Raw genomic sequence first — 56728 nt, 5'->3', positions numbered from 1 at the left:
CGGGGTGCGCGACGTCATCACGCAGCGCGTCTCACGGCTGCCCGAGGACACCCAGACCCTCCTGCGGGTCGCCGCGGTGATCGGCCGGGACGTCGACGCCGACGTGCTGGAGGCGGCCGCGGGCATCGGCGGCGCCCGGATGATGATGCTGCTGGAACCCGCGGTGGCGATCGGCCTGCTCACCGAGGTGGACGGCGGCTGGGACTACCGGTTCTCGCACGCGCTCGTCCGCGAGACCCTCTACGGGGGGCTGAGCCGCCTTTCCCGGGCGCAGATCCACGGGCGGGTGGGGGAGGCGATCGAGAACCTCCACCCGGGGAACCTGGAGTCGCGGCTGCCCGTGCTGGCCCACCACTTCGGCATGGCGGCGCGGGTGGGGCAGGCGGCCAAGGCGACGTTGTACGCCTCCCGGGCGGCGATCCAGGCGGCGGCCCGCCTCGCCCACGACGAAGTGGTCATGTTCTGGGAGCAGGCGCTCGCCGCGCTCGACCCGCACGAGCCGGAGTCGGCCGCCTCCCGCACCACGCTCCTCATCGAGCTGGGCCGGGCGCGGCGGGTGACCGGGGACGTGATCGGGGCCCGCGTCGCACTCGACGAGGCCGTGACCCTCGCCTCCCAGCGGGGGGACGACGCGGCGGTGATCGAGGCCGCGACGGTCTTCGGCGGCGTGACACTGTGGAACTGGCGCTCCTACGGCGTGGTGGACGCGCGCATGGTCGCCGTGCTGGAGGACCAGCTGGACCGCCTGCCGCCCGGAAACGACTCCTGCCGGGCCGAGCTGCTCGGCACCCTCGGCGTGGAGCTCTACTACGGCGACCGCCGCGCCGAGGGACAGCGCCACGCCGCCGAGGCCGTCGCGCTCGCCCGGCGAATCGGTGATCACCGCCTGCTGGCGCGCACACTCAACAACTTCGTCATCGCGGCGTGGACCCCGGAGAACGAGGAGGAACGCTACCGGCTGGCCGAGGAGACCCTGACCCTCCCCGACCTGCCCCGCGCCGCCGAGATCATCGCGCGTCTGCACCGGATGCCGACCCTGCTGCGCTCGGGGATGCTGGCCGACTACGACGCCGAGCTGGCCCGCTGCCTGCGCCTGTCCGGCGAGGTGCGGATGCCGGAGATCGAGACGCAGGTGACCTACGCCGCGGTCGGGCGGGCGATGCTCGACGCCAGGTGGGAGGAGGCCGAGCGGCTGGCCACGGCCGCCACCGAGACCTACCGGCACACCAGCCTGTGGGGTCCCGACTGCATCTACCTGATCTGCACCTTCCTGTCGTCCTGGGCGCAGGGCCGCCACGGGGTGCACCTGGCCGAACTGGTCGACGCCGCCGCCGACGACGCCAACCGCCTGCTGCGCCCCACCGCTGTGCTGGCCGCGATCGAGGCGGGGGACGAGCCGTTCGCGCACCGCCTCATCGATCGGTGGGGCGCCACCGTCGAGCGCGACTGGACGTGGCAGTTCGTGGCCTGGCAGTGGGCCCTCGTTGCGGCCAGGATCGGTCGTCCCGATCCGCACAGGATGCTGGCCGAGCTGACCCCCGTCGCCGACGAGCTGGTGGTGCTGGGCACGGGCTGCGCCGCCTGGGGGTCGACCAACGAGGTGGTCGCCCGGCTGCTGCGCCGGGTCGGCCGGGCGGAGGAGGCCCTGGCACGCGCCGAGCGGGCGAGGGAGATCCACCGGCGCCTGGGGCTCTGGCACCTGGAACGCCGCAGCGCCGACCTCGCCGCGGAGATCCGCGACGGGGAACCGTCGCCGGGGCTGCGAAGCGCCTGAGCGGGGCGGCGGGCCGTTGCCCGCCCGGGAAGCGGGTGAACGGGAGCGGGCCTGCCCTGCCGTCCATGGCCCCGGACACCCACGGCCGCAGGTGTCCGGGCGGGCCGGCCTCGCCGTCCGGACCCCGGTGCCTGTCCGGGTCTCGCGGTTCCTACTCGGGTTTCCTGTCACGCCTGGCCGGGGTCCGCCGGTCGGCCTCGTCGGCCAGCTGGTCCTCCACGATGGCGCACCACCGGTGCCAGCGCGCGAGATCGAGGTGCTCCTCGACGTTCCCCACCCCCGCCTCGGCCAGGTGCTCGTGACCGCTGGCCGCGGCCTCGTGCGCGTTGACCAGGGCGTGGTGACCGTGGTTGGCCAGCGATTCGCTGACGGCCAGGTTCAGGGCTATCTCTCCCACCGTCCTGGGCCGGTTCGAAGGCTTCCCGCCGAAACCCTTCCTGCAGAAGTCTTGGCTCTCCGCGTCGTCGTTCATAGGGGCTGAGTGCCCCGCAGGGGGTAGATCTATCGGTGCGCCGGTAACCGATGGCGACGACATTCCGGGCCCCCGGAAGTGGTCGGCGGTGAAGCGGGAAGCCCGGCCCGTGAGGGGCGGGACCCCGCCTTCGGGCAGGGGAGGAGGGCACGAGCGGGTTTCGGTCGTCGGGAGGACCTCCTCCCACCGAGATCATTGGAATAGCCTCGGGACACCCGGCCTAAGGAACGTGCGGAGATGACGACGCGGCTTGCTGTCTCGGTCCGCAGGCACGAAGGTGCCTCCGTGATCGTCCTCGTGGGTGAGCTGGACAAACTGTCCAGCCCCGCACTCCACGACGCCCTCGCCGCCGAGCTGGCCGCGGGGACCTCCCGCCTGATCCTGGACGTCTCGGGCCTCCGGTTCTGCGACTCCACCGGGTTGTGGACCATGCTCGACTTCCGGCGGCGCGCGGACGCGGCGGGAGGCTGCCTGCGGCTGGCCGGGGTCGGCGGTGTCCTGGAGCGGCTCCTGACGATCACCGGTCTCACCGGCGCGCTCCTCGCCGACTCCGACGTCCCGGCGTCCCTGCGGGCGGCGGTCCCGCGCTCTCCCGCACCTGGTGCAGACTGATTCCCATGGACGAACCTTCTCGATCTCTGGAAAAGACCGTCTCCGGTGGGGTGCCCGGGGTGGACGTCCCGGACCGGCGGGGCCGTACCGGCCTCGACCGGGCAGGCCGTGACCTGACCGGCAACCCCGGGGTCCGGGTGCGGGAGGTGGAGCTTCTCTCGTCGAGCTGGTACGTGCTGCGCAAGACCACCTTCGACTACCGGCACCGGAACGGCACCTGGAGCACCGAGGAGCGGGAGACGTACGACCGCGGCAACGGCGCGACGGTGCTCCTCTACGACGCCGAGCGCGCGACCGTCCTGCTGACCAGGCAGTTCCGCTATCCGGTCTACGTGAACGGCCACCCCGACGGGCTGCTGCTGGAGACGGCCGCGGGCCTGCTCGACGACGACGACCCGGAGACCGCGATCCGGCGGGAGGCCACGGAGGAGACCGGTTACGACATCGGCGAGGTGGAGCACGTCTTCGACGTCTACATGAGCCCCGGATCCGTCACCGAGCGCGTCCACTTCTTCGCCGCCCCGTACAGCGCGGACCGGCGCACCTCCGAGGGCGGCGGGCTGGCCGACGACGGCGAGGACATCGAGGTGGTGGAGCTGCCCTTCGCGAAGGCGCTCGACATGATCGCCACGGGCGAGATCGCCGACGCGAAGACCATCATGCTCCTGCAGTGGGCGGCGCTGTCCGGTCCGTTCTCCGGCCGAGGTAGGTGAGCGGCCCGGGGCCGGCGACCGGGATCTCGTGGAAGCCGAGGCGGTCGTAGAAGGCCCTGGCCGCGGTGGCGGAGGCCGGGGGCACTTCCCGGCCCCGGCCTGCTGCCAATACCCTGCACGGCATGATTGACGTGGAGTTGCGCGGGTGGAGCCCTGACGACGTGCAGGTGGTGCTCGCCGCGTTCCGCTCCCCCGACATGGCCGACCAGGCGGCCAGGCCGATCGACACGCCCCGGGCGGCGCTGGAGTGGATGGGGCTGTGGGGGTTCCGGGACGACGCGCAGGCCTTCGCGGTGGTCTGCAATGGCGAGGTCGTGGGCAACGTCGCGGTCAGCGACATCGACGCGCACGACACCGGCTGGGTCTCCTACTGGACGCTGCCGCGCGCCCGGGGGCGGGGCGTGGCCGTGGCCGCGGCCAGGAAGGTGGCGGAGTGGGCGTTCCGCGAGCGCGGGCTGTTCCGCCTGGAACTGTGGCACCGCCTCGGCAACCGGGCCTCCTGCGCGGTGGCGACCAGGGCGGGGTTCCTGTCCGAGGGGATCGAACGGGCCAAGCTGAACTACGGTGGCGTCCGCTACGACGTGGAGCGGCACGCCCGCCTGGCCACCGACTGACCCGCCTCCACCGCGGCCGGGCGGAGCGCCCCGGGCCCGGCGGGGGTCAGAGCGCCTTGAGCCCGGCGAGCACGTCGCGCAGGATGCTCTCGTGGGGGACGCGGGCGGTCTGCGCGGGGAGGCGGACGGCGACCAGGCCGGCGTCGCGCAGGTCGGCCAGGAGCACCCGGAGCACCCCGACGGCCAGGCCCGTCGCGCTCGCCAGGTCCGCGACCGAGACGGGCGACCGGCAGGCGTCCAGGATCGCCAGGTGCTCGGAAGGCAGGTCCCGGTCCGGCCGCCTGACCGCCGTGACCACGGCCACCAGGTCGAACTGCGGCCCGGGGGCGCTGGTCCTGCCCCGGGTCATCGTGTAGGGGCGGACGATCGGACCGGCGTCCCGGTCGAGCCAGCGCTCCGTCATCGTGACCCGCTGTCCTGCTCGGCTCGGCGGCGGCCGTCGCGGAACGACGTCAGCACGCTGCCCGGCTCCCGGTCCCCGGCTTCCGCGGCCTGCCCCGCGCCGGGCGGCGCCCCGGCGGGTACGGTGCCCCGTACCCGCCGGGGCAGGCCGCTTGAGGGCACCCGTTCCACCTCCACCGAGTACGTGAACCTCGGCTGCGGGGTGTCGGCCATCAGCTCCCCGGGGATCAGCACGATCGCCGTGGTGCCGCCGAAGGGGGAGGGGCGCAGCGAGACGCGGATGTCGTGCCGGGCGGCGAGCCGGGCGACGACGAACAGGCCGAGCCGGTCGCTGTCGGTCAGGTCGAACTCCGGGGGGTCGGCCAGGCGCTCGTTGAGCCGGGCCGTCTCCTCCGGGCCGATGCCGAGCCCGCGGTCCTCGATCTCGATGGCGTATCCCCTGGCCACCGCCTCGCCGTGGACGCGGACCGAGGTGTGCGGGGGAGAGAAGACCGCGGCGTTCTCGACCAGCTCGGCGATCAGGTGGATCACGTCGGTGACGACGTTGCCGACCAGGGACGGGCCGTGCGGCACGCTGACCGTCACGCGCCGGTAGTCCTCGATCTCCTCGACGGCGGCGCGGACCACGTCGTAGATCGCGACCGGCGTCCGCCATCCCCGGCCGGGGACGGCGCCGGACAGGATGATCAGCCCTTCGGAGTGGCGGCGCATGCGGGTGGTCAGGTGGTCCAGGCCGAACAGGTCCTCCAGGGTCTCCGGGTCGGTGGCCCGCCGCTCCATCGTCTCCAGCAGGGCGAGCTGCCGGTGCAGGAGCGACTGGTTGCGCCTGGCCAGGTTCACGAAGACCTTGTTGACGCCCTTGCGCATCCGGGCCTGTCCGGCGGCGGCCTCGACGGCGGTCCGCTGGACCGAGGAGAACGCCTCGCCGACCCTGACGACTTCCGCGGTGCTGCCGTGGTCGAGCTCGGGCACCTCGGGGCGGACGTCCTCCCCCCGGCGCAGCCGGGCCACCACGTCCGGCAGCCGTCTGTTCGCCAGGTCGAGGGCGGCCCGCTGGAGGCCGACGAGCTCGCCGCTCAGCCGGCGGCCGAACCGCACCGAGACGAAGACGGACAGCCCCAGCGCGACCAGCCCGAGCCCGGCGGCGACGCCGATCCGGACCAGGATGTCGCGGGCGAGCGGCACGGACCGCTCGCTGATGCGCCTGCTGACGTCCCCGGCGAGTTTGTCGAAGGTGTCGGACAGCGTCGTGGCGACCGTCGCCCAGGCGGCCTCCGGCTCGGCCTCCGCGGCGATGGCGTTCTCGATCCGCTCGAAGGAGGCGTACGTCTCGGAGCCGTGCAGGGGGGTGTAGAGCGTGCGGAACTCCGTGTCGAGCTGGTCGAACCCCAGCGAGTAGAGGAGCCTGCGGCCGGTGGTGAGTTCGCGGAACGCGGCGCGCTCCTGGGCGCTCATGTGCCCTTCGACCACGGCGCCGGAGATCAGCGCGGCCTGCTGGCTGAGCATCTCGCGGCTGCGGCCGACCGTGACGATGGCCCGCGTCTGGTCGGTCAGGTCGATGTCGGTGGAGATGCGGATTCTCGCGTACACCTCGAAGGCCGCGGCGACGATGCCGTTGTAGGCGTCGAGGGCCTGCATCCGGGTGTCGGTGCGGGTGTCGACTCCGCTGCGGATCTCGGTGAGCCGGTCCATGGCGGTGGACAGCCGCGTCAGCCGGTCCCACGTGCCGGGGGTGAGGTCGTCGCGGCCCCGGGCGGCCAGCTGTTCCAGCTCCGCTCGCGCGGCGTCGGTCCGGGATCGTTGGGCGTCCAGCTCGGTGCGGGAGACGCCGACGTCGCCGAGGACGGACAGGGACAGCAGCCGTTCGTGCTGGAGGGCGGTCGTCACCTTTCTGGCGGGCAGGATCGCGTGCTCGTAGCCACTGCTGATCTTGAGAAGCTCCCGGCCGCTCTGAAGGGTCAAACTGGCAGCAAATCCCCAAATAACTACAAGAGAGACAATCGGCACCAGCAGTAGGGTAAAAATTTTGACCCGGATCGAGTATTTGCGGCCAGCCATATGACCTCGCACTACGGGGATGCGCGGTTAGCAGTGGCGAAACCCTAGCAATTTGGTGCATCTGCGACCAGATGTACGCGTGATTCGCTTTACACCGGATTTATCGCCTCGTGGTGGGCGGAACCGCGAGGTCCTGGGATACGTCTTCCTTCATAGGAGGGGGTTCCCATGCAAGAGATCGCGAACCTGGTCGCGGCGGAGGCACGGCGCGCCGGGCAGGCGGCGCTGGTGCGCGGCGGCGAGCTGGAGAGGTCGGGGGCGGTGCAGCCGGTCCGGTTCGGACCGTCGCTGGTGACCGCCGAGGTCGACGACGGCGCGACGTGCGTGGAGTTCCGGCTCGTCGACGGGGTGCTCCGCTGGTACTGCACCTGCCCCGACGGCCGGGGCGGAAGCTTCTGCGCGCACTGCGTCGCGACGGCTCAGTCGGTCGTGATCAGGACCGAGAGGAAGGACTCACCGGGCGTACCGTCGGAGACCGCCTCGGCGAGCACCGTCCGGATGGCGTCGTAGGCGGAGCGGTCCTCGTTCCACAGCGTCGACGGGTCCGACCAGATCAGCAGGTGCTCACCCGGCGGCAGCCACGACAGATCGGTCAGGACGTCGTAGAGGGCGTCGAGGTTGTGTCCGAAATGGTGGGGTAGCTCCAGGGCCTCGGCGATCGCGTCCATCGCCTCGGCCGAAGTGGTCATTTTCGTTCCGTCCAGCCGGTGCGGTGTGGCGGCGCCGATCCGGGCGGCCGCGTCCTCCGCCCTTCTCTCCTCCACGGTTCCCCGGGACACCGCGGGGTCACCTCCGTCCGCCGGCGGCCATGGCGTGTCTGCGGCCATGGGCTGCGCCCTTCGTCTGATGTCTCACCTGGCCGGAACTACCCACCTGCCGACCTGGGAAAACGGGGACGCGGCGTGTCCGGGGAGCGGACCGCGAAAAATTTTTGTCTAGTTGTCAGACAATCACTTACAATCAGGGGCATGAGACTCGCCGTGATCGGAGCCGCCGTGCTCTGGGGGACCGCGGGGACGGCGGGGTTGCTCGTCACCGGCGTCGACCCCGTCTCCCTGGCAGCCGCCCGCCTGGTGATCGGCGGCCTGGTGCTCGCGGCGGCCACCGCCCCGGCCGCCCGTCTCCTGCTCTCCTCCCTCCGCGGACCCGCGACCCCCGACTCCCGGGGCGGGTCCACCACCCCGGCCGCGCCCCCGGCCTCCGGGCGCCGGTTCGCCGCCCGCCTGGGAACGCTCGCGGCGGCGGCGGTGGCCGTGGCGGCGTACCAGCTGTGCTTCTTCGCCGCGGTCAGCAGGACGGGGGTGGCGATCGGAACCGTCGTCGCCATCGGCAGCGGTCCCGTCTTCACCGGGCTGCTGTCGTGGCTGCTCGACCGGGTGCCGCCCAGCCGACGCTGGGCGGGGGCGACCGCGGTGGCCATCGCCGGGTGCGCCGTGCTGACCGGCGGGGGCGGCGAGGCGCGGCTCGACGGGATCCTGCTCGCGCTGTTCGGCGGCCTGCTGTACGCGTTCTACGCGGTCACGGCGGCGCGCACGATCGCCGCGGGCGCCCCGTCCGACGGGGTGATGGGGCTGATGTTCGGCGGGGCCGCGCTGGTCATGGTCCCGGTCCTGCTGTGGACGGGCACCGGCTGGCTCGCCGAGCCGCGAGGCCTGATCACCGCCCTCTACCTGGGCTGCGCGACCACCGCGCTGGCCTACTTCCTGTACGGCAGGGGCCTGCGCACCACCCCCGTCGCGACCGCCGCCACCCTCGCCCTCGCCGAACCCGCGGTGGCCGCCCTGCTCGGCGTCGCCGTCCTCGATGAGCGGCTGACCCTCGCCTCGGCGGCGGGGCTGGCCCTCCTGGGCGCGAGCCTGGCCGCCGTCGCCCTCCCCGAGCGTGGCCCGGGAACCCCCTCCGGGCGTGGCCCGGGAACCCCCTCCGCCCGCGATCCGGAAGAGCGCGGCCCCGGAGGGCGCCGTCCCGGGCCGGCCGCCGGGGCCGGGCCCGAGCGTTCCGCCGAACGGGTGCCCGCGGGGGAATAGGGTCGCCTGGTGACCCTCCCGATCCATCCCGTCTCCGCCGTCGGAGCCCTCGCCGACGCCCTGCGCCGGCGGGTGCTGTCCGGCGAGATCGCCCCGGGCACCTCGCTCCCCGAGCAGGAGTTGGCGGCCCTGTACGGCGTGGCCCGGCCGACCGTCCGTGAAGCGCTCGCCGTGCTCGTGCACGAAGGGCTGCTCAGGCGCGAACGGCACCGCAGCGCCCAGGTGGTCGAGGTGACCGTGACCGATCTCGACGACCTGATGTTCGTCCGCCGCCCGCTGGAGGACCTGATGGCCACCGCGCTGGCCGGGCGCCGCGTCGCGGAGGCCGACGCGGCGCTGGCGCGGATGACCGCGCTGCCCGGCGACGCCCCGTGGTCGGACGTGGTGGCCGAGCACATGGCCCTGCACCAGGCGCTCATCGTGGCGGTGGGCAGTCCCCGGCTGGAGCGGCTCTACGGCATGCTGGCCGTGGAGACCCGCCTCGGCCTGGTGCGGCTGCGTGATGTCTACGCCGACCGGAACGTACTGGTCGCCGAGCATCGCGACCTGCTCGACGCGATCAGCCGGGGCCCGGCGCAGGCCGCCAGGAAGGCCGTCGCGGCGCATCTGGAGCACGGCTGGGGCGAACAATAGACGGTGACTTGCATGGTTCTATTGCACCGGGTGCCCTGAAGTCGTCACAATCGCGGCCATGCACGGCAACTCAGTGCCGGACACCTACGTATATGTCACCGAAGAGGGCGTGGCCCGCCACTACGCGGACGGCAGCGTCGACGCCCTCGCGTGGGAAGACGTCGTCGAGGTGCGGGTAGTGGGTGACGCGGACTCGGACATCCTGTTCATCCTTCTCGACCGGGACGGCCAGGGCTGCGTGGTGCCCAGATCGGCGACCGACGCGACCTTTCTCGCCCGGCTCCGGTACCTCCCGGATTTCGATCTTGACCGGCTGGGCGCGGCGGTGGAGACCGTGCGTGACGATTACGTCGTGGTCTGGCGCAGCCCCGAACCGCCGTCGGCTCTGCCGGATTTTGAATACGACTAATTGCCAATTAATACACAAATGCGGGCGAACAAACTTGCATGCCGGGTTCGTCTCGTCAAGATGTTCCCTCTGCCCCACTTAGGCCAATAGTGGACAGTGGGGTGCTATTCCGCTCCTCAATGGTGATCACTAGTATTTCCAGGGGTATCCGCGCCTCTGGGATATTAGAGAATGCTGTCAACCATTGAAGTGAGATGCGCGTCAGCTAGCCGTTGACGATGGGGCATCCGAGTGGGGTGGTATGGAAGTGGGAACAGAGGGGCCCGCCGTAGCGCTCCTCGAAGGTCCGGCACGCACTACTCCGAGTATTTGGACGCGGTCTTATGTCCGTATTCTGGTTGCGGGGGATATTGCATGCTCTGTAGTTGCCTGTGAGGCGGTTTTAGGGGTCCGATTATGGTTCGGAGCCTTCATCCCTGAAACAGAGGCGCTGCTGGGGCTGGGGCTGGCTCTGGCCTGGCCGGTCGCCCTGGCGGCGGGGGGCGCCTACCGCAGGCGCGCGCACGGCGAGGGCTCGGAGGAGTTCCGGGCGGTCTTCAACGGCGGAGCCGGGCTGACGGCCACCGTGGCGATCGGCGCGTACGTCACGCAGACGCCGATCGCCCGTAGTTTCGTCATGGCGATGTTCCCCCTCGCGCTCGTTCTCACGGTCGCCTTCCGCTATCGGATGCGCAAGCGGCTCCACCGGCGGCGCTCGCGCGGTGAGTACATGCGCCAGGTGGTCGCGGTCGGGCACCGGGAGTCGGTGCTCGACCTGGTGATCCAGCTGCGCAGGCAGCCCTACCACGGCATGACCGTGGTCGCCGCCTGCCTGCCGTCCGGGCCCGACCTGGTGGAGGTCGACGGCATTCCGGTGCTCGGGGGCTTCTCCGACGTGGCCGCGGTGGTCACCCAGGTCAACGCCGACGCCGTCGCCATCCTGGCCTGCCCGGAACTGGACGGCGCCGCGCTGCGCAGGCTCGCCTGGAACCTGGAGGACGCCCGCACCGACCTGTTCGTGGCGCCCGCGCTCATGGACGTGGCCGGGCCGCGCATCAGCATCAGCCCGGTCGCGGGGATGCCGCTGCTCCACGTCGAGCACCCCGACTTCCAGGGCGCCAGGAGGCTGGCCAAGAGCCTGTTCGACCGGGCCGGCGCCTGCCTGGCCCTGCTGGCGCTCGCGCTGCCCATGCTGGTGGTCGCCGTGCTGATCCGCGCGACGAGCCCGGGGCCGGCGCTGTTCCGCCAGGTCCGGGTGGGCAGGGGAGGCCGGGAGTTCCAGGTCGTGAAATTCCGCACCATGGTCGTGGACGCCGAACGGCTCAAGATCGATCTGGTGCGGAGGAACGAGTTCGACGGCGTGCTCTTCAAGATTAGGAACGATCCAAGGATCACCCGCGTGGGCGCCCACCTGCGGCGGTACTCCATCGACGAGCTGCCGCAACTGCTCAACGTGCTGCGCGGTGAGATGTCGCTCGTCGGCCCGCGCCCCCCGCTGCCCGCCGAGGTCAGGCAGTACGGCGAGGACGTGCGCCGCCGCCTGGTCGTCAAGCCGGGAATGACGGGCCTGTGGCAGGTCAGCGGGCGCTCGGACCTCAGCTGGGAGGAGTCCGTACGCCTCGATCTCCGCTACGTCGAGAACTGGTCGCTCTTTCTGGACCTGCAGATCCTCTGGAAGACCTGGAGCGCCGTCATCAGCGGAGAAGGGGCCTACTAGCCGTGAAAGCGCTCGTGCTCGCCGGAGGGTCGGGCACCCGGCTGCGGCCGATCACCCACACCTCCGCCAAGCAGCTCGTGCCGGTCGCCAACAAGCCCGTGCTCTTCTACGGGCTGGAGGCCATCGCCGCCGCCGGGATCCGCGAGATCGGGATCGTCGTGGGCGACACGCACGCCGAGATCGAGGCGGCCGTCGGCGACGGCCTCGCCTTCGGCCTGGAGGTCACCTACATCCGCCAGCCCGCGCCGCTGGGCCTGGCCCACGCGGTTCTCGTCTCCCGCGAGTACCTCGGCGACGACGACTTCGTCATGTATCTCGGGGACAACTTCATCGTCGGCGGCATCGACGAAATCGTGGAGGGCTTCGCCCGTGACCGGCCCGCCGCCCACATCATGCTCACCCGGGTCGGCGACCCCCGCCAGTTCGGCGTCGCCGAGCTGGACGCCACCGGCCGCGTCATCGGGCTGGAGGAGAAGCCGCCCGTCCCCAAGAGCGACCTCGCGCTGGTCGGCGTCTACCTGTTCACCTCCGCGGTCCACGAGGCGGTGGCCGAGCTCAAGCCCTCGTGGCGGGGGGAGCTGGAGATCACCGACGCCGTGCAGTGGCTGATCTCCGAGGGGCGGCGGGTGGAGTCCACCGTCATCTCCGGCTACTGGAAGGACACCGGCGGCGTCACCGACATGCTGGAGGTCAACCGGCTGGTGCTGGAGTCCCTGGACCCCCGCGTGGACGGTGTGGCCGACCCGGCCAGCCAGCTGATCGGCCGGGTGGTCGTCGAGGCGGGCGCCGTGGTCGAGCGGTCCCGCATCGTCGGCCCCGCGATCATCGGTCCCGGCGCCCGGATCCGCGACAGCTACGTCGGCCCGTTCACCTCCATCGCGGCGGGCTGCGCGATCACCGGCAGCGAGATCGAGTACTCGATCGTCCTGCCCCGGGCCTCGATCTCCGGGGTCTCCCGGATCGAGGCGTCCCTCATCGGCCACGACGTCGAGGTCACCCCCGCCCCCGTCACCCCCAGAGCCCACCGCCTCGTGCTGGGCGATCACAGTAAGGTGCAGATCAGCTCTTGACCCCCTCACCAGGCGTGAAACCGACGAGCCGATGGCTGGTCACCGGGGCCTCCGGCATGCTCGCCACCGAACTGCTGAGCCGCCTGCGGGCCGCCGGGCACCCCGTCCTGGCGTTCGGCAGGGACGATCTCGACCTGCGCGACGCCTCCGCCGTGCACCACCTGGTCACGGCCTGCCGGCCGGACATCGTGGTGAACTGCGCGGCCTGGACGGCCGTGGACGACGCGGAGACGCACGAGGACGAGGCGTTCGCCGTCAACGGCGCCGGGGTGCGCACGCTCGCCGAGGCGTGCGGACGGCTCGGCGCGCGGATGGTCCAGCCCTCCAGCGACTACGTCTTCGACGGCACCGCGTCGGACCCGTATCCGGAGGACGCGCGGACCTGCCCGGTCAACGCCTACGGGCGCACCAAGCTCGCGGGCGAGCGCGCCGTGCTGGAGGTGCTGCCGCACAGCGGTTACGTGGTGCGGACCGCGTGGCTGTACGCCGCGACCGGCCACAACTTCGTCCGCACCATGGCCCGGCTGGAGCGGGAGAAACCGGTCGTCGACGTCGTCGGCGACCAGGTCGGCCAGCCCACCTGGGCCGGTGACCTGGCCGGCCGGATCCTCGGCCTGACGGCGGGCGGGGCGCCGCCGGGGATCTACCACGCGACCAACTCCGGCCGGACGAGCTGGTACGGCCTCGCCAGGGAGATCTTCGAGCTGCTCGGCGCCGACCCCGGCCGGGTCAAGGAGGTCTCCTCCGCGGACTTCCCGCGCCCCGCCCGGCGTCCGGCGTACGGCGTGCTGGGGCACGGCGGCTGGGGCCGGGCGGGGCTGCCGCCGATGCGGGACTGGCGGGAGGCGCTGCGCGCGTCCGGGCGCCTCGGCCCCGGCTAGCGGCGGCCGCGGGCCGCGGGAACGGGCGCCAGGCCGGGCCCGCGGCGGCGCCCGCACCACGGTGGGACGGGCCGGCGCCGGTCTCCGCACCGGGTGGTCACGACACTGGGTGCGCCGGGCACGAGCCCGGCGCCGGGCCCGAGAGCGATCTGTCGAGCAACACCCGTCGGGCCGCGTCACGCGGCGAGGGAGCATGTCCATGACAACCTGCAGGCTGTGCGGCTCGACGAGCCTCGCCAGCGTCGTCGACCTCGGGGCGACCCCGCCCTGCGAGCGGTTCCTCACCGAGGAGCAGCTGGCGGAGCCGGAGGTCACCTACCCCCTGCACCTGCGGGTCTGCACCGGCTGCTGGCTGGCGCAGATCCCGCCGATGATCACTCCCGAGGACACGTTCACCGAGTACGCCTACTTCTCGTCGTACTCGACGTCGTGGGTGGAGCACGCCCGCGCGTTCGTGCGCGGGGCGGCCGACCGGCTCGGGCTGGACGGCGGCTCGTTCGTCGTCGAGGTGGCCAGCAACGACGGCTACCTGCTCCGGCACGTGGTCGAGCGGGGCATCCGCTGCCTGGGCATCGAGCCCTCCAGGAACGTCGGCCGGGCCGCCCGGGACGCGGGGGTGCCGACGCTGACGGCGTTCCTCGGCCCGGAGACCGGGGCCGCGGTCCGCGCGGAGCACGGGCCGGCCGACCTGGTGGTGGCCAACAACGTCTACGCCCACATCCCGGACGTCACCGGGTTCACCCGGGGACTGCGCGCCCTGGTGGCCGACGACGGCTGGGTCTCCATCGAGGTCCAGCACCTGCTCACGCTCATGGAGCGCAACCAGTACGACACCATCTACCACGAGCACTTCCAGTACTACACGGTCGCCTCCGCGCGCCGCGCCCTGGCCGGCGGCGGGCTCTCCCTCGTCGACGTCGAGTCGCTGCCCACCCACGGCGGGTCCATCCGCCTGTGGGCCAGGCCACGCGAGGCCGCCGGCGAGCCCGGCGAGCGGGTGACCGCGCTGCTGGCCGCGGAGAAGGCCGCGGGCCTGCACGAGCTGTCCGGCTACGCCGCGTTCGGCGGGCGGGTCGCACGCGTCCGCCGCGACCTGCTGCGCTTCCTCATCGAGGCCGCCGAGCGGGGTGAGACCGTGGCCGGCTACGGGGCGCCCGGCAAGGGCAACACCCTGCTCAACCACTGCGGCGTCCGGCCCGACCTGCTCCCGTTCACGGTCGACCGCAACCCCTACAAGCACGGCAGGTTCACCCCCGGGGCGCGCATCCCGATCCTGCCGCCCGAGCGGCTGGCCGAGGAGCGGCCCGACTACGTGCTGGTGCTCCCGTGGAACCTCCGTGAGGAGCTCACCGGCCAGCTTTCCTTCGTCAACGCCTGGGGAGGCCGGCTGGTCTTCCCCATCCCCAACCTGGAGATCGTCGAGGTGAACCCGTGAAGGTCGTCCTCTTCTGCGGCGGGTACGGCACCAGGATGCGCACCGGCACCCCCGGCGACGCGCCCAAACCCATGCAGCTCGTCGGCCCCCGGCCGCTCATCTGGCATGTGATGCGCTACTACGCGCACTTCGGGCACACCGAGTTCGTCCTCTGCCTCGGCTACGGCGCCCACCACATCAAGGACTTCTTCCTGAACTACCAGGAGACGACCTCCAACGACTTCGTCCTGCGCGGAGGCCGGGTGGAGCTGCTGTCCACCGACATCTCCGACTGGTCGATCTCGTTCGTGCAGACCGGGATCACCTCGCCGATCGGCGAGCGGCTGCGCCGGGTCCGCGAGCATCTGGGGGGCGACGAGATGTTCCTGGCCAACTACGCCGACGTGCTCACCGACGCGCCGCTGCCGGAGATCGTCGAGCGCTTCGCCCGGTCCGACGCGGGCGCGTCGATGATGGTGGTGCCGCCCTCCGACACCTTCCACTGCATCGAGCTGGGCGAGAACGGCCTGGTCGGCGGGATCACCCCGGTCAGCCGGATGCCGCTCTGGGTCAACGGCGGCTACTTCGTGCTCCGCCAGGAGGTCTTCGACCACATCCCGGAGGGCGGCGACCTCGTCGCGGACGGCTGCGCCGAGCTGGCCAAGCGCGGCCGGCTGCTGGCCTACCCGCACCGTGGCTACTGGCGGCCGAGTGACACGGTCAAGGAGCGGGTCGCCCTCGACGAGGCGTACTCGCGGGGCGACCGCCCCTGGGCGCTGTGGGAGCGCGACCCCGCCGCGGGAGCCTCCACGGATCCGGGAGGCGGCACCGCGGGGCCCGCCGGGGCTTCGCGGCGGGGGCCGTGGGCGGGCGGGCGGCGTACGGCCACGGCGGACGCGGGCCTGGCGTCCGCGGCGGTGCCGTCCACATGATCCGCTTCCGGCCGACCGGCGCGGGCCGGATCGCACTCCTGGCCGCGCACTGCGACGACCTCGCCATCGGGGCCGGCGGCACCCTGCTCACCCTCTGCTCGGCGCGTCCCGGCGTCCGGGTGGACGCGCTGGTGCTCTCCGGCGGCGGGACCACGCGGGAGGACGAGGAGCACGCGGCGCTGACCGCCTTCTGCCCCGGCGCCGACCTGCGGCTCACCGTGCTGAAGCTGCCCGACGGGCGGCTGCCCGCGCACTGGGGGGAGGCGAAGGAGGCGGTGGAGGAGCTGCGCGCCCGCACCGACCCCGACCTGCTGTTCGCGCCCGCCCCCGGCGACGCCCACCAGGACCACCGGGGCCTGGCCGGGCTGGTGCCCACCGCCTTCCGCGACCACCAGGTGCTCGGCTACGAGATCGTCAAGTGGGACGGCGACCTGGGCCGCCCCTCGGCCTACCACCCGCTCGCGCCCGAGGTCGCCGAGGCGAAGGCGGACCTGCTCCACCGGCACTACCCCTCGCAGCGGCACCGCCCCTGGTACGACCGCGAGGCGTTCCTCGGACTGGCCCGCATCCGCGGGATCGAGTGCCACGCGCGCTACGCCGAGGCGTTCCACGTGAACAAGCTGACCCTGGACCTGGCTGGAGGATGAACGACCGATGCGCGTGCTGCTGACCGGACATCAGGGATACCTGGGGAGCGTGATGGCCCCGGTGCTCACCGGCGCGGGCCACGAGGTGGTCGGGCTCGACTCCGGGCTCTTCGCCGGCTGCGTGCTGGGCCCCGCGCCCGACGACCCGCCCGGCCACCCGGTCGACGTGCGGGACGTCACCGCGGACGCCCTGGCCGGGATCGACGCGGTGGTGCACCTGGCCGCCCTGTCCAACGACCCGCTGGGCTCGCTGGCGCCCGAGCTGACCTACGACGTCAACCACCGCGCCTCGGTGCGCCTGGCCCGGCTCGCCCGCGACGCGGGCGTACGCCGGTTCCTGTACGCCTCCACCTGCTCGGTCTACGGGGCCTCCGGCAGCGACCTGGTCGACGAGGACGCCCCGCTGCGCCCGGTGACCCCCTACGCCGACTCCAAGGTCAGGGTCGAGGACGACCTGCTCACGCTGGCCGACGACGACTTCAGCCCGGTGTTCCTGCGCAACGCCACCGCCTTCGGGTTCTCGCCCCGGCTGCGCGCGGACATCGTGCTGAACAACCTCGTCGGGCACGCGATCCTGTCCGGCGAGGTCCGGGTGCTGTCCGACGGCACCCCCTGGCGCCCGCTGGTACACGCCGCCGACATCGCGGCCGCCTTCGCCAGGGCCCTGACCGCCCCGCGCGAGGCAGTGCACGCCAGGGCGTTCAACGTGGGCACCGAGCAGAACAACGTCACCGTGGCGGAGATCGCCGCCGAGGTCGCCGAGGCGGTGCCCGGGTCCCGGGTCGTGATCACCGGCGAGACCGGCGGCGACACCCGCTCCTACCGGGTCGACTTCTCCCGGGTCCGCGCCGCGCTCCCCGGTTACGAGGCGCTGTGGACGGTCAAGGCGGGCGCCGCCCAGCTCGTCGAGGCCTACGGGCGGTCCGGCCTGACCGAGGAGGACTTCCGGACCCGTTTCACCAGGCTGGCGTGGCTCTCGGCGCGGCGCCGGGCCGGTTCCGTCGACGGCGCGCTGCGCCCCCGCGGGGTGGTGGGCAGTGACGGATGAGGCCCCCGCGGGGCGGGCGACGGTGGACGAGGCCGGTGCGGGACGGCGGGCGATGACGGGCGCGGAGGAGGGGCGCTGGATGCACGCCCTGGTCGAACGGCTCTACCCGCTGTGCCGGAGCATCACCGGTGACGGCGTGCGCCGCACCCTGGAGATCATCGCGGAGTCCGTCCGGCTGCGGGTCCGCGAGGTGCCCACGGGCACCCAGGTCCTCGACTGGACGGTGCCCAGGGAGTGGAACATCCGCGACGCCTACGTCAAGGACGCCGCCGGCACCCGGGTGATCGACTTCGCGGCGTCCACCCTGCACGTGGTCGGCTACAGCGTCCCGGTGTCGGCCACCATGACCTTGGAGGAGCTGCGCGGGCACCTGCACACGCTCCCGGAGCAGCCCGGCCTGATCCCGTACCGGACCGGCTACTACGCCGAGACGTGGGGCTTCTGCCTGGCCCACGAGACCCTGGAGGGGCTCGGCGAGGGGCCGTACGAGGTCGTGATCGACTCCATGCTGGCCGACGGGCACCTGACCTACGGCGAGTACGTGGTGCCCGGCCGGGTCCCCGAGGAGGTGCTCGTCTCCTGCCACGTGTGCCATCCCTCGCTGGCCAACGACAACCTGGCGGGCGCCGCGGTGGCGGTCCGGCTCGCGCGGCGGCTGGCGGAGACCGACCCGTGGTACACCTACCGGTTCCTCTTCGCGCCCGGCACCATCGGCGCCATCACCTGGCTGGCCCGCAACCGCGAGCGCACGAGCAGGATCAGGCACGGCCTCGTGCTGGCCTGCGCGGGTGACCGCGGCCCGCTGACGTACAAGCGCAGCAGGCGCGGCGACGCCGGGATCGACCGGGCGGTCCGGCACGTGCTGCGGACCTCCGGGCGCGAGCACACGGTCGTCGACTTCTCCCCGTACGGCTACGACGAGCGGCAGTTCTGCTCACCGGGTTTCGACCTGCCCGTCGGCTCCCTCACCCGGACTCCGTACGCGGGATATCCCGAGTACCACACGTCGGCGGACAACCCGGACTTCGTCTCCCCGGAGGCGATGCTGGAGACCCTGGAGACCTGCTGGGAGGTCACCCGGGTGCTGGAGGGCGACCGCCGCTACCTCAACCTCAGCCCGTACGGCGAGCCGCAGCTGGGCAGGCGCGGCCTGTACGGGGCCCTGGGCGGGCGCAGCGACACGCGACAGGCCCAGATGGCGATGCTCTGGGTGCTGAACCTCTCCGACGGGCGGCACAGCCTCCTCGACATCGCGGAACGGTCCGACCTGCCCTTCGCCGTCGTGGCCGACGCGGCACGGGCCCTGCGCGACGCGGGACTGCTCAAGGAGTGTGCGCTGTGACGCGGTTTCGGACCGGGACGGGCTCCCCGTCCCCAGGGGTGCTCAACCTGCGGGTCGGCGAGACGGTGGAGGTGCTCGGCGAGGCCGAGATCATGGCCACGCTGGACGAGAAGGGCGAACTGGACGAGCTGCCCTTCATGCCGGAGATGCTGGCCTTCTGCGGGCGACGGCTCACGGTGCACAAGGTGGCGCACAAGCTCTGCGACACGATCAGCCGCACCGGCATGCGGCGGATGGAACGCGCCGTCCACCTCACCGGGGCGCGCTGCGACGGGCAGGCGCACGGGGGCTGCCAGACGGCCTGCCAGTTCTACTGGAAGGAGGCCTGGCTCAGGCGGGTGGATCCGGCAGGCTCCCCGCCCCCGCCGGCCCCGCCCCCGTCCGGGCGGGCCCCCTCGGCCCTCCCCGAGGACCTCGCGGCGGGCCGTGCCCTGCTCCCGGTTCTCACGGCGGCCACGAGGAAGCCCCCCGGGCCCGGCGGGGAGGAGCGGTTCTCCTGCCAGGCGACCGAGCTGCTGCGCGCCGCGCCCACCTGCCTGCCGCTCAAGGACGTCGGGCAGTACGTCAAGGACGTGCGCACCGGCAACACGGGTCCGCTGTTCACGCTGCGCTCGATCCTCGTCGGGCTGTTCAACCGCTTCCAGGAGCGCAGCGCGCGGGTGCTGCCCCACCGGCTGCGCATCAGGGGAGGGCTTCGATGGGGCTTCGTCCGGGGCCGGGTCGTGGGCACGACGCCGACCGCCACGCTCGACCTCCGGCCGGGCGAGTGGGTCCGGATCAAGTCCAAGGAGGAGATCGTCAAGACTCTCAACCAGGACCTGCTCAACCGCGGCCTGGGCTTCGAGGAGGAGATGGCCCGCCACTGCGGCCGGACCGCCCGGGTGCTCACCCGGGTCGAGCGGTGCATCGACGAGCGGAGCGGCCGGATGCTCCGGATGAGGACCCCCTCGGTGACCCTGGAGGGCATCGTCTGCGCCGGCGCGTACAGCGCGGGCTGTCCGAGGCAGTTCGTCCCGTTCTGGCGGGAGATCTGGCTGGAGCGGGTCGAGGAACCCGCTTGAGCGGGCCCCACCACGAGGCGGACGGAAGACACGGATGAACGAGCGTCGGGGCGCGGACGCCGGGGGGTCCCCCGGGGCGGGCGAGCACGTCGGCGAGATCGGCAGGAAAGCCGGCCGCGGGCTGCGCTGGAGCCTGCTGGGCAACCTGGGGACCAAGGCGAGCACCTTCGTCATGGGGCTGGTGCTCGCCCGGCTGCTCGCGCCGGAGGACTTCGGCCTGTACGCCGTCGCGCTGGCGGCGACCACCTTCGTCATGCACGTCAACGACGTCGGCATCATCGCGGCCACCGTGCAGTGGCGGGGCCGGATCGAGGACATGGCCCCCACGGCCACGGCCATGGCTCTGGCGTTCAGCACCGGGCTGTACGGGATCTTCTGGGTGGTCGCCCCGCACTTCGCCGAGCTGGCGGGCAGCGCGGAGGCCACACCGGTGGTCCGGCTGCTCACCGCGGTCATCCTGATCGACGGCGTCACCGCCGTGCGGGCGGCCGCGCTGATGCGCGGGTTCGAGCACGACAAGCTGGCCGGGGCGAACATCGCGGGCTCCCTGGTCAACGTCGCGGTGGCGGTCCCGCTCGCCGCCGGCGGCGCCGGGGCCCTCAGCTTCGCCTGGGGGCAGGTCGCGGCCAACGCGGTCACCGGCGCGCTGGTGCTCGCCTGGGCCCGGCTGCCGTTCCGGCTCGGCTTCGACCGGGAGGTCGCGGTCAGGCTCCTGCGGTTCGGGGTCCCGCTGGCCGTGGGCCTCGGCATCGAGGCGGTGCTGATGAACGCCGACTACGTCATCGTCGGCTCCGTGCTCGGCCCCGTCGCGCTCGGCTTCTACCTGCTGGCGTTCAACGTCTCCAGCTGGGTGCCCGGCGTGATCGGGACCGCCCTGCGCCACGTGACCGTCCCCAGCTTCTCCCGGCTGGCCGAGCGCACGCCGGAGTCGCTGTCGCTGGGGGTGCGGCGCTCCCTTCCCCCGCTGGTCGCCTTCGTGCTGCCGGTCGCCGTGGTGATGGCCACGCTGGCGCCGGCGATCGTGGTGTTCCTCTACGGCGAGAGGTGGGCGCCGGCCGCCGGGGTCCTGGCCCTGCTCGCGGTCCTGACGGTCGTGCGGATGCTCACCGCCCTCGCCTTCGACGTCCTCACCTCGGTGGGGGCCACGAGGGCCACCGTGTGGATGAACCTGGGCTGGGCCGTGGCGCTGGTGCCCGCGCTGTGGGCGGGCACGCACTGGGACGGCATCCGCGGCGCGGCGGCCGGACACGCGCTGGTCGGCCTCCTGGTCGCCCTGCCGATGGCGGCGCTGATGCTGGCCCGCGCCGGTGTGCTCCTGCGGCCCGTCCTGCCCGCCCTGGTGCGCCCGCTGCTGGGCGGCGTCCTCGCGGCCGCCGTCACGGTATCGCTGGCCCGGGTGACCGGGGCTTCCCCGTTCCTGCAGCTCTGCGTGGCGGGCGGCGGAGGGCTGCTCGCGTACGTCCTGCTCGTCGTGCCCGTGTCGCGGCTCAGACGGCTGGGAGGGCGGACGGTCCTCGCCCGCTGACCGGGAGACGCCCGCCGCCCGAAAGATCCATGGATCCCGAGAACCATGTGAAAGGGGGAAACCGGATGCCGACCTCCGACATTCTGGTGTCCGTCGTGCTTCCGGTGCGCAACGGCGCCGACCGGATCGAGGGAGCGGTCCGCTCGGTGCTCGCCCAGGACCACGAGCGCCTCCAGGTGCTGATCTCCGACAACGCCTCGACGGACGGCACCGAGGAGGTCTGCCGCGACCTGGCCCGGCGTGACGACCGGATCGTCTACCGCAGGCACCCGGAGAACGTGGGCCTGCTGAACAACTTCGTCCGGGCCGTGGAGCCGGCCGAGGGCACGTTCTTCCGCTGGGTCGGCGACGACGACCGGCTGGAACCCTCGTGCGTCTCCCGGGCCCTCCAGGCGTTCGCGGAGGACGACCGGCTCGTGCTGGTCACCACCCAGGTGGCCTACACCATGCCCGACGGGACGGTCCGGAGCGTCCCCCACACCGGCACCGGGCTGGAGTCGGACGACCCGGTGGACCGGTTCGCGGAGATGCTGCGACTGCTCAACGAGAGCCACCTGCTCGTCGACCCGCTGTACGGCCTGCTCCGGCGCGACCCCCTGGCCCGGATCCCCCGGCGCAACATGCTGCGCGAGGACGAGGTGTTCGCGGCCAAGCTGGCGCTGGCCGGACCGTGGGGACACGTCCCCGAGGTGCTCGCCCACCGCGACTGGAACCCCGGCTCCCTGCCCGCGATAGCCCGCCGCCTCGGCGTGCCGCCCTGGCGCGCCCGCGTCGCCACGTTGCTGCAGTGCCGGGAGATGCTCCGCTGGCTGCACCAGGTCGACCTCACCGAGGAGCAGCGCCGCCGCGCGCGTTCGGCCGTGCTCGGCATGTACCTGCGCCGCCAGCGGGTCACCGCGGCCCGCCGCGGCCGCAGGCTCGCGCTGATCGCCTCCAGGCTCGTCCCGGGCGGGCGGTGACGGGTGCCGCGCGGATCGGACGAGTGCCCCGCGAGGGAAGGACGCGCGCCCCGCGAGGGGCGACCCGGCGCCCCGGCGCCCCGGCATCCGGGCGCCCCGGCGTCCGGCCACGAGGAAGGAGACCCACGATGACCACCGTCTTCTCGAACAGCGAGGCGGACGACGACACGCGGCGGGAACTGCTCTACCGGGGGCAGGTCTTCGTCTACTCGGCGACGCCCGCCTCCCGTGAGCTGGTCGGCTTCGCCGGAGAGCTGATCGCCGAGGCGTTCGGCGGGCGTGACCCGCAGACCGCCCAGTTCGACATGCCGGTCGAGGAGTTCGCGGCGTTGCTCGCCGACCTCAAACCCCGTTTCATCCACCACCCCCGGTGCAAGGAGCTGCTCCCCGCCGTGCTGGAGGAGCTGGGCTGCGACCTGGAGAAGACCTACTTCGACGTGCCCCGGCTGCGCACCTCCACCTCGCACGACTACCTCACCTCCGGGATCTCCTACGCCTTCCACCCGCATCGCGACTGCTGGTACTCGGCGCCGTTCAGCCAGGTCAACTGGTGGATTCCCGTCTACGCAGTGGTGCCGGAGAACGTGATGGCCTTCCACCCCGGCTACTTCGACACCGCGGTGCGCAACGGCAGCGCGCGCTACGACTACGCCGAGTGGAACCGGACCAGCAGGCTCACCGCCGCCCGGCACGTGCGCGGCGACACCCGGGAGCAGCCCCGCCCCGAGGAGCCGGTACAGCTCGACCCGCAGGTGCGGGTGGTGCCCGAGCCCGGCGGCGTGCTGGTGTTCTCCGGCGCCCAGCTGCACTCGACGGTGCCCAACACCTCGGGCCGGACCCGTTTCAGCATCGACTTCCGCACGGTGCACATCGACGACGTGCGCGCCCGCCGCGGCGCGCGCAACGTGGACGCGGCGTGCACCGGCACCACCCTGCGCGACTTCGCGCGCTGCGCCGACCTCGGCCCGATGCCCGAGGACCTCGCGCTGGAGTACGAGGCGGAGGCCCTGGCCAGGAGCAGGTGACCGGGGTGCCGGCGTGCCCCGGCGAGGCCGTAGTGACAAGGAGTTCGCGTGCTGCGATCAATGCACATCGTGTCCCGGGCGCCGGACACGCCCGGAGGAGCGGGGACGGCGTAGTGGAGTTCTGGAAGACCGTCCTCGACCTCGCCAGAAGGAAGCGGATCGGGCCCCCGGTGATCGGGCTGGGACTCCTGGCCGCCGCGGTCGTCTTCTTCCTGGTGCCCCCGCGTTACGTGTCGACCGCGTCGATGGTGCTGACCACGCCCCCCGCGGGCGGGACGACCGACCCGACCAAGCCGCCGGGCCGGAGCAACCCGCTGCTGCAGTTCAGCGACGGTCTCCGGACCACGGCCGGGATCCTCATCCTGGCCCTGAACACCGAGGCGGTCGCGGCCGAGCTGGGCGTCGTGAAGGACGGCCCCACCGAGGTCACGATCAACGACGGACGCAGCAACCCCGCCATGCTCGGCATCCTCATGAACGGGCCGTTCGTGTACGTCGAGGTGGAGAGCGACTCCGCCGAGACCGCCCACACCGTCATGGTCAGGGTCCAGAACCGCCTCAGGACCGAGCTGGCCGACCGGCAGCGGGCGCTCGGGGCACCCGGCTCCACCTTCATCGGGCTCGTCGAGGTGGTGCCGCCCACCTTCCCCGAAACGGACCGTTCCGTCACGTGGCAGGCCGCGGGCGGGGCGCTGGCCCTCGTCGTCGTCCTCGGCCTGGGCCTCGCGTACGCCGTGGAGCGCCGGCGGTCGCTCCGGCACCGGTACGGCGAGGGACGGCCCGGGGTGCCCGGCCCGGCCACCCGGGCGGCCGGGACCGGAGCGGAGGAGCGGGGCGGGCGGGAAGACGGCGGCACGCCGGACGGCGCGGACCCTCCCGTCACCGTGTACGGGCCGGCGGAGATCCCCCCGGCCCGGCCGGGGACCGCCCCGGACGAGCCGCCGGCCCCGCGCGGTGGCGAGCCCCCCGGGGGGAACCCGGCGCCGGGCGCCGCGGGCGTGGATCGGGCGGGCGGGCAGGACCCGGACGCCGCCGTGGCCTCGCACGCCGGCGGGGACGACCCCGGCATGTGACAGCGCAGGTAGCAGACGACCCGGTCGCCGGGGAGCCGCGCGGTCGCGCGGCCCGGCGACTCCCCTCCGGCCCAGGAAGGAAACCCGTGGACTTCTGGGGGACAGTTCTCGTCGTGTCACGGCGATGGTACGTCGCCCTGCCGGCGTTCCTGCTGTCCATCGGCGTCGCGGTCGGCGTCTACTCGTCGATTCCGACGTTCTACGTCTCGAACTCGGTCCTCGTGCTGACCACGCCGCCCACCGGCGGGAGCCTGCCGAGCGACCCGCGCCGGCCCAACGGGCTGACCAACCCCCTGCTGAACTTCGACTGGGGCCTGAGCATGTCAGCCTCGATCCTCATCCAGGCGCTCAGCACCCCGGAGACGGCGGAGGCGCTCGGCGCGCCGCCGGACGGCGACACCACCTTCACGGTCACGAACGGCAGCACCAACCCCGAGTCGCTGGACGGCGGGCCGTTCGTGTACATCGAGGGCAGGAGCCTCTCGCCGGCGGGAGCGCGCGACCTCGTGGTGCGCGTCCGGGAACGGGCGAAGACCGAGCTGGCCGGCCGTCAGCGGCTGGTCGGCGCGCCCCCGGCGACCTACATCACGATGAGCGAGATGGTGCCGCCGACGGAGCCGCAGCCCCAGCGCGGGGGCAAGCTGCGCGGGGCCGCCGCCGCCCTGCTCCTCTGCGTGCTCGCCGGCCTCGCCGCGGTGTTCAGCCTGGAGAGCTTCCTGGACGCGCGCAGGCGCAGGCGCGGGGGCCCGGAGCCCGGCCGGTCCCGGGACCCCGGGCAGGTGCCCGCCGAACCCTCCCTGCGGAGGTGAGCGCCGTGCCCGTCGGCCCCCCCGACCGCCCGGCCCCGCGCAGCGCCGACGGGGCGACCCTGGCCGCCGTGTTCGTCATGGTCCTGATGCTGGCTCCGGCGCGGCTGGTCTTCCGCGGCCTGCCGTTCTCCCTCACCCCCGCCGACGCGGCCGGTCTCTTCGCCGCGCTGTGGTGGTTCTGCGCGCACCTGACCACCACGCTCGCCGCGGCCAAGGGCCCCAACCCCGTACGCACCGCGCTGTTCGCGTACACCGCCGCGATGCTGGCCACCTACGGCTACGCCACCGCCGCCTACCTCCCGCCGGACGAGCTCGACATGGCCGACCACAGCATCGTCCTGGTCGTGGCGACGGTGGGCGTCGGGCTCCTCGCCTGCGACGGCATCCGCGGCCGGGAGCGGCTGGACTTCGTGCTGAGATGCCTCGTGGTCGCGGGCGCCGCGGTCGGGGTCATCGCGGCGCTCCAGTTCGTGCTCGCGTTCGACCTGACGAAATACCTCACCTTCCCCGGGTTCCGGTTCACCTCGGAGCTGCCGGCCATCTTCGAGCGGAACACCCTGCGCCGGGTCGCGGGCACCACGGGGCACCCGATCGAGCTCGGAGTCGTGTGCGCGATGATCATCCCGATCGCGCTGCACTACGCGTTCGGCGCCCGCGACCGGGGCGAGCCCTCCCTGCGGTGGTGGCTGTGCGCCGCGCTGATCGGCGCCGGGTTGATGTTCTCCGTGTCCCGGTCGGCGGTCCTCGGAATGGCCGTGGTGAGCGCGGTGCTGGTCACCGGGTGGCCCGCGCGGCGGCGGATGTGGGCGGCGGTGGGCGGCGTGGGCTTCCTGGCCGTGATGAAGGTGGCCGTGCCCGGCCTGCTCAGCGTGTTCCTCGGCCTGTTCACCAGCCTGTCCAGCGATTCCAGCATCCAGTACCGGACGCACGACTACGCGGTGGCGGCCGCCGAGATCGGCAACCACCCGTGGATCGGCCGGGGACTGGGCACATGGTACGCGCCCAAACATCTGATCTTCGACAACCAGTACATCCTGTCGCTGGTGGAGACCGGCGTCATCGGCCTGGTCACCTTCGCCGGGATCTTCCTCACCGGGATCTGGGCGGCGCTGCGCGTCCGCCGCCTCAGCTCCGACCCCGCGGTGCGCGACCTGGGACTGACCCTGGCCGCATGCCTGGTGGTCCCCCTGGTCGGGGCGGCCACGTTCGACCTGCGTTCGTTCGCGACGGTGACCGGGTTGTCGTTCCTCATCATCGGAGCCGCCGGCTCGCTGTTGCGCACCACCCGGAGGGAGCCGGCCCGGGCACCCCTGCCGCCGGAGGAGGTCAATCCGGCAGCCGGCGGCGCAGCTCCGCCCAGGAGCCCGCTGCCAGATCACGCTCACTGATCGCGGTGACCGGCAGCGGCCACCGGATGCCGAGGTCGGGGTCGTCGTAGCGGACCGAGACGTCCTCGGCGGGGTCGTGTTCCCGGTCGATCCGGTAGCAGACGTCGGCCTGCTCGGTCAGCGCCTGATAGCCGTGCAACAAGCCAGGAGGGACGTAGAGGTGGACGAAGGTCTCATCGTCGAGAACGACCGACATCTGGTGGCCGAAGGTCGGGGAACCGGGCCGGGCGTCGACGAGCACGTCGTGCACGGCGCCGCGGGCGCACCGGACGAGCTTGGCCTCTCCCCGGCCGGCGCGGCCGTGCAGGGCGCGGATGGTGCCCCGGCGGGAGCGGGACTGACTGTCCTGGACGAACGCGGCGGGCTCCAGCCCGTGGGCGGCGGCCAGCGCGGCGTCGAAGGTGCGGGTGAACAGCCCCCGGTCGTCCCGGTGCTGGGTGGGAACGAACAGCAGAACCCCATCGATCTCGGTGCGTTCGACTCTCATTCCGCCATCCTCCCGACTCCCCGCGAACCCGGCCAGCGGCCTGCCGGACCCGGACGCCCGATGGCCGGAGGCGGCCACCGGGAAGGGAGAGAGACGCCGGTCGGCCCGGCGGCCCGCGGGGTGGTCCTCCCTCGCCCGGGGCGTGCGCGGTGACGCCGGACGGGCCGGTGGGCCGGGACGGCGCGGCGGGGTTCGCGCGCGTCCGGGTCGGCGCTGTCGAGATCATGGCGATCAGCGAGGCGGAACTGCTCGACCACGTCTCCCGCGAGTGGGACCTGGGACGCGGCGGCGCGATCGTCACCGCCAACGTGGACATCGTCCGCGCCGCCACGCGGGATCCCGCCCTCGCCCGGCTGGTCGCGCGCTCCGAGATCGTGGTCGCCGACGGCATGCCGGTGGTGTGGGCCGCCCGGCTCGCCGGTCTGCCGCTGCCCGGCCGGGTGACCGGGGCCTCGCTCGTCCACACCATGGCCGAGCGCGCCGCGGGTGAGAACCGCTCGGTCTACCTGCTCGGCGGGGAACCCGGCGTGCCGGAGGCCGCCGCGCGGGTCCTCGCCGGCCGCTTCCCGGGGCTGCGGGTGGCCGGTGCCTGTTCGCCCCCCTTCGGGTTCGACGCCACGCCGGAGGGGATGCGCGAGGTGGTCGCCGAGGTCGCCGTCGCCGCCCCGGACCTCGTCCTCGCCGGGCTGGGTTTCCCCAAGCAGGAGAGGACCATCCGCGCCCTGCGGGTGGCGCTGCCGCGGGCCTGGCATCTCGGCTGCGGGGCGGGGATCCCCATGGCGGCCGGACGGTTCAGCCGCGCGCCCGAGCCGGTCCAGCGGGTGGGCGCGGAGTGGCTGTACCGGCTCGCGCTGGAGCCGCGCCGCCTGGCCCGCCGCTACCTGCGCGACGACGCGCCGTTCGCGGTCGCCATGCTGGCGGGCGCCCTGCGCGGCCGCCTGGCGTCCCGGCGCGCGTCCGGTTCCTCCCATGCCTGATCCCCGCCTCGCGCCGGGTCCCCGCGCTGTGGCGGGTCCCCGCGCCATGGCGAGGTCCCCGCGTCGTGCCGGGGCCCCGCGTCGTGCTGTGTCCCGCGCTGTGGCGGGTCCCCGCGTCGTCCCGTGGTCCCTTCCGTGTCTCCGCCTCTTCCGCCCCAGGTTCCTTCCGCACAACGTCCCCGCGACAGAAACGGTTCTGACATGACTGACCGGACATGGCCTCCGCTCGCCGTAGTGATCGTCACGTATTCGAGCGGCCAGGTCGTCGAGGGATGCCTGCGCTCGCTCGACGCCGCGCTGGCCGGCGCCGGCCCGGCCCGGATCGTGGTGGTGGACAACGCCTCGTCCGACGACACCCTCGAACGGGTGCGGAAGGCGGCGCCCGAGGCCCGGGTGGTCCAGATGGGCCGTAACGCCGGGTTCGCCGCCGGGGTGAACGCCGGCATCGCCGCCGCGGACGGGTGCGACGTGCTGGTGCTGAACCCGGACATCCGGCTCGCGCCGGGATCGGTCCTCCGGCTTCGGCGGGCGCTCGCCGTGCGGGGAGCCGGGGTCGCGGTGCCCCGCCTCACCGCCGAGACCGGTGAGCTCCACCTCTCCCTGCGCAGGCGCCCCACCGTGCCGAGGGCGCTCGGCGAGGCGCTGCTGGGCGGTCACCGGGCCGGGCGGATCCCGCCGCTCGGCGGGCTGGTCGTGGATCCCGCCTCCTACGGCCGGCCGCACGCGGTCGACTGGGCGACCGGCGCCGCCTGGCTGGTCTCCCGGGCGTGCCTGGACGCCGTCGGCCGCCTGGACGAGCGCTACTTCCTCTACTCGGAGGAAACCGAGTTCATGCTGCGCGCGGGCGACCGCGGGTTCACGGTCCGGTACGAGCCCGGGGCGGAGGCGGTGCACCTCGGCGGCGAGCAGACCACCTCCAGCCGCCTGTGGGCGCTGTCGTCCGCCAACCGCGTCCGGATGCACCGCGAGCGGCACGGAGGCCCGCGCGGGCAGCTGATGCGGCTGGCGGTCGGGGTCAACGAGCTGGTGCGCGCGGTCGCGAAGGGCAGGGCGGGCGGGGCCCGGCACCGCGCGGCCCTGCGCGAGCTGGCCGTGATGCGCAGCTGGCCGCTCCCGCCGGGCGGGATGGAGGCTTCCCCCGACTACGTGTGCTTCTCGGCGCAGGACTGGTGGTACCACAACCGGGCTCACTCGGACTTCCAGCTGATGCGGTCGGTCGCCGCCCGCCGCAGGGTCCTCGTGGTCAACAGCATCGGCATGCGCATGCCGACGCCCGGCAGATCCACGCAGGTGCTACGGCGTGTCGGCCGCAAACTGCGCAGCGTCGCGATGCTGGTCAGGAGGCCGTTGCGGGACCTGCCCGGCTTCTACGTGATGTCCCCCCTGCCGCTTCCCTTCTACGGGTCCCCTCTGGCGCGGCGGGTGAACGCGGGGCTGGTGCGGGCCCAGGTGCGGGCCGTCTCCTGGGCGCTCGGGCTGCGCCGGCCGGTGATCGTGGTGACCATTCCCACGGCGTGGGACGTGGTCCGGCCGATGCGCAGGCGGGCGCTGGTGTTCAACCGCTCCGACCGGCACTCGTCGTTCCCCGAGTCCGACCGGCCGACCATCGAGGCCCTGGAACGCGGCCTGCTGGAGCGCTCCGACCACGTGCTCTACGTGAGCACCGCGTTGATGGGCGAGGAGAGGGACGTCACCGGGGACCGGGCGTACTTCCTCGACCACGGCGTGGACACCGAGCACTTCCGGCGGCGCCCGGAGAGCGAGCAGCCCGCGGAGATCCGCCGGATCCCGGGCCCGCGGGTGGGCTTCTTCGGCGCGCTGGACGACTATCTCGTGGACTTCGACCTGCTCGAACGGATCGCCGTCGAGCTGCCGGACGTCTCGCTGGTCCTGGTCGGCGCCGCGACCGTCCCGATGGAACGGCTCACCCGTCATCCGAACGTGCACTGGCTCGGGTTCAGGCCCTACGAGCAGATACCGGGATACGGCTCGGGCTTCGACGTCGCGATCATGCCCTGGCTGGACAACTCATGGATTCAGCATTCGAATCCCATCAAACTCAAGGAATATCTCGCTCTGGGATTACCGGTGGTCAGCACCCGTTTTCAGGAAATCATGAACTATGCCGATCGGGTAAGGATCGCCGCCGACGGTGACCTCTTTCTGGACGCCATTCGTGCGACACTCCGTGACGGGGGGCTGCAGCCGGCCGAGGCCATGCGGGGGTCCGTGCTCGGCGCGTCCTGGTCGTCGCGCGCGGCGCAGCTGATGGCGCTCGCGGAGACCTCACCGGACCCGCGCTGAGGAGGAGAGCATGAGGTCCGGAAAACCGGTGCGGGAGAGACGGCGCGGGGTGAGACGGCCACTGCTGGTGCTGGCCGCGGCGGGGGCGGTCTCGGCGGCGATGGCGGTGCTCGGGCTCCATTCCGTCGGCGCGCCCGCCGATCAGGCCCGGCGCCCGGCCGCGGAGATCTCGCCGGGCGGTGCTCCCCGGGCCGCCGGGCGTCAGGAGGCGGGCGTCCCGGCCTCGCTGGCCGTGCGGGTTCCCTGGGAGGGCGGCCCCGCCTACTACCGGAGGTTCGCCGCGCCCACCGCGGCGGGGTGGACAAGTCCTTCGTTCTTCCCGGTGGGTGTCTGGTTCGAGTCCGTGATCACTCAGGCGGACGTGGACAAGGACCGGGCGGCCGGGATCAACACCTACGTGGAGCTGACCGAGACCACCGACATGGCGCTGGTGCGCAGGAACGGCATGTCGGCGTTGACGAACCTCCGGCTGCCCGGGCACGGGAAGGAGACGGTCGGCTGGCTGCTCGACGACGAGGTCGACATGTGGGCGAAGGCCGGGGACGCGGAGTGGACCGGCAACCATCCCGGCGAGGGGCCCCTGTGCGTCCCCGAGAGCAGCGGGTGCGGGTTCACCGTGCTGCGCAGGCAGCGGGACCGGTTCCCGGAAGGGGACGGCCGGCTGCGTTACGCCAACTACGGCAAGGGCGTGATGATGTGGGAGAAGGACGCGGACGCCGCCGCGTTCGTCAACCGGTTCACCGACGTCGTCTCCACCGACGTCTACTGGTACACCAGCGACAGCGCCTGCCTGGACGGGCAGAACTTCCTGAACATCCCGGCCGCCAGGTGCCGCCGGGCCGCCAACTACGGCGCGGTCGTCGATCGCCAGCGCGAGCTCGACGCGCTGGACGGCCGCCTCCAGCCGATATACGGGTTCGTCGAGGTCGGCTGGCCGGCCGAGAACGACACCCGGGCGATCCAGCCGTACCAGGTGACGGGCGCCGTGATGAGTTCGCTGATCCACGAGGCCCGGGGGATCGTCTACTTCAACCACAACTTCGGCGGGCCCTGTCACTCCCAGCACGTCCTGCGGGAGAAGTGCGGGGAGAAGGTCAGACCGGCGGTGGCCGAGATCAACCGGCGGATCAGGGCGCTGGCGCCGGTGCTGAACACCCAGTCCTACGTGCACCGCTTCGGCCCAGGGCTCGACACCATGCTGAAGTACCACCGGGGCTCGTACTACGTCTTCGCCATGGTCGGAAGGGACGCGTCCCCCGGCAGGCGCACCTTCACGCTGCCTCGCGGCGTGCGCGCCGGGCGCGTCGAGGTCCTCTTCGAGAACCGCACGCTCCCCGTCGACTCCCGGGGCCGGTTCACCGACTCCTTCGCCGCCGAGTACTCCTACCACGTCTACCGGATCACGCCCTCCTAGGCTCGCTCGCCGGCGAGCTCCCGCCTGCACCAGGCCACGGTCCGGCGCAGCCCTTCCTCCAGGCCCACGCCGGCCCGCCAGCCGAGGATCTCGGCGGCGGGGGCGGTGTCGGCGATCCTGGCGCTGTCCAGCGGGCGGTCGGCGAGCGCGCCGTAGCGGGGGCGGACCGGGCCGCCGATGATCCGGCCGAGGAGCTCCACGGTGTCGCGGATGGACGTCCCGGCCCCCGTGCCGATGTCGAGGGTCCGGCCCGCCGCGCCGGGCGCCTCGCCCGCCGCGAGGAAGGCGTCGACCACGTCGTCGACGTACACCCAGTCGAGCTGCCGCGTGCCGCTGCCGAGGTCGGGCTCCCGGCCGCGTAGCAGCGAGAGCGCCACGTAGGGGACCAGCTTCCCGGTGTCCTGCCGTCCCGGCCCGTAGACCATGCCGATCCGCAGGTTGCTGACCTGGACGTCCCACAGCTGGTGGAACATCCGGGCGTAGCCGTCGGCGGCCCACTTCGACGCCGCGTACGGCGAGGACGGCGCCCGGCCGCCCTCCTCGGGCCGGAGCTCCTCGAGCGAGCCTGCGAGCACCATCCGGGTTCCCGGGCTGCCGACGATCGCCGTCAGCAGGTTGACCACACTGGTGAGGTTGCTCGCGAGCATCGGCAGGACGAGCTTCGGGTCTCTGGCGCCGGCGACCTCGCTGGCGAGGTGGAACACGACGGCGGGACGGGCCGCGCGGACGATCCCCTCGACCGCGGCCGCGTCGCCGACGTCGGCGACGTGCCAGGTCGCCTGCCCGTCCGCGCTCTCCCGGGGACGGCGGCTAATCGCGTGCACCCGCGCGCCGAGCGAGTGCAGGCGCCGCACCAGGTGGGTCCCGATGAAGCCGGTGGCCCCCGTCACCAGTACGGACCTGCCGTGCCAGCGATCTTCCATACCGAACCCGGGCATGTGCCTCCTGTCCAATAGGAACAGCTCGGAACGGACAGCGAGGCCCGCTCCGGAGAGAGCGGGCCTCGTCGTGCGGTGTCGTGTCAGGTCAGCCGATGCGCCAGGTGTCTCCGGCCAGCAGCAGGTCGTCCAGGTCGCCGGGGCCGCGGCCGCCGACGGCCTCCTCCAGCTGCCGGGCCATGAGCTCGTCGTAGGAGGGGCGGTCGACGCTGCGGAAGACGCCGATCGGGACGTGCTCGAAGGCGGGCTCGTCCAGCCGGGACAGCGCGAAGGCCAGCGACGGGTCGGCGCGGTGGGCGTCGTGGACGAGGATCTCGTCCTCGCTCACCGAGGACCTCGGGACGACTTCGAGGCTCCCGTCGGCCGCCCGCCGCACCGCCTTGGAGGCGGACACGATCGGCCGGCCGTGCTCCAGGCGCAGCGTGATGTCGTCGCGCTGCTCGGGGTCCTTCAGCTGGTCGAAGGCGCCGTCGTTGAAGATGTTGCAGTTCTGGTAGATCTCGACCAGCGAGGTGCCGTTGTGCTCGGCGGCCTCGCGCAGCACCGACTGCAGGTGCTTGCGGTCGGAGTCGATGGTCCTGGCCACGAAGGAGGCCTCGGCGCCGATGGCCAGCGAGACCGGGTTGAACGGCTTGTCCAGCGAGCCCATCGGGGTGGACTTCGTGATCTTGCCGACCTCGGAGGTCGGGGAGTACTGCCCCTTGGTCAGGCCGTAGATCCTGTTGTTGAACAGCAGGATGTTCAGGTTGACATTGCGGCGCAGCGCGTGGATGAGGTGGTTGCCGCCGATGGACAGCGAGTCGCCGTCACCGGTGATCACCCACACGGACAGGTCGGGACGCGACGCGGCCAGGCCGGTGGCGATCGCCGGGGCGCGGCCGTGGATCGAGTGGAACCCGTAGGTGTTCATGTAGTACGGGAACCGGGAGGAGCAGCCGATGCCCGAGACGAACACCATGTTCTCGCGCTTGAGCCCGAGCTCCGGCACGAACGACTGGACCGCGGCCAGGATGGCGTAGTCACCGCATCCCGGGCACCAGCGGACCTCCTGGTCGGACTTGAAGTCCTTCATCCCGAGCTTGACCTCGGACTTCGGGACCAGGGACAGGCCCCTGCCGTTCTTGATCTCACTCACTGTCGATCACGTCCTGGATCACGCCGGCCAGTTCCTCGGCCTTGAACGGAAGCCCGCGTACGCGGTTGTAGCTGATGATGTCGACCAGGAAGCGGGCGCGGAGCAGGAGCGCGAGCTGGCCGAGGTTGATCTCCGGCAGGAGCACCTTGTCGTAGGAGCGCAGCACCTCGCCGGTGTTGGCGGGCAGCGGGTTGACGTGGCGCAGGTGGGCCTGGGCGACCTTGCCCCCGGCCGCTCTGATCCGCCGTGCCGCCGCCGCGATCGGCCCGTACGTCGACCCCCAGCCGAGCACCAGCACGCGGGCGTCGCCGTCGGGGTCGTCCACCTCCAGCGGCGGGATGTCCTGGGCGATCCCGTCGATCTTGGCCTGGCGGAGCCGGACCATCTTGTCGTGGTTGTTGGGGTCGTAGGAGATGTTGCCGGTGCCGTCGGCCTTCTCGATGCCGCCGATGCGGTGTTCGAGGCCCGCGGTGCCGGGGATCGCCCAGGGGCGGGCGAGGGTCTCGGCGTCGCGCTTGAACGGCAGGAAGGTGACCCCGTCCTCACCGTTCGGCTCGACGGCGAACGCGGTGGAGATGTCCGGCAGGTCGGCCGAGGTGGGCACCTTCCACGGCTCGGAGCCGTTGGCCAGGTAGCCGTCGGAGAGCAGCATGACCGGGGTGCGGTACTTCACCGCGATCCTGGCCGCCTCCACCGCCGCGTCGAAGCAGTCGGAGGGGGTCGCCGGCGCCACGATCGGCAGCGGCGACTCGCCGTTGCGGCCGAACATGGCCATCAGCAGGTCGGTCTGCTCGGTCTTGGTGGGCATGCCGGTGCTGGGGCCGGCGCGCTGCACGTCGACCACGATGAGCGGCAGCTCCGTGGTGACCGCGAGGCCGACGGTCTCCGCCTTCAGCGCCACACCGGGGCCGGAGGTCGTGGTGACGCCCAGGGCTCCGCCGAAGGAGGCGCCCAGGGCCGCGCCGACACCGGCGATCTCGTCCTCGGCCTGGAAGGTGCGGATGCCGAACCGCTTGTGCTTGGACAGCTCGTGCAGGATGTCACTGGCCGGGGTGATCGGGTAGGACCCGAGGAACAGCGGCAGCCCCGACTTCACCGACGCGGCGATCAGGCCGTAGGCCAGGGCCTGGTTGCCGGAGATGTTGCGGTAGACGCCCGGGGCCAGCTTGGCCGGCTTGACCTCGTAGGAGACCGAGAAGGACTCGGTGGTCTCGCCGTAGTTCCAGCCCGCCTGGAAGGCCGCGATGTTGGCCTTGGCGATGTCGGGCTTCTTGGCGAACTTGTTCTCCAGGAACTGGATGGTCGCCTCGGTGGGCCGGTGGTAGAGCCAGCTCAGCAGCCCGAGGGCGAACATGTTCTTCGACCGCTCGGCGTCCTTCTTGGACAGCTCGAAGCCCTCCAGGGCCTTGACCGTCAGCGAGGTCAGCGCCACCGGGTGGACCCGCCACTCGGCGAGGGAGCCGTCCTCCAGCGGGTTGGCGTCGTAGCCGACCTTCTGCAGGTTGCGCTTGGTGAACTCGTCGGTGTTGGCGATGATGTCGGCGCCGCGGGGCAGGTCCGGAAGGTTGGCCTTCAGCGCGGCGGGGTTCATCGCGACCAGGACGTTGGGGGCGTCGCCGGGGGTGAGGATGTCGTGGTCGGCGAAGTGAAGCTGGAAGCTCGACACACCCGGCAGGGTGCCTGCTGGGGCGCGGATCTCGGCGGGGAAGTTGGGAAGGGTGGACAGGTCGTTGCCGAACTCCGCCGTACCCGCCGTGAAGCGATCACCGGTCAGCTGCATGCCGTCGCCGGAGTCGCCGGCGAACCGGATGATCACGCGGTCGAGTTGCTGAACCTGCTTGGTCACAGCTCAGTCCTCCTCGACGCGACATGGCGCCGTTGCTGGTGGCACATTCCTTTTTCCATGCTAGATCCTCGGAGTCACGCGTAGTCTTTTCGCGTTCCACTCGGCGGAGGAAAGTGACATTTGTCGCATATCCTCGGCGGCCGCTGAGTCGAACCCTGGGGGACGCGGGCGTCGGGCGCCACGTGTGGGCCCGGAAGAGCCGGTGCCCGGCCTAACGGAGAGTCACGATCGCGAGCGGTTCGCCCGACAGAGTCCGGCAGCGAGCCGGCACAGGTCGACGTGCAGGCGGCCGAAAAGGACAGTTGGGGTCACGATGCCTAACTATATGTCCCACCCCGGTGCCGCTCTCATCACCTCCGGCTATGGCCTCATAGCCGCAGGTTATGACATTGTCTGCGCTTCCGGCGGGAGATCGCGCGGACCGGAGTCGTACGTCCTGCCCGGCTGCATCTCCCGGTTCCCGTACAACTCGGGGACGGTGACGAGGGTGTAGCCCTCGTCGATCAGGCGCCGCAGGATCTCGGGAGCCGCGTCGACGGTAGCACCGTGCACGTCGTGCATGAGGATGATCGCCCCGGGTTCCGCCCGGTCGACGACCCGGCGGGCGATCTCCCGGGGGTCGGGGGCGTCGCGGTCCTCGGAGTCGACGTTCCAGCGGACCACGGACATGCCCAGCCTGGTCGCGACGGCGGCGACCTGCTCGTCGGTCATGCCGTACGGGGGGCGCATCAGGGTGGGGACCTGCCCGACCGACTGGGTGATCGCGTGCTGCGCGCGGGTGAGCTGGTCGGCGATCATCGCGGTGGACAGCGCGCTGAGGTCGCGGTGCGACCAGGTGTGGTTGGCCACCAGGTGGCCCTCGTCACGCATCCGCCGCAGCAGCTCGGGATGGGCCGCGGCGTTGGAGCCGAGGCTGAAGAAGGTCGCCCTCGCCCCGTACTCGGCGAGGATGTCCAGCAGCCGCCCGGTCTCGGGGCCGGGGCCGTCGTCGTAGGTGAGCGCCACGCACTTGAGCTTCGCGCAGTCCAGGCTGCCCGCCCTGGTGCTCCGCGCCGGAGGCTTGTCCGTGCTCGCCGCGATGAGCGCCTCCCGGGGCGGTGCCGCGACCCGCGGCTCCGCCGTCCCGACGGCCGCCCGCCGGGCCCGCAGCCCGGTCGCCGAGAGCAACGGCTCGGCCTCGGCGGAGGGTACGGCGACCGCCACCCGGCCCGCCGCCCGATGTCCCACCTGCTGGTCGTCGAACTCCACGACGAGGTCACCGCGCGGGTTGAAGCCGATGGAGTCGAACATCGCCGGGTCCGGTCTGACCGCGTTCGCGTTCACCATCGCCCCCCGCCCGGCCAGCTCGGACCTGACCCGCGTGGCCAGCGCCGCCAGCGCGGCGCGGTTCTTGAGCAGGTCGGCCGAGTCCATGGCCCGCCTGTCCACCCGGTCGTACCAGACGATGGTGCGGGATTCGCCCCAGCCGGACCCCACCGACTCGCCGACGCGCAGCCGTACCCCCACCGCCTCGGCGGACACGGCGGCCAGCTGCCAGTCCACGTTGAACTCGTGGGCGGGCACGGCGCGCGACGTGGCATGGCGGGCGGTGAACTCCGCGAGCCGTCCGGCCACCGTCCGGCGGAGTTTCTCGGTGAGGCGCGGGGCGTCGGCCAGGGAGGGGTAGACGACGTGGACGCGCCGGCCGCCGGAGTCTCCCGCGGAGAGCGTGCGCGTGCTCAGCCCGGCGACGAGTGACGGGTCCACGTAGTTGATCATCGTGGGCTCCGCGGGGACCGGGTCGTCCGCGTTCGGGGAGGCGATGGCCACGCCGCAACCGGTGAGGGTCACAGCTGCCAAGGCGATTCCTCCGATGAATCGCGTTTTGGGCATGAAAGTCACACTAAATGTGGGAACCCTGGTTTTACCGGGGCTTGAAGTTAACCGGGCGGAGGCTTTATCGGCCGGAAGTTTGGTGGCTCCGCTGGGTGACGGAAAGGGTGGATACTGCTATAGGTGAGGGGAAACCCTCACGCGGCAGGACTCGCGGAAGGAGCGGCCGTGGGCGGATATTTCAGCTCTTACGGGGTGGTCCTCGCGCTGTTCGCGATCGGCCTCGTGATCGTCACGGGGGCGCTGGCCGTCAACCGGGCACTCCGCCCCAGCCGTCCGACCCCTGAAAAGCTGCTCACATATGAGTGCGGTGTCGACCCGGTGGGCGAGGGCTGGGCCCAGTCGCAGATCCGCTACTACGTCTTCACCTACCTGTACGTGGTCTTCGCGGTCGACGCGGTCTTCCTCTTCCCCTGGGCGACGGTCTTCGCCGCCCCCGGCTTCGGGACGGCCACGCTGGTCGAGATGTTCGTCTTCCTCGGCTTCATCGCGCTGGGGATCCTTTACGCGTGGCGCAAGCGCGTGCTCACCTGGACCTGAGGGCCCGCCGGGCGGGTGCGGCCGCCGACTCTGGAGGAGAATGCGTGTCATGGCGGATCTCCCGATGCCCACCGTGGGGCCGGTCTCGCGGCTGGCTCCCAAGCCCATGCGCTTCATCCTCAACTGGGGACGGCGCTACTCACTGTGGGCGTTCAACTTCGGCCTGGCCTGCTGCGCGATCGAGTTCATCGCGACCTCGATGAGCAGGCACGACTTCATCAGGTTCGGGGTCATCCCCTTCGCCAACGGGCCGCGGCAGGCCGACCTGATGATCGTCTCCGGTACGGTGACCGACAAGATGGCCCCCGCGGTCAGGCGCCTCTACGAGCAGATGCCCGACCCGAAATACGTGATCTCCTTCGGCGCCTGCTCCAACTCCGGCGGCCCGTACTGGGACTCCTACTGCGTGACCAAGGGCGTCGACCAGATCATCCCGGTCGACGTCTACGTCCCCGGCTGCCCGCCCCGGCCCGAGGCCCTGCTCCACGGCATCATGATGCTCCAGGAGAAGATCGCCGCCGAGAACCTGGGTGACCGCTATGCCTGACGAGATCGGCGACACGACCGGCGGCGCGGGCGGTGGCATGAGCGGCGGTGACACGACCGGGGAAACGGGCGGCGGTACGCGCGGCGGGAGTGGCGCGGCCGAGGGAGTGGGCGGTGGCATGAGCGGCGGCACGATCGATGACGCGATCGCGGAGCGGTACGGCGAGCGCGCCCGCCTGTCGGAGTCCTTCGGCGAGATCACGGTCGACGTCGCCCCCGTCGACTGGATCGACCTGCTGGAGTTCGCCCGCGCCCGGGGCTACGAGTTCTTCGACTGGCTGACCGCGGTGGACGAGCCGCCCGCGGAGTTCGCCGTCGTCGCCCACGTCTTCGACCCGGTCTCCCACGCCCACCTGCTGCTTCGCACCCGGGTGCCGCGCGCCGACCCGCGGCTGCCGAGCGCCGTCGGTGTCTTCCGCGGCGCGGACTGGCACGAACGCGAGACCTTCGAGATGTTCGGCGTCGTCTTCGAGGGCCATCCGAACCTGGTCCCGCTGCTGCTGCCCGAGGGGTTCGAGGGCTTCCCGCTGCGCAAGGACTTCGTGCTGGCCGCCCGGGTGGCCAAGGCCTGGCCGGGGGCCAAGGAGCCCGGCGAGTCCGATCACGGCTCGCCGAGCCGCCGCAAGACGCTCCCGCCCGGCGTGCCCGCCGACTGGGGGCGTGGACGTGATGCCTGAGGTGCTCGACGCCGCGGTCCGGCTCGTCGCGATCGTCGCGGTCTTCCTGGTGCTGCCATTGGTCGCCGGGCAGATGGAGCACAAGGTCATGGCGCACATGCAGGCCCGTCTCGGTCCGATGTACGCCGGCGGCTTCCACGGCTGGGCGCAGCTCATCGCCGACGGGGTCAAGTTCGTCCAGAAGGAGGAGGTGATCCCGGCCGCCGCCGACCGGAAGGTCTTCGCCCTGGCCCCCGGCGTGGCGCTGATCCCCTACCTCGTGGTCATGGTGGTCATCCCCGTCGGCCCCGGGCTGGTCGGGGTCGACCTGGACGCCGGCCTGTTCTTCGTCCTCGCCGTGATGGGCGTCGGCGTGCTCGGCTCGATCATGGCCGGATGGGCGTCGGGCAACAAGTACTCGGTCCTGGGCGGCATGCGCTCGGCGGCCCAGCTCATGTCGTACGAGCTGCCGCTGGTCCTGGCGGCCTCCAGCGTGGCGATGGCCGCCGGAACGCTCTCCCTGCCGGGCATCGTGGAGGCGTGGCAGTGGTGGTGGCTGCCCTGGCAGGCGATCGGCGGCGTGGTCTTCTTCGTCGCGGGGCTCGCCGAGCTGCGCCGCCCGCCGTTCGACATGCCGATCGCCGACTCCGAGATCATCATGGGCCCGATGACCGAGTACACCGGCATCCGGTTCGCCCTGTTCATGCTCGCCGAGTACGCCGGGATCATCGTGGTCTCCGCGCTCACCAGCGTGCTCTTCCTGGGCGGCTGGCAGGGGCCCTTCCTGCCGGGGCCGGTGTGGATGGTGCTGAAGGTCTTCCTGCTCGTCTTCGTGGTCATCTGGCTCCGGGTCAGCTACCCCAGGCTCCGCGAGGACCAGCTGCAGAAACTCGCCTGGGTCGGCCTCGTCCCGCTGGCGTTGGTCCAGCTCGCGCTCACCGGGGTCGTCAAGGTCCTCGCCGGGTGACCCGGGCCGACGCGGGGTGACGCCTCCGGCGGGCGCGTGACGGTATCCGTCGTCCCCTCCGGGGAAGCGCGTGGCGACAGCCCGCGGGTGCCCCCGGGCCGTCGGCGCGCTGTGCCGATGCTGTGACGTTCGAAGTGCGCACGCTGGGCAGGTAGGGGGAATACACCCCGTGACACCACCTGCGCCAAGGACGGAAGATGACCCTCGCGCTCGCCGTGGAGAAGGACAAGCTGATCGTCGACGTGCCGGAGCACCCGCCGGTGCGCCTGCCGCTCGTCGGGGAGGGACGGGCGAGCAAACTGTTGATCTTCGGCTACCCCGGCCGGGGCAGGATGAGGTACGGCCTCGCGGTGCTCGACGAGTCCGGCCTGGTGATGCTGGAGGCGCCGGGGTCGCGCTCGCGCCGGGCGGTCGAGTCGTTCGCGGAGGAGAGCGGGCTGGAGTTCGAGTTCCGCGCCTTCGACACGCCCCAGGGGGCCAGGATCGCGCTGGCCCGCAGATCGCCGAGCTGGCAGGCGGTGACCTGGCGCGGTGCGCCCGCCCCGCTGCCGCGCCTGCGCGTGCCCGGGGTGCGGAGCCTCCGGCCGCCCGCGGGCTCGCCCAAGGTGTGGTGGCGGGAGCAGTTGCTGTACATCCTCATGTGGGCGGTGCTCGTCTACGGGGCGGTCTTCGCGGTGCTCGTCGTCCTCACCATGACCGACCCCGACGCCGTCACCCGCTGGATGGGCCCGCTCGGGATCGCCGCCCTGGTGCTGGCCGGGGTGACGGCCGTCGGCGCCGCCGTACTGGCCGGGATCGGCAGGCGCAGGACCCGCAACCAGAGCGCCCAGGGACGGGAGCTCCGGCGCGAGGGCGAGCCGCACTGCCGGCTGCTGGTCGTCCACGGCCGCCTGCTGCTGGAGACCGCGCGCAGGACCCGCGAGCTCAGGGCGTCCGAGCTGCTGCTGTACTCGGCGGAGTCCGGGGTCAGGGGCCTGGTGGTGGGCGGCGGGCTGCTCCACCTGCCCGGACCGTGGGATCCCGAGGAGGTCGCCGGCTTCGCCGCCCGCAACGGTCTGCGGCTGGAGACCCACTCGCTGACCCGCGAGGAGTATCTCGCCCTCACGACCCGGGTGGAGGACGCGGTTCCCTGAGGTCTCGGACCTCAGTTCACGATCCGGAGCATGATGTCGGCGGCCGTGGGCCGGTTGGCCGGCTGCTTGTCCAGGCAGGCGGCTGCCAACGGGCGCAGCGACGGGGGCAGGGCCGACAGGTCCGGCTGGTGGTTGATCACCCGGTTCAGGATCGCCGGGATGGTGTCCTCGCCGAAGGCCGCGCGACCGGAGGCGGCGAAGATCATGGTGGCGGCCCAGCTGAACACGTCCGTCTCCGGGCCGACCGTGCCCCCGGCGAGCTGCTCGGGGGACATGTAGGCAGGGGTGCCCATGATGCTCGCCGTCGCGGTGCCCTGGTCGAAGGCGCGGGCGATGCCGAAGTCGATCACGCGGGGACCGTCGGCGCCGATCAGCACGTTGGCCGGCTTGAAGTCCCGGTGCACCACGCCGGCCCGGTGGATCGCGGCCAGCGCGCCCGCCGTGGCCAGGGCCAGCCGGGTCAGCCCGTCCTCGTCGCGGGGCCCCTTGTCCCGGACCAGTCGCTCCAGGGAGACGCCGTCCACGTACTCGCTGACGATGTACGCATAGTCATCGGTGATGTTCACGTCCAGCACCCGGGCCGTGGAGAACGTCGCCACCTTGCGCGTCGCCTCGACCTCCCGCAGGAACCGCTCCCGGACCGCCTGGTCACCGGTCAGGTGCTCGTGCAACACCTTGATCGCCACCTTCTGCCCCTGTGGGGTGAGCGCCAGGTGGACCGTTCCCTGACCGCCCTTGCCGAGGTCGCCGATCAGCCGGTACGGCCCCAGCCAGCCCTGTGGGACCCGGGCCTGCGGGGCCGGGGCATGTCCGTGCTGTCCCAGCGTCGGCGGGCCCTGGAGGTGGTGGCCCTGGGTGTTGTACGGGGGCTGCGTGTTGTACGGGGTGTTGTACGGGGACGGGGGGGTGTAGGGCGGCGGGGCACTCTGGTGCGGGACATGATGGGGACCGCTGTGCTGTACGGGCGCGGGAGGACGGTTGTCGTAGGGCTGCGGAGGCCGGTGCTGCGCCGGTGCGTGCATGGCCGAGATCACGGTCGGCGCGGCCGAGTGGGGCGCCACCTGGGGCGAAACGTGCACCGGGCCCGGGATCGGCCCCCGGGCGTGGGACGGCTCCCGGAACACCGAACCCCTGATGATCAACGCGTGGCCGAAACCGCCCAGCCAGCTGCCGAGAAGTCCGATCGTCCCCAGGGTGTCGAGCCAGACCGGAATCAGGTCGGAGCTGCCGTAGACCATGGCGCCGACCATGAAGATGCCGATACCGGCGGTGTACAGGACGGTGGCGAATGCCAGTCCCGGACTCCGGAGCCGGCGCGCGGCGTGACCGATGATGAACGGCGTGCCGACACCGCAGGTGAAGAGGGGAACCAGCGTCCACACCACGCTCCACGCCGTGTTGGATCGCGGAGGTTGCTGCGGGTGCCAGGTCGGCCCGTACTGGTGGGACATGTCGCGAACAATACGTTTATTTCTTGCTTCTTGCAGTCCCCTTGGGCATCGATCCGGCGGTTGGGTGCCGGTACTCGAACACACAGACTGTGGATAACCGCTGTGGATAACCGGGTGCCCTCTGTGGACGGACTCTCCGCCGCCACCTCTTCCCCAGACGCTCCAGGAGCCCCAACCGGGGACCGGCGCATTCACGAGCGCCTCGCCGTGCGTCATGATGTTGAGTTGTGGCGCGGATACCAGGAGTGGGATTGGTGAAGGGGCTCTCCGTCACCCTTCGCCACATGCTGAGCAGGTCGGTGACTCAGCAGTACCCCGAGGTCCAGCCGGAGCTTCCCCCGCGGAGCCGGGGGGTGATCGCGCTGGTCGAGGAGAACTGCACGGTGTGCATGCTCTGTGCCCGAGAGTGCCCCGACTGGTGCATCTACATTGACTCCCACAAGGAGACCCTCCCCGCCCCCGAAGGTGGCCGTCCCCGCGCCCGCAACGTGCTCGACCGCTTCGCGATCGACTTCTCCCTGTGCATGTACTGCGGCATCTGCATCGAGGTCTGCCCCTTCGACGCGCTGTTCTGGTCTCCGGAGTTCGAGTACGCCGAGGGCGACATCCGTAACCTCCTGCACGAGAAGGACAAGCTGGCCGCGTGGGTGCAGACCGTCCCCCCGCCGCCGGCTCACGAGCCCAACGCCGATCCGCCGAAGGAACTCGCGGCCGCCTCCCGCCCCGCGCGGCCCACCCCCTCGTCCCCGGGCGGTCCTCCCACCTCGGCCCGCAGGCCCGCCGCACCTCCCGGCCCCGGCCCTGACGCCCCTGGCCGGGCTCCCGCACGGCCCGCCACCCCGGGCACACCTCCCGCCGGGCCCGGCGCCTCCGGTGCGCTTCCCGCCGACCCCGGTCCTTCCGGTGCGTCTCCCGCGGGGGCTTCTCCCGCCGTGTCCGGTGCCGCGGAGCCGTCCTCCGTTCCCGGTCAGGCCGGATCCGCCGGCCCGGCCGAGCCGGGCGCCGCCGCGAGCCGGCAGACGGCCGGCGCCCCGCGGGGGCAGGGCGGTCCGGGAGGCCCGCAGGGCCCGGGGAGCCCGGGGAGCCCGGACAGTCCGGCCCGCGCGAAGAACGGCGGGAGTCCGGCTGACGCGGACAGGCGGGACGACCTTCCGGGCCTTCCAGACCTTCCAGACCTTTCGCGCCCGGCGAGCTCGGCGGCCGGAGACGGCGGTGGCCCCGGCGCGTCCGGCGCGTCGAGCGCGTCCGGGACGCCGGGTATGCCGAGCGCGTCGGATACGCCCGACGCGTCCGGTACATCTGGTACATCGGGTACGGCGAGTGTGTCGGGTACGCCCGACGTGTCCGGTACGTCGGGTGTGCCGAGCGTGTCCGGGACGCCCGCCCCGCCCACTTCCCCCACTTCCCCCGCCTCGCCCGCGAGACCCGCCCGCCCCACGCGAAGGGCGTCTGCCGGGCACGCGAACGTCCGTGCCATTCGCCCCCCGGGCGCGCTTCCCAAGAAGGACACCCCCGCCCCGGGCACCCCGCCCGGGACCGGACCGTCCACAGGTGAGCCATCTACCGAGAAGTTATCCACAGGTAAGGGTGGCGTGCCCCCGGCAGCGGGCACACCGGAGCAGACTTCTCACACGGACCCGAACGGAGAGCGTGAGGAGGAGCCGTGACCGAGGTGCCGTCCTATCTGTCACCGACCGGGCAGGAGATCATTTTCCTTCTCCTGGGCGCGGTGGCCGTCGGGTCGGCACTGCTCGTCGTGACCACTCGGCAGCTCGTCCACGCGGCCCTGTGGCTGATCGTCTGTTTCGGCGCGCTCGCCGGGTGCTATCTGATTCTCACGGCCGAGTTCGTCGCCTGGGTCCAGGTGCTGATCTACGTCGGCGCGATCGTGGTCCTGCTGCTGTTCGGCATCATGCTCACTCGCGCCCCCATCGGCAGGGCCGCCGATCTCGACAGCCGTAACCGTCCGGTCGCCGCGGTCGTCGCGATCGCCACCGCGGCGGTGCTGGTCACCGTCGTCGTCGACGGCTTCCGCATGGCCTACGCCCCTCTTGAGCCGGGAGGCGGCGCCGCCAAGGAGCTGGGCTCCAGCATCTTCCGCAACTGGGTGCTCCCGTTCGAGGCGCTCTCCGTCCTCCTGCTGGCAGCCCTGATCGGTGCCATCGTCCTGTCCCGCACCGACATCCGCGGGAGGGACTGACGTGCACATCGTCTATCCCGCGGTCGTCTCGGCGCTGCTGTTCTCCATCGGCGTGTACGGCGTGCTCGCCCGTCGCAACACGATCCTCGTCCTGATGTCCGTCGAGCTCATGCTCAACGCCGTCAACCTCAACCTGGTCGCGTTCGACGTGTGGCTGCGTGACCGCCTGCACAGCGGTCAGGTCCTCACGCTCTTCGTCATAGTGATCGCCGCCGCCGAGGTCGGTCTCGGCCTGGCGATCATCCTTGCGCTCTACCGCAACCGCCGCACCGTCGACCTCGACCGCCTCCGCTCTCTCGCCGAGCCCACCGGCACCGACCCGGACGGGGAGCCCGCCGGTGCCGCCGCAGTTCCCGCCTCACCGGCCGAGACCCGATCCTCGGCCGAAACCGGGTCTTCGGCCGGGATCCGATCCCGTCCCGGGCCTCTCCCGCAGGCCGATCCCCGATCCGAGGCCCAGTCGCCCCATCCCCAGAGCCGAGCCGGAGTCCGGCCGGACGCCGGGCCGGGTGAGACATCATGATCGTTACTGCCGCGCTCGCGATTCTCCTGCCGTTCCTCGCGGCCGCCGCCGGGCTTCTGGGCTCCCGTCTCCCCGGGGGCCGGCGAGGAGGAGCCGCCGACACCGCCGCGAACCGCCGGGCCGCCTGGATCGCAGTCGTGCCCACCGCGACCTCCACCGTCCTCACGCTCTGGCTGGCCTACGCCACCTGGACCGGCGTCCGCACCGGCGGAGGCACCCCGGTCGCCCCGGCCCCAGACGACCGGGGCGCGGTCCAGGGAACGGTCGACGGGGTCACCGCGACGCTCGCCGTCATCCCGACGGGCTCGGTGCCGATCTCGGTCGGCCTGCTCGTCGACGGTCTCGCCGCGTCGGTCGCCGTGCTGGTCACCGTCGTCGCGCTGGCCGTGCAGATCTACTCCGTCGGCTACCTGGCCGACGACCGCCGCTACCCGTCGTACAGCTCCTTCGTCAGCCTGTTCACCAGCGCCATGCTCCTGGTCGTCTACGCGGCGGACCTCATGGTCCTCTACGTCGGCTGGGAGATCATGGGCCTGTGCTCCTACCTCCTGGTCGGCCACTGGTGGGAAGACCGGGCCAACTCGCGGGCGGCGATCAAGGCATTCCTCGTCACCCGGATCGGTGACGTCGGCTTCCTCTTCGGCATCTTCGTCCTCGGCACCGAGGCCGGCAGCTTCAAGATCGCGGATGTCGTCGCAGGCGTCCCCGAGATGTCCTCCGGCACGCTCGTCGCCGCGACCATGCTGCTGCTCGCCGGGGTCGCCGGGAAGAGCGCCCAAGTACCGCTGCACGTCTGGCTCCCCGACGCGATGGCCGGACCGACCCCGATCAGCGCCCTCATCCACGCCGCCACCATGGTGGCCGCCGGCATCTTCATCATCGCCCGGCTCTACCCGGTCTTCCTCGGCGCGGGCCCCACCCTGGACGTGCTCGCGGTCCTCGCCGCGCTGGGCATGCTCGGCGCCGCCCTCGCCGCCCTCGCGCAGGACGACCTCAAGCGCGTCCTCGCCTACTCCACGATCAGCCAGCTCGCCTACATGGCCGGCGCGCTGGCCGCCGGATCCCGAAGCTCCGCGATCTTCCACCTGATCACCCACGGCGCCTTCAAGGCACTGCTCTTCCTGTGCGCCGGGGCGGTCATCCACGCGGTCGGCTCCAACCTGATGAGCGGGATGGGAGGCCTCCGCAGGGAGTTGCCCGTCACCTTCGTCACGATGACGGTCGGCTTCGCCGCCCTGATCGGCCTCCCCCCGGCCAGCGGCTTCTTCAGCAAGGACAAGGTGCTGGTGGCCATCGAGCGGTCCATATCCGCCGGGCCTCTCACCGACGCGGCCGCCCTCCTGCTCTACGGGTGTGCTCTGGCCACGGTCGCCGTCACCGGCGCCTACGCCACTCGGGCGTGGCTGCGCACCTTCTTCGGCGCCCGCCGCGCCGTCCCCTCACCCGAGACCGCATCCGGTACGGCCCACGCCGCCGTCCCCTCGCCCGAGACCGCATCCGGCGTAGCCCACGCCGCCCACGAGGCACCGCCCACCATGCGGTGGCCGATCGTGGTCCTCGCCGTTCCCGCCCTGCTGCTGGGCTTCGCCGGTGTCGCCGAGATCCACTGGGACACCGCCGCGCTCAGCGTCGCGGTGGCGCTGCTGGGCGCAGGCGCGGTCTACGGCGTGTGGCGCTCCGATCCCCTGACCGACCCGGCCCGCGCGCTCGGCCCCTTCCGCGTGCCCTGCGAGCGGGCCTTCTACGTCGACTCGGTGTACGGCATGCTCTTCGTCCGGCCCGCGCTGGGCCTCGCCCACCTCGTCGCCCGCGCCGACCGCCGGGTGGTGGACGGCGCGGTGCGCGGCTCCGGCCGGGTCACCCTGGACCTGGCGGGGCTGGTCCGCCTGGCGCAGAATGGCAACGCCCAGCTCTACATCACTGGCCTGCTGGCCGGTGTCCTCCTGCTCGCGGTCGGGGCGGTGATGTTCGGATGACCTCTCTGCCCCACCGGGGGGACCGTGGCCACCATCGTGACTCTCCCTGCCTGACCGGCGGTGATGCGCCGATGACTCTCGCGACGCCCCTTGTCGAGCCCCACGCCCTCGTCGAGATCCACGCCTCCGTCGGGACTCGGTCCGCCGCGGAGCCCCGCGTCCTCGTCGGGACCCGGGCCGCCGTCGAGATCCGCGTCCTCGTCGGGACCCGGTCCGCCGCGGAGCCCCGGGCTGCGGAGCCCCGGGCCGCCGTGGGGCTCCACGGTGCCATAGAGCCCCAGGTCGTTGCCGAGTTCCACGCCGCCGTCGGTCGCGCTCCCGGCGCCGTCCGTGGTGTCCGTGCCGCCGGTGCCGTTCCCGCACCGGGCCTGGGTTGCGCTCCTGGTGCTGTCCCCGCACCGGGCCTGGGTTGCGCTCCCGGTGCCGTCCTCGCCCCCGATCCTGGTCGCGCCGAGTGGCCGGGGCGCCGTCGTCGCCCCGTGATTCCCAGCGGGGTGGGCGCGTCATGAGCTGGGTGTTGATCGCGCTCCTCGCCGTCCCGCTCGTCGGCGCCGCCGCCATGCTCGCGCCCTCCAGGGCGGACGCCGCGGTCAGGGGACGGCGGCTCCGCGTGTACGGCCTGGCTGTCTCCGGGGTCACCTTCGTTCTGTCACTGTTGCCGGCCGTCGCGTTCGACTACGGCGATCCCGCCCGGGTGCAATTCTCGACCGACCTGGCCTGGATCCCCGGGCTCGACGTCAGGTTCCACCTGGGGGTCGACGGGGTCTCACTGCCCCTGGTCGTGCTGACCACGTTGCTGACCTTCCTCTGCTTCGTCTACCTGTGCTGGGGCCGGGCCGACGGCCCCGGGCAGCTGCTGCGGCCGGGAGCCGGCGGCGACCGCCCCCGGGCGCTGGTGTTCACGCTGCTCGTCCTCGAAGTCGGCATGATCGGCACGTTCCTCGCCCTGGACCTGCTGCTGTTCTTCGTGTTCTTCGAGGTCGTTCTCATCCCCATGTACTTCGTGATCGCCGTCTGGGGCGGCCGGGGCCGGCGGGCGGCGGCGATCAAGTTCATCCTCTACACGCTGCTCGGCTCCGTCGTCCTCCTGCTCGGCCTGTTGCTCATCTGGGCGCAGACCGGCACGCTGGACATGGTCGCCCTCGCGCGGGCCCAGGGCGCGGGCATGTCCCCTCTGGTGCAGATCGTCGCCTTCCTGGCCGTCGCCGTCGGCTTCGCGGTCAAGACCCCGATGTGGCCGCTGCACACGTGGCTGCCCGATGCCCACACCGAGGCGCCGACCGTCGGTTCGGTGCTCCTGGCGGGAGTGCTGCTCAAGATGGGCACGTACGGCTTCGCCCGTATCGCGATTCCCGTCCTGCCCGAGGGCGCCGCCGCGGCGGCACCCTGGCTCGGGGCCTTCGCGGTGATCGGCATCGTCTACGGCTCGCTGGCCTGCCTCGCGCAGCGCGACCTGAAGAGGATGATCGCCTATTCCTCGGTCGGCCACATGGGTTTCGTGCTCCTGGGCCTCGCCACCCTCACCCCGGTCGGTTTCAACGCCGCCCTGTTCGGCAACATCGCCCACGGCCTGATCACGGCCCTGCTGTTCTTCATCGCCGGGGCGGTCAAGGAGCGCTACGGCACCTCTGACATGCCCGCGCTGGGTGGCGGCATGCTGGTGCGCCTGCCCCGCCTGGGCTCTCTGCTCACCTTCGCCTGCGTCGCCTCGCTCGGGCTACCCGGACTGGCGGGTTTCTGGGGTGAGATGCTCGCCCTCCTCGGCGCTTTCCAACCGGCCGGGGCCTTGTCCCGCCCGCTCTATCTGGTCTTCATGGCGCTGGGAGGTCTCGGCGCCGTGCTGACCGCCGCCTACTTCCTGCTCATGCTCTCCCGTGTCACTCACGGTCGCCCCACCGAAACCGTGTACGCCCCGGTCCTCGCCGCCGCGGGTGCCGGCCCCTCCTCGAAAGCCGGCACCTCCCCGGCCGGTGCGAGCGATGAGGGCCGTTTCCCGGCCGGTGGGGAGTCTCCCGGTGGGGAGTCTCCCGGTAGGGAGTACCCGCCCCCGCCCGGTGAGGGCGGGGGAGCCGATTCCCCGGGAGTACCGGGGAGCACCTTCGGGCCGGTGCGGGCGGGCCGGGCGCGCATGCCCGACGTCATGGGCCACGAGCTGGCCGCCTGGGTTCCACTGGCGGGGCTGATCCTGCTGTTCGGCCTCTGGCCGAAAACGCTCCTGCTCGTCACCGATCCGGCGGTCCGGACCCTTCTGGGGGCGCCGTGATCCAGTCGATCGACTACTACGCGGTCGCGCCGCCGCTGATCCTCGCCCTCACCGCGGGCCTCGTACTACTCCTGGACGCTTTCCTGCCCCGCAAGCCGTACGTCCGGCCGGCGCTTGGTGCCGTCACGCTGGCCGGGACGCTCGGTGCCCTGGCCGTGGTGGTCTCCCAGGCCGTGCGCGCCGCGGGCCCGCTGAAGACCTTCTGTGTCCCCGAGGGGCTGCTCGACGCTCCCGGTGCCGTGCCCGGCGGGACCGCCCCGCTGCTCGCCGACCCGGAGACGGGGCCGGGCGCCGCCGCGCCGTGCTCGTTCGTGGTCGACGACTTCACCCTGGTCTTCGCGGGGCTCGCGCTGGCCGCGGGGGTCGTCGTGGTGCTGCTCTCGGCCGCGCGGCTCTCCTCGGGAGACATCCCCGTCGGGGAGTGGTACTTCCTGCTGCTCTGCACGCTCGTGGGGGCCGTCACCCTGCCCGCCTCCCGCGACCTGATCATGCTGGTGGTCGCGCTGGAACTGGTCTCGCTGCCGGTGTTCGCGCTCGCCGGGCTCAAACGCTACGACGGCCGCAGCTCCGAGGCCGCGGTCAAGCTCTTCCTGGTCTCCGTGGTCTCCACGGCGGTGACGCTCTTCGGAGTCTCCCTGCTGTACGGAACGACGGGCACCGTCTATCTCGACCGGATGGCCTCCGCCCTGCGGGCGGGCGGCCCCCAGGCCCTCGCCGCCACAGGGGCCGCCACCTACGGCCCCACGCCGGAGGCCGCCGATCCGCTGTCCGCCGTGGTCACCGTGGCGGTGGTACTGGTCCTCGCCGGGTTCGCCTTCAAGATCGCCGCAGTGCCGTTCCATTCCTGGGCGGGAGACGTCTACCAGGGGGTTCCCGTCCCGGTCGCGGCCCTGCTCTCCGTCATCTCCAAGGCCGCCGGGTTCGCCGGGCTGATCCTCGTCCTGGTCGCCGCCCTGGCGAGCCAGGCGGCAACCTGGCTCCCGTTGATCGCGATCATCGCCGCGCTCACCATGACCGCGGGCAACCTCCTGGCCCTGCGGCAGCGCCAGGCCGTGCGGCTGCTCGCCTGGTCCTCGGTCGCCCAGTCGGGCTACGTTCTCGCCCCACTCGGTGTCCGGAGTGACGAGGCCATGAACGCGTCGATCACCTACCTGGTCTTCTACGCGGCGATGAACCTCGGGGCGTTCGCGGTGGTCACCCTGGTGTCGAGGTGGCAGGAGCGGGGGGAACTGGACGACTACCGGGGACTGGTGTTCCGCAGCCCGCCGGCCGGGCTGGCGCTGGCCTTCTCCCTGATCTGCCTCGCGGGACTGCCACCGGGGCTGGCGGGGCTCTTCGCCAAGATCGTGGTGTTCCGGGAGATCCTCGACGGCGGGGGCGGCTGGCTGGCCGTGGTGATGGCGGTCAACACGGTGATCGGCCTCTACTACTACGTCGCCTGGACTGTGTTGATCTTCACCCCGGCCCCGGCCCCGGTGACGGCGGGCGGTGCGGCTGAGACGGTCCCCGGAGCCGGTGGCCGTCCCGGATGGGTGCCTGCGGCCGTGGCCATCGCGGTGACCGCGGTCGCCGTCGTGGCCTTCTCCGGCGCACCCCAACTCGTGCTCGACCTCGTCCCCGCCGGGCTCATCGGCTCAGGGTGAGCGTTCCCGGGAACGCTCACCCTGGTCGAAGACGTTGCACTGGGTGAATCGGCATCAACCGAAAGGGGGGTGCAGTGCACCACAACGGTCTGCGTACCGCGGTCCTTCTGGGCGCACTGTCCGCGGTGATCATCGCGGTGGGGGCGTGGCTCGGGGGTGGCGTCGGCGTGCAGATCGCGGTTCTGATCGCGCTGGTGACCAACGGCGTCGCCTACTTCTTCTCCGACCGCATCGCCCTGTCCGCGATGCGAGCCCGGCCGGTGGGCGAGGTCGAACAGCCGACCCTCTACCGGATCGTACGCGAGCTCTCCACCGCCGCCCGCCAGCCCATGCCCCGGCTGTACGTCTCGCCGACCATGCAGCCCAACGCCTTCGCAACCGGGCGCAACCCCCGCAACGCGGTGGTGTGCGTGACCTACGGGATCACCCAGATCCTCGACGAGCGTGAGCTGCGCGGGGTCATCGGGCATGAGCTGTCCCATGTCTACAACCGCGACATCCTGATCTCGTCGGTGGCGGGCGCGCTCGCCACGATGATCACTTACCTCGGCTACGTGGGCATATTCTTCGGCGGCAGCGACGACGACGAAGGTCCCGGCTTCATCGGCGCCCTGCTCATGATCGTGCTCGGCCCCGTCGCGGCCGGAATGATCCAGATGGCCATCTCCCGCTCCCGGGAGTACCAGGCGGACGAATCAGGAGCCCGGCTGACGGGTGACCCACTGGCCCTCGCCTCGGCCCTGAGAAAGATCGAGATGGGCACCCGCCAGTTGCCCCTCCCCGAGAACGGCCGGATCGCCTCCGCCTCCCACCTGATGATCGCCAACCCCTTCCGCGGCGCGGGCCTCGGCCGGCTCTTCTCCACCCACCCGTCCACCGCGGAGCGGGTCGCCCGCCTGGAGCGCATGGCCGGCTACCGCCGCTGACCCGGTCATCCTCGGAAACGGAAGACCGAGGGTCCGCGGCCCCTCGATGAGGAGCCGGGGCCCGAAGAGGCCAAGGACCGGAGCCGAGAACAACCCGGCCCGGCACGTCGTCGGCTGACGCCGGCTGACGACACGCCGGGCCGGGGAGCCGGACCGGTGGCGGTGGGGTTGTGGACGGACCCGGGTGTGGGTCAGGGAGCCAGGCCGGTGACGATGGGGTTGTGGACGGACCCGGGTGTGGGTCAGGGAGCCAGGCCGGTGACGATGGGGTTGTGGACGGACCCGGGCACGGCGAAGGTGCTCACCCGTTCCGTCCTGCCCGACGCCGGATCGACCCGGTACCAGCTGTAACGGGCACCCCCGCCGGCTCTGAGCCTGCGGGGGGTCACCGTTTGCACGGCGAGGCGCCCGTCGCCGCTCCAGCGCAACCGGGTCGGCGTCTGCCCGCGGGGCAGCGGGATGGGTTTGGGCCTGGCCGTCCTGCCCGCTGCGACGTTCCACAGGCCGATCGCCGAGTCGCGCGCCGTGAAGTGGGCGACGGTCGTGCCGTGAGGGCTGAGTGCGCCCCCCACCGGAACGCGTCCTGTCTCGGCGAACGGCGTTACCGAGTAGATCCCCGCCCGGAACGCGTCATCCACCGCGAGGACGAACTGCGCGTCAGGACTGAAGCTCCACGGCCGCAGCCCCGGCGGCACCTCGGCGGCCCGGCCGCTGTGCACGTCCACGATGCGGTTGTCCCGCCCGACGCCCAGCACCACGTAGCGCCCGCCCGGGGCGAGGTCGAGCCGCGCCGCGTACATGTCGCGCGACCATGCCAGGCCGGGCACCCTGCGTACCTCACCGGTCGCCATCTCCCGCACCACCAGCGCTCCGGTGGATTTGTGGAAGTAGGCGACGTGCCTTCCGTCGGGCGACAGGGCCAGCGGGGCCCGCTGCTTGCCGGTGGAGAACACCCGGGCGTCGCCGAGCCTGACCACGTCACCGCCGCGCAGCCAGAGCTTCCACGGGGCGCATACGCACCTGTCGAGCCCCGCGTACCGCACCGGGGACTCCCCGCCCTCCGCCTGCGCCGACGCGCCCGCCCCCACTGTCATGACCGCCACGATGGAAACGCTCAAGTAGCGGAACAACCCCATGAAGGACCCCCAGAATTCCGAACATACGAGGAGGGCGTCCGTTACATAGGCGCTACTGTACGCTTCCCACTGCGCTGACCGGCCATGTTGCCGCGAGTGTCATCACACCGCAGGCAAAAAGTGCAGAAAGCACTTCGGATGGGGGCGAACAGGCTGGCTACGGTCGGCGGACCCGGCGCGGTACGACTCGCCGTGGTGGTAAGGCCGGTCAGACCTGGTACTCCTACGCGTGCGACCGCTCGGATCGTGACCCGGTATGGCCCCTCCGGCCACCGTGCCGGAGGGCCGCACGTCACCCGCTCTTCCGTTCGCCGGCACGCACGAACCCGCGGAGGCCGTCGAGGGGACCCCCTTCGGTTTCCTGGTGCCTGTCGCCGACGCGAACGGAGGCCGGCGGGAAGCTCCTTCTCGGGAATCCCCGTCAGGAGTGCTGAGTCACCGGGTCGGTCTCCTCGGCCGACAGGCCGGGGATGCCGTCGATGCTCTCGCGGTTGTTCTTCGCCCGGTAGGCGCGTTGCTGCTGGACGTCCTTGCGCCCCGCCCGCTCGTCCAGCAGTGTCCGGTCCTGCTCGTACGACATGAAAGGCACCGAGAAGCCGCAGGAGTCGGAGATACGGTCACAGTCGACGACGATGATCGACCTGACACCGGGGTGCGGGCCGAAATTCTTGATCAGTACGGCGAAGTCGGGGTCCGCCGGGACGACGACCCTGCCGGTGCCGTACAGGCGGAGGATCTTGGGTGGTCCGGTGAAGGCGCAGAACATGACCGTGATGCGGCCGTTCTGGCGGAGATGGGAGATCGTTTCCACTCCGCTGCCGTCCAGGTCCAGGTAGGCGACCGTGGTGTCGTCGAGAACGGCGAAGGTGTCGGGGTACCCCTTGGGGGAGATGTTGACATGACCGCCCTGTTCGGGAGCGGTTCCCACGAAATAGATCGGCTGCGCTCGGATGAACTTACGCAACCGGTCGTCGAGCCGATCGTAAATTTTCCCCATGTAACGGACAGTATGCCCATACCTTGATGATCACATCACCTTCGGGGTGATCTTGCCTTACCGGAACATTTAGTGCGGTCAAGTACGGCGTGAACGTTCCGGCGTGGGCACATCTCGATCGGTGATCTACATGAGCTCTCCCCGCGGAGAACCCTGCGCCCCGCTCCTGCCGCGGAGGTTCAGCTATGCCACGGCGGCGCTCGAAGACGACCCGCCGGCCATCGGGGGAGTCGTGGCCTGCGGCTCCTCGCAGCCACACGCTGTCGACCCGTCCGATGAGAACGCGGCCGGGTGCAAGGGGGTCGCCCGGCGTACTGTCACCGTCCAACGGGAGGAGGTCCGATGCGCCGTCGGCGTGACCAAGGGGATGAGTCGCCTCGCGATCGACCGGCGCAGATGGGACGAGGACGAGAGCGCAAAGACTTCCCGCCAGTGACAGCCTTTCCGGCGGCGGCGCTCTTCCGGGACGGAGACGCCGACGGCCGGGACACAAGACGACCTCGTGCCCCGGCCATGTGCCCCGAATGTGCCCTCCCGGGGGGGCAAGGCCCTGAACCCCCATGTCAGGGCCTTGAGTGCCCGCTCGCTAGCGGTAGTTCGTGAACTGCAGGGCGATGTCCAGGTCCTTGCCCTTGAGGAGCGCGATGACCTCCTGCAGCTCGTCCCGCTTCTTCGAGCTCACCCGCAGTTCCTCACCCTGGATCTGGGCCTTGACGCCCTTGGGCCCCTCATCACGAATGATCTTCGAAATCTTCTTGGCGTTCTCCTGGTCGATGCCCTCCTTGAGGGTGATCATGAGACGGTACTCCTTGCCGGACAGCTTGGGCTCGCCTGCATCCAGGATCTTGAGCGAGAGCCCCCGCCTGATCAGCTTTTCCTTGAAGACATCAAGGACGGCCTCGGCGCGCTCCTTGCTGTTGGCCCTGATCTCGACGGCCTTCTTCCCGCCCGACCAGGCGATGCTCGCACCCGTGCCCTTGAAGTCGAATCGGTGCCCGACTTCCTTGACCGTCTGGTTCAGCGCGTTGTCGGCCTCCTGGTGGTCGATCTTGCTGACGATGTCAAAACTGCTGTCGGCCATGCGTCGACTATCCTCCCTAGCTCTCCTGCCGACCCTAGCGTTTCACCCGCCTGCCCATCATGAAGGTCACCGTCATCATCGAAACGGCGGTGTTCAAGATCCGGAAAGCGTCCCGGCCCGGTCCGCACCCTGCGCCGGGTGCCCCAGGCGAGCTCGACGCGAGTGGAGACCAGGGGTGAAAGTCCAGAAAGAGCGGGCTATCGGGGGGTGCCCTCCACCGATGTCACGTCAAGCCCGGAAGTCCGCTATTCTTTTCCCTGTCGCCGCCGCAAGCGGAAGACAAGGCAGGTTGCCCGAGCGGTCAATGGGAGCGGTCTGTAAAACCGTCGGCTTAGCCTACCCAGGTTCGAACCCTGGACCTGCCACCAGCAGCAAAGAGGGCCCCTCACCAGCGGAAACGTGGTGAGGGGCCCTCTTCGTTCATGTCCGGCCGTGTCCGGCTGGCACCGGTGCCCTACGGCTGATCGTGCTGAATACGTGCTGAAGTTTCCGGGGCGTCCGGGGCCGTCATCGTGGGTGGTCTGGTCGCGTCCAGGATGCGGCGCTTGGCGTCGGCGTCCTGGCCGTCGATGCATTTGGCGTAGACGCGGAGGAGTACGTCCACGCTGTGCCCCGCCCACTCCGCCACCTGGGGAGCCGGGACGCCGGCGTTGAGCCATGTGGGTATGGCGGCGCGCCGCGCCGCCGTACCCGGCCCTGCGCCTGCCGGCGCGGGCCGGGCATGCGGCCTGGGGGCCGGTCCCGGCGGCGCGCAGGACTCCGGGCCATCGCCGCACGCCCGCCGCGCCGCACCCACGCCACCCGCCGACCTCTGGTCGCGCCGCCGCCCCAATGCAGCCCTACGATCGCCACGAGGTGGCCAAGGTCTGCGGTGGCCGAGGGTGATCGAAGATCCAGGGCGCGTAACCAAGTCGCGAACTCCCTTAGACTCACCGCGCATGCGATCAAGGTTGATCTTCGCCCTTGTCTTCCTCTACGCCGTAACGGCGGCGCCCGCGTTCCAACTGAGGGAGTGGCGGCTGATCGTCCATCCTACGAGCAAGGATGCGGCTGAGGTCTATTTCCAGCCGATCCTCCCTGGATCGCCCCGGCGAAGTTGGAGGCTAGATCGCTTGGTTCTCGGCCGTCAGGTC

At 71.8% G+C, this 56728-nt stretch carries 53 protein-coding genes, 1 tRNA gene and 1 pseudogene (1 of these 55 cut by a window edge); 40 read left to right on the top strand and 15 right to left on the bottom strand.

What is annotated here, in order from left to right:
- Positions 1-1774 carry the 3' portion of an ATP-binding protein gene (locus ABD841_RS13125; protein ID WP_344971043.1) on the top strand. Its footprint begins 1793 nt before the window's first position, so 1774 of the gene's 3567 nt are visible here — the last part of the coding sequence; its start codon lies off the left edge, out of view; the stop codon is at positions 1772-1774.
- A gap of 151 nt (positions 1775-1925) precedes the next feature.
- On the opposite strand, the gene ABD841_RS13120 is transcribed toward ABD841_RS13125, so the two are convergent.
- Entirely contained in the window at positions 1926-2246 is a 321-nt protein-coding gene (locus ABD841_RS13120; RefSeq protein ID WP_344971040.1) for a hypothetical protein, read from the bottom strand.
- A gap of 237 nt (positions 2247-2483) precedes the next feature.
- Here ABD841_RS13120 and ABD841_RS13115 point away from each other — a divergent pair, with 237 nt between their 5' ends.
- The 3 genes from ABD841_RS13115 to ABD841_RS13105 all read left to right on the top strand — a co-directional run bounded on the left by ABD841_RS13115 (position 2484) and on the right by ABD841_RS13105 (position 4185).
- Positions 2484-2858, top strand: a complete 375-nt coding sequence (locus ABD841_RS13115; RefSeq protein WP_344971038.1) for an STAS domain-containing protein — start codon at positions 2484-2486, stop codon at positions 2856-2858.
- A gap of 5 nt (positions 2859-2863) precedes the next feature.
- Positions 2864-3571 carry an NUDIX domain-containing protein gene (locus ABD841_RS13110; protein WP_344971036.1) on the top strand — a complete coding sequence of 236 codons (708 nt, stop codon included), beginning with the start codon at positions 2864-2866 and terminating at the stop codon, positions 3569-3571.
- A 122-nt stretch (positions 3572-3693) separates the two neighbouring features.
- On the top strand, positions 3694-4185 hold the full coding sequence (locus ABD841_RS13105; RefSeq protein ID WP_344971035.1) for a GNAT family N-acetyltransferase: 492 nt from the start codon (positions 3694-3696) through the stop codon (positions 4183-4185).
- 46 nt (positions 4186-4231) lie between these two features.
- On the opposite strand, the gene ABD841_RS13100 is transcribed toward ABD841_RS13105, so the two are convergent.
- Positions 4232-4588 carry a DUF742 domain-containing protein gene (locus ABD841_RS13100; RefSeq protein ID WP_344971033.1) on the bottom strand — a complete coding sequence of 119 codons (357 nt, stop codon included), beginning with the start codon at positions 4586-4588 and terminating at the stop codon, positions 4232-4234.
- Positions 4585-6549 (bottom strand): sensor histidine kinase, encoded by a 1965-nt coding sequence (locus tag ABD841_RS13095; protein WP_344971031.1) that lies wholly within the window; start codon positions 6547-6549, stop codon positions 4585-4587. The genes ABD841_RS13100 and ABD841_RS13095 overlap by 4 nt, the downstream gene beginning before the upstream one ends.
- Before the next feature lie 264 nt (positions 6550-6813).
- Between ABD841_RS13095 and ABD841_RS13090 the strand changes: the two genes are divergently transcribed.
- Complete coding sequence (locus ABD841_RS13090; protein WP_344971029.1) at positions 6814-7155, top strand: SWIM zinc finger family protein; 342 nt, start codon at positions 6814-6816, stop codon at positions 7153-7155.
- On the opposite strand, the gene ABD841_RS13085 is transcribed toward ABD841_RS13090, so the two are convergent.
- Complete coding sequence (locus tag ABD841_RS13085) at positions 7065-7334, bottom strand: barstar family protein (protein WP_344971027.1); 270 nt, start codon at positions 7332-7334, stop codon at positions 7065-7067. The two genes, ABD841_RS13090 and ABD841_RS13085, sit on opposite strands and share 91 nt — an antisense overlap.
- 279 nt (positions 7335-7613) lie before the next feature.
- On the opposite strand from ABD841_RS13085, the gene ABD841_RS13080 reads away from it, so the two are divergent.
- From ABD841_RS13080 to ABD841_RS12995, 18 genes are all read left to right on the top strand, one after another.
- Positions 7614-8672 (top strand): DMT family transporter, encoded by a 1059-nt coding sequence (locus tag ABD841_RS13080; RefSeq protein ID WP_344971024.1) that lies wholly within the window; start codon positions 7614-7616, stop codon positions 8670-8672.
- 9 nt (positions 8673-8681) lie between these two features.
- Positions 8682-9305 (top strand): GntR family transcriptional regulator, encoded by a 624-nt coding sequence (locus ABD841_RS13075; protein ID WP_344971022.1) that lies wholly within the window; start codon positions 8682-8684, stop codon positions 9303-9305.
- 58 nt (positions 9306-9363) lie between these two features.
- The gene (locus tag ABD841_RS13070) at positions 9364-9714 is read left to right on the top strand and encodes a hypothetical protein (protein ID WP_344971020.1); all 351 of its coding nucleotides are present in this window, start codon (positions 9364-9366) and stop codon (positions 9712-9714) included.
- 241 nt (positions 9715-9955) lie between these two features.
- Entirely contained in the window at positions 9956-11410 is a 1455-nt protein-coding gene (locus tag ABD841_RS13065; protein WP_344971018.1) for a sugar transferase, read from the top strand.
- 2 nt (positions 11411-11412) lie between these two features.
- A complete protein-coding gene (locus tag ABD841_RS13060) occupies positions 11413-12480 on the top strand; it encodes a glucose-1-phosphate thymidylyltransferase (protein ID WP_344971016.1) in 1068 nt (355 codons plus the stop codon).
- A gap of 14 nt (positions 12481-12494) precedes the next feature.
- Positions 12495-13361 (top strand): dTDP-4-dehydrorhamnose reductase, encoded by an 867-nt coding sequence (rfbD, locus tag ABD841_RS13055; protein WP_344971014.1) that lies wholly within the window; start codon positions 12495-12497, stop codon positions 13359-13361.
- Positions 13362-13560: 199 nt separating this feature from the next.
- A complete protein-coding gene (locus tag ABD841_RS13050; RefSeq protein ID WP_344971012.1) occupies positions 13561-14796 on the top strand; it encodes a class I SAM-dependent methyltransferase in 1236 nt (411 codons plus the stop codon).
- Positions 14793-15707, top strand: a complete 915-nt coding sequence (locus ABD841_RS13045) for a sugar phosphate nucleotidyltransferase (RefSeq protein WP_344971010.1) — start codon at positions 14793-14795, stop codon at positions 15705-15707. The genes ABD841_RS13050 and ABD841_RS13045 overlap by 4 nt, the downstream gene beginning before the upstream one ends.
- Positions 15704-16354: a PIG-L deacetylase family protein gene (locus ABD841_RS13040; RefSeq protein ID WP_344971008.1), complete on the top strand. Its 651-nt coding sequence runs from the start codon at positions 15704-15706 to the stop codon at positions 16352-16354. Before ABD841_RS13045 ends, ABD841_RS13040 begins: the two co-directional genes overlap by 4 nt.
- A 7-nt stretch (positions 16355-16361) precedes the next feature.
- Positions 16362-17402, top strand: coding sequence for an NAD-dependent epimerase/dehydratase family protein (locus ABD841_RS13035; protein WP_344971006.1), 1041 nt, complete (start codon positions 16362-16364; stop codon positions 17400-17402).
- Positions 17392-18744: a DUF4910 domain-containing protein gene (locus ABD841_RS13030; protein ID WP_344971005.1), complete on the top strand. Its 1353-nt coding sequence runs from the start codon at positions 17392-17394 to the stop codon at positions 18742-18744. Before ABD841_RS13035 ends, ABD841_RS13030 begins: the two co-directional genes overlap by 11 nt.
- Positions 18741-19805, top strand: a complete 1065-nt coding sequence (locus ABD841_RS13025) for a hypothetical protein (RefSeq protein WP_344971003.1) — start codon at positions 18741-18743, stop codon at positions 19803-19805. The genes ABD841_RS13030 and ABD841_RS13025 overlap by 4 nt, the downstream gene beginning before the upstream one ends.
- A gap of 34 nt (positions 19806-19839) precedes the next feature.
- On the top strand, positions 19840-21330 hold the full coding sequence (locus ABD841_RS13020; protein ID WP_344971002.1) for a lipopolysaccharide biosynthesis protein: 1491 nt from the start codon (positions 19840-19842) through the stop codon (positions 21328-21330).
- A 65-nt stretch (positions 21331-21395) separates the two neighbouring features.
- A complete protein-coding gene (locus ABD841_RS13015) occupies positions 21396-22289 on the top strand; it encodes a glycosyltransferase family 2 protein (RefSeq protein ID WP_344971000.1) in 894 nt (297 codons plus the stop codon).
- 128 nt (positions 22290-22417) lie between these two features.
- Complete coding sequence (locus ABD841_RS13010) at positions 22418-23314, top strand: phytanoyl-CoA dioxygenase family protein (RefSeq protein WP_344970998.1); 897 nt, start codon at positions 22418-22420, stop codon at positions 23312-23314.
- Positions 23315-23427: 113 nt separating this feature from the next.
- Positions 23428-24387 (top strand): YveK family protein, encoded by a 960-nt coding sequence (locus tag ABD841_RS13005; protein WP_344970995.1) that lies wholly within the window; start codon positions 23428-23430, stop codon positions 24385-24387.
- A gap of 113 nt (positions 24388-24500) precedes the next feature.
- Entirely contained in the window at positions 24501-25196 is a 696-nt protein-coding gene (locus ABD841_RS13000; RefSeq protein WP_344970993.1) for a hypothetical protein, read from the top strand.
- A 5-nt stretch (positions 25197-25201) separates the two neighbouring features.
- Positions 25202-26584, top strand: a complete 1383-nt coding sequence (locus ABD841_RS12995; RefSeq protein ID WP_344970992.1) for an O-antigen ligase family protein — start codon at positions 25202-25204, stop codon at positions 26582-26584.
- On the opposite strand, the gene ABD841_RS12990 is transcribed toward ABD841_RS12995, so the two are convergent.
- Positions 26523-27071: a dTDP-4-dehydrorhamnose 3,5-epimerase family protein gene (locus tag ABD841_RS12990; RefSeq protein WP_344970990.1), complete on the bottom strand. Its 549-nt coding sequence runs from the start codon at positions 27069-27071 to the stop codon at positions 26523-26525. The genes ABD841_RS12995 and ABD841_RS12990 overlap by 62 nt on opposite strands.
- Before the next feature lie 149 nt (positions 27072-27220).
- Here ABD841_RS12990 and ABD841_RS12985 point away from each other — a divergent pair, with 149 nt between their 5' ends.
- From ABD841_RS12985 to ABD841_RS12975, 3 genes are all read left to right on the top strand, one after another.
- Positions 27221-28048, top strand: coding sequence for a WecB/TagA/CpsF family glycosyltransferase (locus tag ABD841_RS12985; RefSeq protein ID WP_344970989.1), 828 nt, complete (start codon positions 27221-27223; stop codon positions 28046-28048).
- 201 nt (positions 28049-28249) lie between these two features.
- Positions 28250-30352 carry a glycosyltransferase gene (locus tag ABD841_RS12980; RefSeq protein WP_344970987.1) on the top strand — a complete coding sequence of 701 codons (2103 nt, stop codon included), beginning with the start codon at positions 28250-28252 and terminating at the stop codon, positions 30350-30352.
- Positions 30353-30362: 10 nt separating this feature from the next.
- Positions 30363-31766: a hypothetical protein gene (locus tag ABD841_RS12975; protein ID WP_344970985.1), complete on the top strand. Its 1404-nt coding sequence runs from the start codon at positions 30363-30365 to the stop codon at positions 31764-31766.
- On the opposite strand, the gene ABD841_RS12970 is transcribed toward ABD841_RS12975, so the two are convergent.
- The 5 genes from ABD841_RS12970 to ABD841_RS12955 all read right to left on the bottom strand — a co-directional run bounded on the left by ABD841_RS12970 (position 31763) and on the right by ABD841_RS12955 (position 37515).
- Complete coding sequence (locus tag ABD841_RS12970; protein WP_344970983.1) at positions 31763-32704, bottom strand: NAD-dependent epimerase/dehydratase family protein; 942 nt, start codon at positions 32702-32704, stop codon at positions 31763-31765. The genes ABD841_RS12975 and ABD841_RS12970 overlap by 4 nt on opposite strands.
- A gap of 88 nt (positions 32705-32792) precedes the next feature.
- Positions 32793-33839 (bottom strand): 2-oxoacid:ferredoxin oxidoreductase subunit beta, encoded by a 1047-nt coding sequence (locus ABD841_RS12965; protein WP_344970982.1) that lies wholly within the window; start codon positions 33837-33839, stop codon positions 32793-32795.
- Complete coding sequence (locus tag ABD841_RS12960; RefSeq protein WP_344970980.1) at positions 33832-35685, bottom strand: 2-oxoacid:acceptor oxidoreductase subunit alpha; 1854 nt, start codon at positions 35683-35685, stop codon at positions 33832-33834. Before ABD841_RS12960 ends, ABD841_RS12965 begins: the two co-directional genes overlap by 8 nt.
- A gap of 222 nt (positions 35686-35907) precedes the next feature.
- The gene (locus tag ABD841_RS40835) at positions 35908-35997 is read right to left on the bottom strand and encodes a putative leader peptide (RefSeq protein WP_369011196.1); all 90 of its coding nucleotides are present in this window, start codon (positions 35995-35997) and stop codon (positions 35908-35910) included.
- 69 nt (positions 35998-36066) lie between these two features.
- Positions 36067-37515 carry a polysaccharide deacetylase family protein gene (locus tag ABD841_RS12955; RefSeq protein ID WP_344971191.1) on the bottom strand — a complete coding sequence of 483 codons (1449 nt, stop codon included), beginning with the start codon at positions 37513-37515 and terminating at the stop codon, positions 36067-36069.
- 210 nt (positions 37516-37725) lie between these two features.
- Here ABD841_RS12955 and ABD841_RS12950 point away from each other — a divergent pair, with 210 nt between their 5' ends.
- The 5 genes from ABD841_RS12950 (at position 37726) to ABD841_RS12930 (ending at position 41399) form a co-directional block, all read left to right on the top strand.
- Positions 37726-38097: an NADH-quinone oxidoreductase subunit A gene (locus ABD841_RS12950; RefSeq protein ID WP_344970978.1), complete on the top strand. Its 372-nt coding sequence runs from the start codon at positions 37726-37728 to the stop codon at positions 38095-38097.
- A 49-nt stretch (positions 38098-38146) separates the two neighbouring features.
- The gene (locus ABD841_RS12945) at positions 38147-38644 is read left to right on the top strand and encodes an NADH-quinone oxidoreductase subunit B (RefSeq protein ID WP_425581981.1); all 498 of its coding nucleotides are present in this window, start codon (positions 38147-38149) and stop codon (positions 38642-38644) included.
- Between the two features lie 118 nt (positions 38645-38762).
- Positions 38763-39320, top strand: coding sequence for an NADH-quinone oxidoreductase subunit C (locus ABD841_RS12940; protein ID WP_425581983.1), 558 nt, complete (start codon positions 38763-38765; stop codon positions 39318-39320).
- Positions 39313-40266, top strand: a complete 954-nt coding sequence (gene nuoH / locus ABD841_RS12935) for an NADH-quinone oxidoreductase subunit NuoH (protein ID WP_344971187.1) — start codon at positions 39313-39315, stop codon at positions 40264-40266. The genes ABD841_RS12940 and nuoH overlap by 8 nt, the downstream gene beginning before the upstream one ends.
- Before the next feature lie 197 nt (positions 40267-40463).
- Entirely contained in the window at positions 40464-41399 is a 936-nt protein-coding gene (locus ABD841_RS12930; RefSeq protein WP_344970974.1) for a hypothetical protein, read from the top strand.
- 11 nt (positions 41400-41410) lie between these two features.
- Here ABD841_RS12930 and ABD841_RS12925 read toward each other — a convergent pair whose 3' ends face one another.
- Complete coding sequence (locus tag ABD841_RS12925; RefSeq protein WP_344970972.1) at positions 41411-42850, bottom strand: serine/threonine-protein kinase; 1440 nt, start codon at positions 42848-42850, stop codon at positions 41411-41413.
- Positions 42851-43134: 284 nt separating this feature from the next.
- On the opposite strand from ABD841_RS12925, the gene ABD841_RS12920 reads away from it, so the two are divergent.
- From ABD841_RS12920 to htpX, 8 genes and pseudogenes are all read left to right on the top strand, one after another.
- Positions 43135-44517: a NuoI/complex I 23 kDa subunit family protein gene (locus ABD841_RS12920; RefSeq protein ID WP_344970970.1), complete on the top strand. Its 1383-nt coding sequence runs from the start codon at positions 43135-43137 to the stop codon at positions 44515-44517.
- Positions 44514-45050, top strand: coding sequence for an NADH-quinone oxidoreductase subunit J family protein (locus ABD841_RS12915; RefSeq protein WP_344970969.1), 537 nt, complete (start codon positions 44514-44516; stop codon positions 45048-45050). Before ABD841_RS12920 ends, ABD841_RS12915 begins: the two co-directional genes overlap by 4 nt.
- 1 nt (position 45051) lies before the next feature.
- Positions 45052-45333, top strand: a pseudogene (gene nuoK / locus ABD841_RS12910) (NADH-quinone oxidoreductase subunit NuoK); the annotation flags it as partial.
- A 236-nt stretch (positions 45334-45569) separates the two neighbouring features.
- Positions 45570-47549: an NADH-quinone oxidoreductase subunit 5 family protein gene (locus tag ABD841_RS12905; protein ID WP_344970967.1), complete on the top strand. Its 1980-nt coding sequence runs from the start codon at positions 45570-45572 to the stop codon at positions 47547-47549.
- 285 nt (positions 47550-47834) lie between these two features.
- On the top strand, positions 47835-48032 hold the full coding sequence (locus tag ABD841_RS12900; RefSeq protein ID WP_344970965.1) for a hypothetical protein: 198 nt from the start codon (positions 47835-47837) through the stop codon (positions 48030-48032).
- 22 nt (positions 48033-48054) lie between these two features.
- The gene (locus ABD841_RS12895; RefSeq protein ID WP_344970963.1) at positions 48055-49812 is read left to right on the top strand and encodes a complex I subunit 4 family protein; all 1758 of its coding nucleotides are present in this window, start codon (positions 48055-48057) and stop codon (positions 49810-49812) included.
- Positions 49809-51455: an NADH-quinone oxidoreductase subunit N gene (locus tag ABD841_RS12890; protein ID WP_344970961.1), complete on the top strand. Its 1647-nt coding sequence runs from the start codon at positions 49809-49811 to the stop codon at positions 51453-51455. Before ABD841_RS12895 ends, ABD841_RS12890 begins: the two co-directional genes overlap by 4 nt.
- A 74-nt stretch (positions 51456-51529) precedes the next feature.
- Positions 51530-52381, top strand: a complete 852-nt coding sequence (gene htpX / locus ABD841_RS12885; RefSeq protein WP_344970959.1) for a zinc metalloprotease HtpX — start codon at positions 51530-51532, stop codon at positions 52379-52381.
- Between the two features lie 242 nt (positions 52382-52623).
- On the opposite strand, the gene ABD841_RS12880 is transcribed toward htpX, so the two are convergent.
- From ABD841_RS12880 to ABD841_RS12870, 3 genes are all read right to left on the bottom strand, one after another.
- The gene (locus tag ABD841_RS12880; protein ID WP_344970957.1) at positions 52624-53475 is read right to left on the bottom strand and encodes a TolB family protein; all 852 of its coding nucleotides are present in this window, start codon (positions 53473-53475) and stop codon (positions 52624-52626) included.
- 463 nt (positions 53476-53938) lie between these two features.
- Positions 53939-54514 carry a pyridoxamine 5'-phosphate oxidase family protein gene (locus ABD841_RS12875; protein ID WP_344970955.1) on the bottom strand — a complete coding sequence of 192 codons (576 nt, stop codon included), beginning with the start codon at positions 54512-54514 and terminating at the stop codon, positions 53939-53941.
- A 586-nt stretch (positions 54515-55100) separates the two neighbouring features.
- Entirely contained in the window at positions 55101-55595 is a 495-nt protein-coding gene (locus ABD841_RS12870; RefSeq protein WP_344970953.1) for a YajQ family cyclic di-GMP-binding protein, read from the bottom strand.
- 283 nt (positions 55596-55878) lie between these two features.
- On the opposite strand from ABD841_RS12870, the gene ABD841_RS12865 reads away from it, so the two are divergent.
- A tRNA-Tyr gene (locus tag ABD841_RS12865) sits at positions 55879-55963 on the top strand.
- An 86-nt stretch (positions 55964-56049) separates the two neighbouring features.
- On the opposite strand, the gene ABD841_RS12860 is transcribed toward ABD841_RS12865, so the two are convergent.
- Positions 56050-56199 (bottom strand): hypothetical protein, encoded by a 150-nt coding sequence (locus ABD841_RS12860; protein WP_344970950.1) that lies wholly within the window; start codon positions 56197-56199, stop codon positions 56050-56052.
- Positions 56200-56728: the final 529 nt, after the last annotated feature.

It is taken from the genome of Streptosporangium fragile (assembly GCF_039534445.1).
Taxonomy (GTDB): Bacteria; Actinomycetota; Actinomycetes; order Streptosporangiales; family Streptosporangiaceae; genus Streptosporangium; species Streptosporangium fragile.
The sequence above is the reverse complement of the archived record's forward strand: the minus strand, read 5'-3'. Positions and strand labels throughout refer to the sequence as shown.

What these genes read in the sequence shown, in the direction of transcription:
- ABD841_RS12945 (WP_425581981.1), top strand. Translation starts at nt 38,147, where the DNA reads ATGGCGGATCTCCCGATGCCCACCGTGGGGCCGGTCTCGCGGCTGGCT.
- ABD841_RS12975 (WP_344970985.1), top strand. Translation starts at nt 30,363, where the DNA reads ATGAGGTCCGGAAAACCGGTGCGGGAGAGACGGCGCGGGGTGAGACGG.
- ABD841_RS12870 (WP_344970953.1), bottom strand. Translation starts at nt 55,595, where the DNA reads ATGGCCGACAGCAGTTTTGACATCGTCAGCAAGATCGACCACCAGGAG.
- ABD841_RS13100 (WP_344971033.1), bottom strand. Translation starts at nt 4,588, where the DNA reads ATGACGGAGCGCTGGCTCGACCGGGACGCCGGTCCGATCGTCCGCCCC.
- ABD841_RS13020 (WP_344971002.1), top strand. Translation starts at nt 19,840, where the DNA reads ATGAACGAGCGTCGGGGCGCGGACGCCGGGGGGTCCCCCGGGGCGGGC.
- ABD841_RS12930 (WP_344970974.1), top strand. Translation starts at nt 40,464, where the DNA reads ATGACCCTCGCGCTCGCCGTGGAGAAGGACAAGCTGATCGTCGACGTG.
- ABD841_RS13035 (WP_344971006.1), top strand. Translation starts at nt 16,362, where the DNA reads ATGCGCGTGCTGCTGACCGGACATCAGGGATACCTGGGGAGCGTGATG.
- ABD841_RS13070 (WP_344971020.1), top strand. Translation starts at nt 9,364, where the DNA reads ATGCACGGCAACTCAGTGCCGGACACCTACGTATATGTCACCGAAGAG.
- ABD841_RS12920 (WP_344970970.1), top strand. Translation starts at nt 43,135, where the DNA reads ATGCTGAGCAGGTCGGTGACTCAGCAGTACCCCGAGGTCCAGCCGGAG.
- nuoH (WP_344971187.1), top strand. Translation starts at nt 39,313, where the DNA reads ATGCCTGAGGTGCTCGACGCCGCGGTCCGGCTCGTCGCGATCGTCGCG.
- ABD841_RS13065 (WP_344971018.1), top strand. Translation starts at nt 9,956, where the DNA reads ATGGAAGTGGGAACAGAGGGGCCCGCCGTAGCGCTCCTCGAAGGTCCG.
- ABD841_RS12940 (WP_425581983.1), top strand. Translation starts at nt 38,763, where the DNA reads ATGAGCGGCGGCACGATCGATGACGCGATCGCGGAGCGGTACGGCGAG.
- ABD841_RS13010 (WP_344970998.1), top strand. Translation starts at nt 22,418, where the DNA reads ATGACCACCGTCTTCTCGAACAGCGAGGCGGACGACGACACGCGGCGG.
- ABD841_RS13015 (WP_344971000.1), top strand. Translation starts at nt 21,396, where the DNA reads ATGCCGACCTCCGACATTCTGGTGTCCGTCGTGCTTCCGGTGCGCAAC.
- ABD841_RS13040 (WP_344971008.1), top strand. Translation starts at nt 15,704, where the DNA reads ATGATCCGCTTCCGGCCGACCGGCGCGGGCCGGATCGCACTCCTGGCC.
- ABD841_RS12970 (WP_344970983.1), bottom strand. Translation starts at nt 32,704, where the DNA reads ATGCCCGGGTTCGGTATGGAAGATCGCTGGCACGGCAGGTCCGTACTG.
- ABD841_RS12905 (WP_344970967.1), top strand. Translation starts at nt 45,570, where the DNA reads ATGATCGTTACTGCCGCGCTCGCGATTCTCCTGCCGTTCCTCGCGGCC.
- ABD841_RS12880 (WP_344970957.1), bottom strand. Translation starts at nt 53,475, where the DNA reads ATGACAGTGGGGGCGGGCGCGTCGGCGCAGGCGGAGGGCGGGGAGTCC.
- ABD841_RS13110 (WP_344971036.1), top strand. Translation starts at nt 2,864, where the DNA reads ATGGACGAACCTTCTCGATCTCTGGAAAAGACCGTCTCCGGTGGGGTG.
- ABD841_RS13105 (WP_344971035.1), top strand. Translation starts at nt 3,694, where the DNA reads ATGATTGACGTGGAGTTGCGCGGGTGGAGCCCTGACGACGTGCAGGTG.
- ABD841_RS12990 (WP_344970990.1), bottom strand. Translation starts at nt 27,071, where the DNA reads ATGAGAGTCGAACGCACCGAGATCGATGGGGTTCTGCTGTTCGTTCCC.
- ABD841_RS12980 (WP_344970987.1), top strand. Translation starts at nt 28,250, where the DNA reads ATGACTGACCGGACATGGCCTCCGCTCGCCGTAGTGATCGTCACGTAT.
- ABD841_RS13085 (WP_344971027.1), bottom strand. Translation starts at nt 7,334, where the DNA reads ATGACCACTTCGGCCGAGGCGATGGACGCGATCGCCGAGGCCCTGGAG.
- ABD841_RS12875 (WP_344970955.1), bottom strand. Translation starts at nt 54,514, where the DNA reads ATGGGGAAAATTTACGATCGGCTCGACGACCGGTTGCGTAAGTTCATC.
- ABD841_RS13120 (WP_344971040.1), bottom strand. Translation starts at nt 2,246, where the DNA reads ATGAACGACGACGCGGAGAGCCAAGACTTCTGCAGGAAGGGTTTCGGC.
- ABD841_RS13080 (WP_344971024.1), top strand. Translation starts at nt 7,614, where the DNA reads ATGAGACTCGCCGTGATCGGAGCCGCCGTGCTCTGGGGGACCGCGGGG.
- ABD841_RS12895 (WP_344970963.1), top strand. Translation starts at nt 48,055, where the DNA reads ATGAGCTGGGTGTTGATCGCGCTCCTCGCCGTCCCGCTCGTCGGCGCC.
- ABD841_RS13115 (WP_344971038.1), top strand. Translation starts at nt 2,484, where the DNA reads ATGACGACGCGGCTTGCTGTCTCGGTCCGCAGGCACGAAGGTGCCTCC.
- ABD841_RS12925 (WP_344970972.1), bottom strand. Translation starts at nt 42,850, where the DNA reads ATGTCCCACCAGTACGGGCCGACCTGGCACCCGCAGCAACCTCCGCGA.
- ABD841_RS13090 (WP_344971029.1), top strand. Translation starts at nt 6,814, where the DNA reads ATGCAAGAGATCGCGAACCTGGTCGCGGCGGAGGCACGGCGCGCCGGG.
- ABD841_RS13050 (WP_344971012.1), top strand. Translation starts at nt 13,561, where the DNA reads ATGACAACCTGCAGGCTGTGCGGCTCGACGAGCCTCGCCAGCGTCGTC.